General features: G+C 50.2%; 45 protein-coding genes and 2 pseudogenes. 6 read left to right on the plus strand and 41 right to left on the minus strand.

From position 1 onward, the window contains the following. The first annotated feature begins 103 nt into the window (after positions 1-103). On the plus strand, positions 104-832 hold the full coding sequence (locus HMPREF9412_RS31295; protein ID WP_036665370.1) for an alpha/beta hydrolase: 729 nt from the start codon (positions 104-106) through the stop codon (positions 830-832). Between the two features lie 304 nt (positions 833-1,136). On the opposite strand, the gene HMPREF9412_RS31305 is transcribed toward HMPREF9412_RS31295, so the two are convergent. Together HMPREF9412_RS31305 and HMPREF9412_RS31310 are read right to left on the minus strand one after the other, a co-directional pair. Continuing rightward, positions 1,137-1,601 carry a low molecular weight protein-tyrosine-phosphatase gene (locus HMPREF9412_RS31305; RefSeq protein WP_009596004.1) on the minus strand — a complete coding sequence of 155 codons (465 nt, stop codon included), beginning with the start codon at positions 1,599-1,601 and terminating at the stop codon, positions 1,137-1,139. Positions 1,602-1,673: 72 nt separating this feature from the next. Next, a complete protein-coding gene (locus HMPREF9412_RS31310; protein ID WP_009595985.1) occupies positions 1,674-2,321 on the minus strand; it encodes a trimeric intracellular cation channel family protein in 648 nt (215 codons plus the stop codon). A gap of 137 nt (positions 2,322-2,458) precedes the next feature. Here HMPREF9412_RS31310 and HMPREF9412_RS31315 point away from each other — a divergent pair, with 137 nt between their 5' ends. Beyond that, the gene (locus tag HMPREF9412_RS31315) at positions 2,459-3,103 is read left to right on the plus strand and encodes a thiamine diphosphokinase (protein ID WP_009595987.1); all 645 of its coding nucleotides are present in this window, start codon (positions 2,459-2,461) and stop codon (positions 3,101-3,103) included. A 268-nt stretch (positions 3,104-3,371) separates the two neighbouring features. After that, on the plus strand, positions 3,372-3,866 hold the full coding sequence (locus tag HMPREF9412_RS31320; RefSeq protein ID WP_009596005.1) for a C40 family peptidase: 495 nt from the start codon (positions 3,372-3,374) through the stop codon (positions 3,864-3,866). A 40-nt stretch (positions 3,867-3,906) separates the two neighbouring features. Here HMPREF9412_RS31320 and HMPREF9412_RS31325 read toward each other — a convergent pair whose 3' ends face one another. Continuing rightward, positions 3,907-4,626: a response regulator transcription factor gene (locus HMPREF9412_RS31325; RefSeq protein WP_009595993.1), complete on the minus strand. Its 720-nt coding sequence runs from the start codon at positions 4,624-4,626 to the stop codon at positions 3,907-3,909. 269 nt (positions 4,627-4,895) lie between these two features. Between HMPREF9412_RS31325 and HMPREF9412_RS31330 the strand changes: the two genes are divergently transcribed. Continuing rightward, positions 4,896-8,258 carry a discoidin domain-containing protein gene (locus HMPREF9412_RS31330; protein WP_009596019.1) on the plus strand — a complete coding sequence of 1,121 codons (3,363 nt, stop codon included), beginning with the start codon at positions 4,896-4,898 and terminating at the stop codon, positions 8,256-8,258. Positions 8,259-8,342: 84 nt separating this feature from the next. Here the strand turns inward: HMPREF9412_RS31330 and HMPREF9412_RS31335 are convergent, their stop codons facing one another. From HMPREF9412_RS31335 to metH, 22 genes are all read right to left on the minus strand, one after another. Beyond that, positions 8,343-9,470, minus strand: a complete 1,128-nt coding sequence (locus HMPREF9412_RS31335) for a ThiF family adenylyltransferase (protein ID WP_009595982.1) — start codon at positions 9,468-9,470, stop codon at positions 8,343-8,345. A gap of 132 nt (positions 9,471-9,602) precedes the next feature. Next, positions 9,603-10,412, minus strand: coding sequence for an aminoglycoside phosphotransferase family protein (locus HMPREF9412_RS31340; protein ID WP_009595997.1), 810 nt, complete (start codon positions 10,410-10,412; stop codon positions 9,603-9,605). Between the two features lie 311 nt (positions 10,413-10,723). After that, complete coding sequence (locus HMPREF9412_RS31345) at positions 10,724-12,277, minus strand: ABC-F family ATP-binding cassette domain-containing protein (RefSeq protein ID WP_009596021.1); 1,554 nt, start codon at positions 12,275-12,277, stop codon at positions 10,724-10,726. 122 nt (positions 12,278-12,399) lie between these two features. Beyond that, positions 12,400-13,389 (minus strand): hypothetical protein, encoded by a 990-nt coding sequence (locus HMPREF9412_RS31350; RefSeq protein WP_009595992.1) that lies wholly within the window; start codon positions 13,387-13,389, stop codon positions 12,400-12,402. Further along, positions 13,376-13,930: a hypothetical protein gene (locus HMPREF9412_RS31355; protein ID WP_009596008.1), complete on the minus strand. Its 555-nt coding sequence runs from the start codon at positions 13,928-13,930 to the stop codon at positions 13,376-13,378. Before HMPREF9412_RS31355 ends, HMPREF9412_RS31350 begins: the two co-directional genes overlap by 14 nt. A gap of 5 nt (positions 13,931-13,935) precedes the next feature. Beyond that, positions 13,936-14,331 carry a hypothetical protein gene (locus HMPREF9412_RS31360; protein ID WP_254664145.1) on the minus strand — a complete coding sequence of 132 codons (396 nt, stop codon included), beginning with the start codon at positions 14,329-14,331 and terminating at the stop codon, positions 13,936-13,938. 24 nt (positions 14,332-14,355) lie between these two features. Continuing rightward, positions 14,356-14,814 (minus strand): hypothetical protein, encoded by a 459-nt coding sequence (locus HMPREF9412_RS31365; RefSeq protein WP_009596009.1) that lies wholly within the window; start codon positions 14,812-14,814, stop codon positions 14,356-14,358. 83 nt (positions 14,815-14,897) lie between these two features. Further along, entirely contained in the window at positions 14,898-16,970 is a 2,073-nt protein-coding gene (locus tag HMPREF9412_RS31370) for a hypothetical protein (RefSeq protein ID WP_009595980.1), read from the minus strand. Continuing rightward, the gene (locus HMPREF9412_RS31375; RefSeq protein ID WP_009596013.1) at positions 16,960-18,870 is read right to left on the minus strand and encodes an ATPase, T2SS/T4P/T4SS family; all 1,911 of its coding nucleotides are present in this window, start codon (positions 18,868-18,870) and stop codon (positions 16,960-16,962) included. The genes HMPREF9412_RS31370 and HMPREF9412_RS31375 overlap by 11 nt, the downstream gene beginning before the upstream one ends. Then, entirely contained in the window at positions 18,857-19,726 is an 870-nt protein-coding gene (locus HMPREF9412_RS31380) for a hypothetical protein (RefSeq protein ID WP_009595991.1), read from the minus strand. Before HMPREF9412_RS31380 ends, HMPREF9412_RS31375 begins: the two co-directional genes overlap by 14 nt. Then, positions 19,723-20,430: a hypothetical protein gene (locus tag HMPREF9412_RS31385; protein WP_009595975.1), complete on the minus strand. Its 708-nt coding sequence runs from the start codon at positions 20,428-20,430 to the stop codon at positions 19,723-19,725. Before HMPREF9412_RS31385 ends, HMPREF9412_RS31380 begins: the two co-directional genes overlap by 4 nt. Positions 20,431-20,484: 54 nt before the next feature. After that, a complete protein-coding gene (locus HMPREF9412_RS31390) occupies positions 20,485-21,588 on the minus strand; it encodes an SAF domain-containing protein (RefSeq protein WP_009595986.1) in 1,104 nt (367 codons plus the stop codon). Positions 21,589-21,616: 28 nt separating this feature from the next. Beyond that, positions 21,617-23,083 carry a serine/threonine protein kinase gene (locus HMPREF9412_RS31395; RefSeq protein ID WP_009596018.1) on the minus strand — a complete coding sequence of 489 codons (1,467 nt, stop codon included), beginning with the start codon at positions 23,081-23,083 and terminating at the stop codon, positions 21,617-21,619. 160 nt (positions 23,084-23,243) lie between these two features. After that, a complete protein-coding gene (locus tag HMPREF9412_RS31400; protein WP_009596007.1) occupies positions 23,244-24,320 on the minus strand; it encodes an SAM-dependent methyltransferase in 1,077 nt (358 codons plus the stop codon). A 5-nt stretch (positions 24,321-24,325) separates the two neighbouring features. After that, positions 24,326-25,099, minus strand: coding sequence for an ABC transporter ATP-binding protein (locus HMPREF9412_RS31405; protein ID WP_009595974.1), 774 nt, complete (start codon positions 25,097-25,099; stop codon positions 24,326-24,328). After that, the gene (locus HMPREF9412_RS31410) at positions 25,096-25,386 is read right to left on the minus strand and encodes a thioredoxin family protein (protein ID WP_009595979.1); all 291 of its coding nucleotides are present in this window, start codon (positions 25,384-25,386) and stop codon (positions 25,096-25,098) included. The genes HMPREF9412_RS31405 and HMPREF9412_RS31410 overlap by 4 nt, the downstream gene beginning before the upstream one ends. Positions 25,387-25,439: 53 nt before the next feature. Further along, on the minus strand, positions 25,440-25,778 hold the full coding sequence (locus HMPREF9412_RS31415; RefSeq protein ID WP_009595984.1) for a cyclic-phosphate processing receiver domain-containing protein: 339 nt from the start codon (positions 25,776-25,778) through the stop codon (positions 25,440-25,442). 15 nt (positions 25,779-25,793) lie between these two features. After that, positions 25,794-26,639 carry a deoxyribonuclease IV gene (locus HMPREF9412_RS31420; protein ID WP_009595996.1) on the minus strand — a complete coding sequence of 282 codons (846 nt, stop codon included), beginning with the start codon at positions 26,637-26,639 and terminating at the stop codon, positions 25,794-25,796. Further along, positions 26,629-27,447, minus strand: a complete 819-nt coding sequence (locus HMPREF9412_RS31425) for an Fpg/Nei family DNA glycosylase (protein WP_009596002.1) — start codon at positions 27,445-27,447, stop codon at positions 26,629-26,631. Before HMPREF9412_RS31425 ends, HMPREF9412_RS31420 begins: the two co-directional genes overlap by 11 nt. A gap of 53 nt (positions 27,448-27,500) precedes the next feature. Continuing rightward, complete coding sequence (locus HMPREF9412_RS31430; RefSeq protein WP_009595995.1) at positions 27,501-28,289, minus strand: TIGR01457 family HAD-type hydrolase; 789 nt, start codon at positions 28,287-28,289, stop codon at positions 27,501-27,503. A 360-nt stretch (positions 28,290-28,649) separates the two neighbouring features. Then, a complete protein-coding gene (gene rnz, locus HMPREF9412_RS31435; RefSeq protein WP_009595981.1) occupies positions 28,650-29,576 on the minus strand; it encodes a ribonuclease Z in 927 nt (308 codons plus the stop codon). Positions 29,577-29,662: 86 nt separating this feature from the next. Beyond that, positions 29,663-33,103 (minus strand): methionine synthase, encoded by a 3,441-nt coding sequence (metH, locus tag HMPREF9412_RS31440; protein ID WP_009596014.1) that lies wholly within the window; start codon positions 33,101-33,103, stop codon positions 29,663-29,665. 169 nt (positions 33,104-33,272) lie between these two features. Here metH and HMPREF9412_RS31445 point away from each other — a divergent pair, with 169 nt between their 5' ends. After that, the gene (locus tag HMPREF9412_RS31445; RefSeq protein ID WP_009595976.1) at positions 33,273-33,809 is read left to right on the plus strand and encodes a cupin domain-containing protein; all 537 of its coding nucleotides are present in this window, start codon (positions 33,273-33,275) and stop codon (positions 33,807-33,809) included. Positions 33,810-33,911: 102 nt separating this feature from the next. Here HMPREF9412_RS31445 and HMPREF9412_RS31450 read toward each other — a convergent pair whose 3' ends face one another. The 5 genes and pseudogenes from HMPREF9412_RS31450 to HMPREF9412_RS31470 all read right to left on the minus strand — a co-directional run bounded on the left by HMPREF9412_RS31450 (position 33,912) and on the right by HMPREF9412_RS31470 (position 36,999). Further along, positions 33,912-34,316 (minus strand): FixH family protein, encoded by a 405-nt coding sequence (locus HMPREF9412_RS31450; protein WP_009595999.1) that lies wholly within the window; start codon positions 34,314-34,316, stop codon positions 33,912-33,914. A 293-nt stretch (positions 34,317-34,609) separates the two neighbouring features. After that, positions 34,610-35,403 (minus strand): annotated as a pseudogene (locus HMPREF9412_RS31455) (HAD family hydrolase). A 43-nt stretch (positions 35,404-35,446) separates the two neighbouring features. Next, positions 35,447-35,971, minus strand: coding sequence for a hypothetical protein (locus HMPREF9412_RS31460; RefSeq protein ID WP_009596012.1), 525 nt, complete (start codon positions 35,969-35,971; stop codon positions 35,447-35,449). Between the two features lie 158 nt (positions 35,972-36,129). Beyond that, complete coding sequence (locus HMPREF9412_RS31465; RefSeq protein ID WP_009596017.1) at positions 36,130-36,336, minus strand: DUF896 domain-containing protein; 207 nt, start codon at positions 36,334-36,336, stop codon at positions 36,130-36,132. Positions 36,337-36,627: 291 nt separating this feature from the next. After that, positions 36,628-36,999, minus strand: a complete 372-nt coding sequence (locus HMPREF9412_RS31470) for a LysM peptidoglycan-binding domain-containing protein (protein ID WP_009596006.1) — start codon at positions 36,997-36,999, stop codon at positions 36,628-36,630. Positions 37,000-37,175: 176 nt separating this feature from the next. Between HMPREF9412_RS31470 and lexA the strand changes: the two genes are divergently transcribed. After that, entirely contained in the window at positions 37,176-37,802 is a 627-nt protein-coding gene (gene lexA / locus HMPREF9412_RS31475) for a transcriptional repressor LexA (RefSeq protein ID WP_009596010.1), read from the plus strand. A 68-nt stretch (positions 37,803-37,870) separates the two neighbouring features. On the opposite strand, the gene HMPREF9412_RS31480 is transcribed toward lexA, so the two are convergent. The 11 genes and pseudogenes from HMPREF9412_RS31480 to HMPREF9412_RS31890 all read right to left on the minus strand — a co-directional run. Further along, a complete protein-coding gene (locus HMPREF9412_RS31480) occupies positions 37,871-38,677 on the minus strand; it encodes a hypothetical protein (protein WP_009596020.1) in 807 nt (268 codons plus the stop codon). Continuing rightward, the gene (locus HMPREF9412_RS31485) at positions 38,670-39,182 is read right to left on the minus strand and encodes an RNA polymerase sigma factor (RefSeq protein ID WP_441295391.1); all 513 of its coding nucleotides are present in this window, start codon (positions 39,180-39,182) and stop codon (positions 38,670-38,672) included. Before HMPREF9412_RS31485 ends, HMPREF9412_RS31480 begins: the two co-directional genes overlap by 8 nt. 166 nt (positions 39,183-39,348) lie before the next feature. After that, positions 39,349-40,032 (minus strand): stalk domain-containing protein, encoded by a 684-nt coding sequence (locus tag HMPREF9412_RS31490; protein WP_036674245.1) that lies wholly within the window; start codon positions 40,030-40,032, stop codon positions 39,349-39,351. Between the two features lie 215 nt (positions 40,033-40,247). After that, positions 40,248-41,576: a type I glutamate--ammonia ligase gene (glnA, locus tag HMPREF9412_RS31495; protein ID WP_009596000.1), complete on the minus strand. Its 1,329-nt coding sequence runs from the start codon at positions 41,574-41,576 to the stop codon at positions 40,248-40,250. Between the two features lie 61 nt (positions 41,577-41,637). Next, entirely contained in the window at positions 41,638-42,048 is a 411-nt protein-coding gene (locus tag HMPREF9412_RS31500) for a MerR family transcriptional regulator (RefSeq protein ID WP_006209652.1), read from the minus strand. An 81-nt stretch (positions 42,049-42,129) separates the two neighbouring features. Beyond that, positions 42,130-43,383 carry a methionine gamma-lyase family protein gene (locus HMPREF9412_RS31505; RefSeq protein ID WP_009595978.1) on the minus strand — a complete coding sequence of 418 codons (1,254 nt, stop codon included), beginning with the start codon at positions 43,381-43,383 and terminating at the stop codon, positions 42,130-42,132. A 147-nt stretch (positions 43,384-43,530) separates the two neighbouring features. Next, positions 43,531-44,823, minus strand: coding sequence for a GTPase HflX (gene hflX, locus HMPREF9412_RS31510; protein ID WP_009595983.1), 1,293 nt, complete (start codon positions 44,821-44,823; stop codon positions 43,531-43,533). A 121-nt stretch (positions 44,824-44,944) separates the two neighbouring features. Continuing rightward, on the minus strand, positions 44,945-45,928 hold the full coding sequence (locus HMPREF9412_RS31515; RefSeq protein WP_036674251.1) for an AAA family ATPase: 984 nt from the start codon (positions 45,926-45,928) through the stop codon (positions 44,945-44,947). Positions 45,929-46,010: 82 nt separating this feature from the next. After that, positions 46,011-46,664, minus strand: a complete 654-nt coding sequence (locus tag HMPREF9412_RS31520; RefSeq protein WP_009595988.1) for a YdcF family protein — start codon at positions 46,662-46,664, stop codon at positions 46,011-46,013. After that, entirely contained in the window at positions 46,664-47,221 is a 558-nt protein-coding gene (locus HMPREF9412_RS31525) for a DUF402 domain-containing protein (protein ID WP_009596011.1), read from the minus strand. Before HMPREF9412_RS31525 ends, HMPREF9412_RS31520 begins: the two co-directional genes overlap by 1 nt. Before the next feature lie 99 nt (positions 47,222-47,320). After that, positions 47,321-47,743: pseudogene (locus tag HMPREF9412_RS31890) on the minus strand (penicillin-binding protein); the annotation flags it as partial.

Consider the following 47,743-nt stretch of genomic DNA (forward strand, 5'->3'; position numbering starts at 1 on the left):
TATGACAAACATCATAGAACAGCAGACAACTTCAACATGTCAGGGTAATTTTAACTTATTGTTTACCGCATTTCAAAAACTAACCCGAAAAAGGTGACGAATGATGACGAATGAACGTTTATTGAAGCGAACCATCGTAAAAGAAGTGATTGACAGCAAGTTTTTGCAGGAGACTCGAACGCTGCGCATTTATCTTCCTCCCGGATACAATGAAATCCTCAGCTATCCCGTCGTTTACTGTCAGGACGGAGAGGAATTTTTCAACTTCGGCCGCATCGCGACCTGGGCCAACCAGCTCATTCTCGAAGAAGGCGTGGAGCCGTTCATCATTGTGGGCGTGGAAGTGAACACCAAGGTACGAACCGAGGAGTACGCGCCGTTCGGCAACCGCTTCGATGCTTACCTGTCCTGCTTCGCCGAAGAGATTATTCCCTTCGTGGAGCAAAAATATCCCGTGCGCAAAGAGCCTGCGGAAAGAGTACTTGCCGGCGACTCCCTCGGGGGAAGCGTCTCCGTGCATTTGGCCTTGCGTTATCCGCATCTTTTCACAAGAATCATCAGCTTGTCCGGGGCCTACTATGAGAAGACCCAGAACATGATTCAGGAAGAGCGTGATTTGTCCTGGCTCAACATTTACATGATTGTAGGCTTGCAAGAAGACAACTACGCAACCGATACAGGTGTCTATAACTTCGTCGAATTAAATCGCTCAACAAAGGCTTTGCTGGAAGAACGGGGTGCTACCGTATCATATCTTGAAAAAGAAGGTCGTCACCTTTGGGGATTTTGGCAAAAAGAGCTCCCTGCTGCCCTTATGTACTTCCTTGGTTAAATGTTTGAATCGGCAAAATCCATGGGCTATATAAATGACCTGTTACTGCAAAATGGTTTAGCTGTCCCACTCGGGACTCCACGCGTTACGATTGAAATCCGTTGGCAAAAAGAATACCTGTGAGGCAAAGCTCGGACATGATCGTCTGCAGCTTCTGCCTCACTCCAAAAAAAGATGAACAACCGCGCATTTTTTTATGGAATGTGCATTGTTCATCTTTTATGTTCAGCAGCCCGTTCTTCTTGGTATCGCTTTCAATGATGTTCGTCAAAAAAGCGGCTGATTCACCGCTTGTTCGAATCGATTATAGCTTTTCTTCCATGATTTTGTCCAGTAAGATGTCACACCCCGCATCAATCAGCCGGTACACCTCGTCAAAGTTTCCGGTGAAATACGGATCGGGCACCTCGCGCAATTTTTCGTTCGGCAGCAAATCCATGAACTTCAGAATCCCAGCCTGATCGCCTCCCGCTAACTTGCGTATATTCGCTACATTCGAATCATCCATGCCGATAACGTAATCGAAACGTTCAAGGTCCTCGCTGACTACTTTGCGCGCGACCATTCCTTCATAACTGATTCGCCAGCTGTCGAGCAGCTTTCTCGTGCCTTCATGGGGAATGCTGCCGATATGCCAATCTCCGGTGCCGGCCGAATCCACGCTTATTTGATCCTGCAGCCCGCGCTGTATAATTTTATGCCGCAGCACCGCTTCCGCCATGGGCGAGCGGCAGATATTGCCCAAACATACAAACAAAACGGATACCATGGTCCTTCCACCTCCACGCTATGATGAATCGCAATCGAGAAATTTTTATTTAATCTGTTCCATACCTTATTTTTAACCGGATCTGACTTCTTTTCCGCTGGCTGCCGAAGACTGGGCTGCGTGCAGCGACCTTCTGGGCAATCTCCATTTATATAGAACGGACAGCATCCTGAAAACGATGACTATAACAAATAGGGTTAGCAGCTGCCAGGTCTTGGTGGCGACCCCTAAGCCGATAGCGACACCTGCTGCCATGGCCCAGACCGCGTAAATCTCGTCGCGAAGCACGAGCGGCTTCCGCCCGGCCAGCAAATCGCGGACCATTCCCCCGCCGCTGCCTGTCAGCACAGCCGCCACGATGACCGCGCTCAATGGGTGATTCATTTGCGTAGCATATAATGCTCCTTGAATCGCGAAGGCGGATAGTCCGATCGCATCAAACAAGGCCTCCGTTTTCTTCCAATGCTGAATCAAGCCGAGCGGCAGCACAAACGCCACGAAAACCGAAATCATCGCCAGCATGATTAAATCTCCCTGACCCCACAGGGTGGTAACCGGCACGCCGATCAGGACGTTTCTTATAATACCCCCGCCGAAGGCCGTGACCAATCCAAGCACCACAACCCCCAAAATATCGTATTCCTCTTCCATTGCCACAAAAGCTCCGGACATGGCAAACGCAATGGTGCCAATGATGCTGAATACGTCAAACACATGCATGTCCAAAATTCAGTTCCCCCGCTCCCCCGTCAATTTACATACTACATTGTAGCCGCGCCTATTAAAATTGTGCAAGCATGAAAACTGCACTATACTAGAATTCAATGACAATTCTCTCGAAAAAGGAGGAATATATAATGAAACACACTCGCGTCCTGATCTTCACAGGTGGGGAGTTGTCAACGGGATTCCTGAATGAGGTCCAAGAAGGGGATTTCATTATAGGAGCCGATCGCGGCGCTCTCTTCTTGATTGAACATGGAATCAAACCCGATCTGTCCGTCGGAGATTTCGATTCCATTCCGCCCGAGCAGATGGATCGTGTCCACTCTATGAGCGGAAAGGTCATCGATTGTGACCCGATCGATAAAAATTTGACCGATACCGAGCTTGCCTTCGAGCTGGCTATGGAACGCTCGCCCGAATCCATCATGATTCTGGGGGCTACGGGCACGCGCCTGGATCATACGCTGGCGAATATCCACATGCTCATACGCGGCCTTCAGCATCATATCCCGTGTTCCATATTAGATGAAAACAATTTTATTACCCTGACGGGCTCCAGCTGTCTTGTCGAGAACAAAGGGTTTACATATGTCTCTCTTCTGCCGCTCACCACGGAAGTTACCGGTATTTATCTCGAAGGTTTTCAGTATCCGCTCCAAGATGCCACATTGCGATTGGGGCAGTCGCTCGGGGTCAGCAACAGGCTGGCCGAGGAGAAAGGAACGGTTCGGATCGAAGGCGGTCTGCTGCTCATTATCCAAAGCAAGGATCGCTAATCATTACTATTTTGTCATCTTTGATCGCAAAATAATAACCCTCTTTATTCTTTTGATAAACCCTTGTATATCAAGGGTTTTTTCATGCTTTCAACTCGTGGATCAGCCGCAATTCTTAATTTTTTGTTACTTTTAATGATATTTTAATAATTCGCTTTCATTTCATGCGGCCCAAGGGCTTCCGCCGATTATCCAGATTATGGCCGGTTTCAAATCTGATATACTCGGTTCATCGCAAAAAACAATAACTGCTTGGAGGTCATACAACATGAATCGACAGAATTGGATTAAGAAGGCCGTAGTCATCAGCTTGAGCGCAACTTTGGGCGTAGGCGCAGTACTAACTGTTGCACCGCCGGCACCTGTTGAAGCAGCATCCGTAAGCACAGGAACTCGAGTTGTTAACTTTGGTAAACAATATATGGGAACACCTTATAAATTCGGAGCATCCACATCCACGACAAGAGTGTTTGATTGCTCTTCCTTCATGAAACATATCTTTAAAAAATACGGCGTGAACCTGCCGCGTACGTCCGCTGCCCAATCCAAGGTCGGCAAGGCCGTTTCGAAATCGAACCTGAGAGCCGGCGATCTGGTATTCTTCTCGAGCGGAAGCCGTGCGAATGGCAGAAACGTAACACACGTTGCCGTTTATATGGGCAACAACAAAATCTTGCACACTTACGGCAAGCCTGGCGTAACGATCTCCAGCCTGTCCGGCAACTGGAGCAAGACTTACCTGAAAGCTCGTCGCGTACTGTAGTCTTATTTTCCGCTTATCATATCGAAGACCGTCTTTCCGCTCAGGGAAGGCGGTCTTTTTTGCTTGCATCGATTTCTTCCTGGGACAAAAGCTTATAACCGGCCCCCCGTATCGTACGAAGCAGTTTTTGCTTGCGCCCTCTATCGATCTTCTCTCTCAAATGGAGAATGTAGACATCGACCACGTTGGTACCCGTATGAAAATCATAATCCCATACCTGTTTTAAAATATCCTCACGCGTGCATACCTGCCCCTGCCTTCGAGCCAAAAACAACAGCAAATCGTATTCGCGATGAGTCAGTTCCACGGGCTCCTCTTCCCGAATTACATTGCGGCTCAAAGGATCGATCACCAGATCTCCGATTCGGATGATCTCCTCCTGTTCCGCGCGTCCCGTCTGAAAAAGCCTCAGCAAATTGGCAATTCGCGCCAACAGCTCCCTCTCATCCCTGTCATTTGGGATGTAGTCATGGGCTCCAGCCTCCAAAGCATGAATCGCTTCATTAGAACCGTCGCTTCCGATGACAATGATCGGGAGCTGTTCCCCTCTGCCCGTCAGTCGCTCCACGAGATTGAATTGGTTCATACCCGGCAGTCTGCTGTCGATGAGCAGCAGGTCTGCGCCTGCGCGCTGCAAAGCGGCAACCACTTCCGAATAATTCGCAGCGTCTGTAACCTTATAACCCGCTTGTTCTAGTATCTCCGTTATCGTCTGGATCCGAGCTTGATTGTCTGCCGCGATCAAAATGACTTTGTCCACGGGTTCCCCCCCGCTTTCATCGCTTAATAATGTAAGTATGTCTGTTTCATCCTGCTTTCACTCCTGCATTCGATGATGAACAACCAGAACGCATTTCCTTACAAAAATTCAAGCCTGATCCAAAAGATGCTGGGATCGCATACGATTTCCGTAGAATTGCATCTTATTTCGGTCGAGACGTTATTTTTATAATGGATATAAGATCAGGAAAGGGGGATATCTTTACCCGGTATAACTCATCAAACCATGATGGAGGAGGAAAAAATAATATGCGCAACAAACTCGTGGCATGGCCTTTAGTCGTAGCCATGCTGGTATCCATTGTATTCACGGCCGGCGGGCCTCCCGCTAAGGCTTCTGCAGCAGGCGGAACAAACCTATCCATCGCTAAAAACGTGACGGCTAGCGGCCAATCCCAAACCTACGGGCCGTCCAACGTAAACGATGGCAATCCAAATTCGTACTGGGAAAGCACCAACCATGCGTTCCCGCAATGGATACAAGTGGATCTCGGTGCCGCCACCAGCATCAACGAAATCGTTCTAAAACTTCCTGCCAGTTGGGAGCCGCGGACTCAAACGCTGAGCGTACAAGGCAGCTTGAACGGCACGACATTCACAAATATCACGGGTCCGTCCGACTATGCATTCGACCCTGCCGAAGGAAACTCGGTGACCGTCAGCTTTGACGAAACGAGCACGAGATATGTTCGTTTAAGCGTAACCAACAATACGACATGGCCGGCTGCGCAGCTGTCTGAATTTGAAATATATGGACCATCGGTCTCCCCGCCGACGCCTCCGACGGGAAACAATATCGCGAGCGGCAAACCGATCACCGCCTCCTCAAGCACATTCACGTATGTAGCGGCCCATGCTAACGACAACAACGTCCAAACTTACTGGGAAGGCGGCAGCAACCCCAGCACGCTGACCCTGGATCTTGAATCAAACCATGATATTACCTCCATCGTACTGAAACTGAATCCGTCCCCGGAATGGAGCGTCCGCACGCAAACCATACAAGTCCTTGGGCATGACCAAACTACAACGACCTTTAGTAATCTGGTGTCGGCGCAGTCCTATACGTTCACTCCCGCTTCCGGCAATTTCGTAACGATTCCGATAAATGCAACGGTTAAACGTCTGCAATTGAGCATAACATCGAATTCCGGCGCCCCTGCAGGACAGATTGCGGAAATTGAAGTGTATGGCACCGCCGGCGAGAATCCGGACCTTATCATTACGGATATGTCCTGGACGCCGACTTCTCCGAGCGAAAACGATGATATCACACTGCATGCCACGGTTAAAAACATTGGAAGCTCGGAAGCCGGCGCTACGACGGTCAATTTTTACCTGAATGACGCTAAAGCAGGCTCATCACCGGTAGGGCCGCTTGCAGCAGGAGCTTCCGCCACGGTATCCCTGCAAGCCGGAGCCCAGGCGGCAGCATCGTATGCACTCAGCGCTAAGGTCGACGAGGAAAACAACATCATCGAGCTAAACGATGGGAACAACAGCTATTCCCATTCGTCCCCTTTGGTCATTGGCAGCGTGGAAAGCTCCGATTTGGTAGGAACGATACAGTGGACGCCAACCACGCCTATGGCCGGCAATGCCGTAGCCTTCACCGTCAATCTTAGGAACCAAGGCAACAAAGCCACGGCTAGCGGCTCACATGCAATTTCCGTTGCGCTGAAAAATCCGGCAGGCTCAACGATCCAGAACTTTGACGGTAGCTACCATGGCGCCCTTGCCGCAGGCGCCTCCGCCACCGTCCAAATTCCCGGCACATGGACCGCTGCAAATGGCAGCTATACATTAACAACGTCCGTGGCACCCGATGCTAACGAAGTACCGGCTAAAAGGGAAAACAATGTTAGTCATGCCAACCTAACCGTGTACTCATCACGCGGTGCCAGCATGCCATATACCCGCTATGATACCGATGATGCCATACGCGGCGGCGGCGCATTGCTAAAGTCAGCGCCAACGTTCGATCAAGCGCTCACGGCATCGGAAGCATCCGGACAGCGTTATGTTGCTCTCCCTTCAAGCGGATCCAACCTCGAATGGACGGTTCGAGAAGGCGAAGGGGGCGCAGGCATCACCATGCGATATACGATGCCGGACTCATCGGACGGCATGGGATTAAACGGCTCGCTCGACGTCTATGTAAACGGTTCGAAGAAGAAGACAGTTCCATTAACTTCCTACTATAGCTGGCAATATTTTTCCAGCGATCATCCGGCAGATGCGCCTGGAGGAGGACGTCCTCTATTCCGGTTCGATGAAGTACATTGGAAACTGGAGACGCCGCTTCAGCCTGGAGACAAAATCCGTATTCAGAAGTCTAATGCGGATAACCTGGAATACGGCGTCGATTTCATCGAAATCGAGCCGGTACCTGCCGCTATCTCCCGTCCGGCCAACTCGGTCTCCGTCACGGATTTCGGTGCGATCCCGAACGACGGCCAAGATGACCTAACGGCATTTGAGGCTGCCGTGCAGGCAGCGGCCTCATCAGGCAAAACCCTATACATTCCTGAGGGGACGTTCCATTTGGGCAATATGTGGAAAATCGGCTCGGTCGGCAATCTGATCGATGACATGAAGATTATGGGGGCAGGCATCTGGCACACCAACATCCAATTTACCAACCCGAATGCGGCTTCCGGCGGGATCTCGCTACGAATCGCGGGCCAGCTGGATTTCAGCCATATCTACCTCAACTCGAATCTGCGGTCCCGATATAATCAGAATGCCGTTTACAAAGGATTCATGGACAATTTCGGCACCAACTCCAAGATTCACAATGTGTGGGTGGAGCATTTCGAATGCGGATTCTGGGTTGGCGATTATGCCCATACGCCGGCCAAGATCGCGGAAGGGCTGGTCATTGAAAACAGTCGGATCCGCAATAACTTAGCGGATGGGGTTAATTTTGCGCAGGGGACCGGCCATTCGACGGTGCGCAACAGCAGCATTCGAAATAACGGGGACGATGGACTCGCTGTCTGGACGAGTAACGTGAACGGTGCACCAGCGGGTGTTAACAACACCTTCTCCTATAACACCATCGAAAACAACTGGCGCGCGGCAGCCATCGCTTTCTTTGGGGGAAGCGGTCACAAGGCCACTCACAATTTGATCGTAGACACCGTTGGCGGTTCCGGCATCCGAATGAACACGGTATTCCCGGGATACCATTTCCAGAACAATACCGGCATCCTGTTCTCCGATACCACCATCATAGGCAGTGGTACCAGTAAAGACTTGTACAACGGGGAGCGCGGCGCCATCGATCTTGAAGCATCGAATGATCCGATCCGCAATGTTACGTTTACCGACATCGATATTCTGAACACCCAGCGCAGTGCGGTACAGTTCGGTTATGGCGGCGGTTTTGAGAACATCGTGTTTAACCATATCCGTATAGACGGTACGGGACTTGACGGAGTAACGTCCTCGAGATTCTCGAGCCCTCATCCGGGTGCGGCGATCTACACGTACACGGGCAACGGGTCCGCAACATTCAACAATCTGACCATGCAGAATATCGCTCACCCTGATCTGTATTTCATCCAGAACGGTTTCCATTTAATTTTGAATGAAGCGATCGGGGATTAAACGATAAAAGGAGTGGGCCTGTGAGGCTCACTCCTTTGTCGTTTACGATGTTGGATGAAGCACGTTAGCTTTACTCCTTCTTATTTAACCGCCGACGTATTGATTATATAGCGATCTAGCCTTGGCGATATCCGATGTGCCATGCACCAGGGTTCTGCCGTCTTGAAATATAACCAAACGGTGCGGACTCGCCTGATAAATGATCATATATGGGGTAACGGTGGCTTTTCCTTGATGCAGGCTGTTCAATCGATCCGCCATCTCCTCCAGTTGAAGCTGCATGGGTCTGCCCGGCCTGATCTGCACGGTGTCCCTGCCGCACAATACTTCGCTTTTGTCGGCATGTTCAGCCGACAGATAAGGGTATGTCGGTTCCTCGCCGCATGTGGAGCAGTCCGATTTTTTTGCGCGGTCTACACCGAATTCCATCCGTTCGTTACGCCATAAATCAAAAGACAGCATCTTTTTCCTTAGGGCTTGGCGGTTTCCGGATAACACCTTCAGCGCCTCCATCGTTTGATGGGCAGCAACCATCTGTACCGCTTGGGGGAGAATGCCATTAATGTCGCAAGTGTCGCCGCCTAAAGGAATCATTCCAAGCAAACAGTTCAAACATGGGGTTTCTCCCGGTAAAAACGTATAACTCATCCCGGAGCTCCCGACACATCCCCCGTAAATCCACGGAATTCCATGCTTGAAACCGATGTCGTTCAAGATCAGCCGGGTTCCAAAATTATCGGTAGCGTCCATCATCAAGTCAACGCCTTGGCACAGCACCGACAATTCATGGGCTCGTACATCCATAACGACACCCTCCACGATGACGTCCGAGTTGATCTCGGATAATCGCGTGGCTGCAGCTACGGCCTTAGGCAGCCGGTTGATGGCATCCTGCTCGGTAAACAGCTGCTGACGCTGCAGATTGCTCCATTCCACGTAATCCCGGTCCACGATGGTCACGTGTCCGACGCCTGCGCGAACCAAGGTCTCCGACACGGCGCTTCCCAGCGCCCCTGCTCCGAGAACGAGCACGCGGCTGTTCCGGAGGCGAAGCTGTCCTTCCTTTCCCAATGGCGTGAACCGCTCTTGCCTGGAATACCGATCCTCTCTTTCCGCTATAGCATCCTCCTTGCGGTCCGAGGACTCCAAGGCAGTGTTCGTTTGGTGCCCCTCGAGGTTTGCCTTCCCCCTGTTATCGTGTAATCCAGACATGTATGTTTCCTCCCGATCCATTTCTGCGAACGTGCTAATGAAGTTTGAGCTTCATAAAATCTGACTTAGAGCTATTCATGATCAAAAATACCCATCCCGCTAAAGAGGATGGGCTGTTTAACGAATTTCACCTTAATAGAATCGGGTATTCAGCGCCTTCTCAAGGATACCACGATGACGCATTATCCAGGCAGCGCTTCGAGCCCTCCAGGCGATTCCCCACAACAGACCTTCCGTTTCCGGCGATACCTGCTGCTCAATGGCTTCTTCAGCCGTTTCCCGCACGACCACCTCTACGATCATGTCCAACAAGTCCGTTCGAAGAGAAGGTTCGACGCCATAAGCGTCAACCAATAAACGGAGCTGCCATGCACGGGCATTAGCATCCGGCAAGCCGACTCTTTCGGCAACATCATCATCGTGCAGCTGCGAGAAGAGCCAGCATACCCGGGCTAACTCAACAAGCGGATGTACAGGTCCCGCGAATTCCCAGTCAATTAAAGCGTAAGGCATCCCATCGCGGGTAACCATATTCCAAGGAGCAATATCACCATGGCTGTATACAACCCCGGAATCGCCCAGTTCACGCAGAAACCACGGTTTCCATACTCCCTTGGGACCCGGCGAGAATGTAGCGGAAGCGTCATGAAGCTGACGTAATAATCGTCCTACAGCGACGATGGCTTCATCGCTCCAAGGTCCGGGATGAACAAATTCGCCCTCTACATAACTTAACGTCTCTTGACCCTCCTCATTCCAACCCGGGCCAATAATATCGGGAAGGGACGTAAACCCTGCTTGCTTCAAATGCCTTAATAAGGAGTGTACGGACGGGGTCCATTCCCCGCATGGTCGATACACAACCTGACCTCGTCGTACAACCGACTTCTCGGCGGAGAGAATAAGGTCCTCTCCCTGTCCTGGTGGATTATCCGAATTCATAACTCGTCTCCCCTTCGGAAGGGAATAACACGGTTAATGGGGCTATGGATGTGTATTCCCTTCATATAATGATGCCCCGATGGTCATATCCATGTCTTCCATCAACATCTCCTCCGTTCATGCCAAGTTGCTTCTAGCATATCATAAAAAAGGATTCATCCATAGCAGGACTGAGAGCCGCATAGGATCGAGCACGCCAAAAAGGATGCCCAGCAGCGTGCTGCCGGTCATCCTTAAGGAAAAACGATTAAACTCGTTTAGATTCAGGTTCATCATCCAACTTGTGAGCAGGATCGTGATCGTCAATTGGGTCAAGCGTTCTGGTTGGACCAATCTTCGACGTTCCAGATCTTCGTTACCCAATCTTCATAAAATTCAGGTTCGTGGGAAACCAACAGGATGGTGCCTTTGTATTCCTTCAAGGCACGTTTCAGTTCCTCCTTGGCCACAACGTCAAGATGGTTTGTCGGTTCGTCAAACAGAATCCAGTTGCTCTCGCGCATCAGAAGTTTACACAGACGCACTTTTGCCTGTTCGCCACCGCTAAGCGCCTTCATCGGACGGGTAATATGCTCGTTTTTGAGTCCGCAGCGAGCAAGGGCCGCACGAACCTCGTGCTGGTTCAAATGTGAGAATTCGTTCCACACGTCATCTATCGGCGTGATATTCCCCGGACGTACTTCCTGCTCGAAATAAGCGGGCACCAGAAAGTCCCCTTGATACGTCTTGCCCGAGAAGGCGGGGATTTTCCCTAAGATGGTCTTGAGCAGCGTTGATTTACCCACGCCATTGCATCCGACAATGGCAATCTTCTCTCCGCGTTCGATCATGATGCTCATTTTGGGAAGCAATGGCCGATCGTAGCCGATCTCAAAATCAATGCCCTCAAATACCGTTTTACCGCTGGCGCGGGCTTCCTTGAAGTTAAACACGGGTTTAGCCGCTTCCTCAGGACGGTCAATCCGATCCAAGCGATCCAGCTGCTTCTCCCGGCTCTTTGCTCGGCCGGACGTGGAGTAGCGGGCCTTGTTCCGCTGAATGAAGTCTTCCTGCTTCTTAATGAACTCCTGCTGCTTCTCGTAGGCATCGATATGCTGATTCTTGTTGATATCGGCCATTTCCAGAAACTTCTCGTAGTTCGCTGTATAACGCGTTAATTTCGCAAATTCCAAATGATAGATGACGTCGACCACCTGGTTCATAAATTCCGTATCATGGGAAATCAAAATGAACGCATAGGGGTACTGCTTCAAATATTGAGTCAGCCATTCAATGTGCTCGACATCCAGATAGTTGGTAGGCTCGTCCAATAGAAGAACGTTAGGCTTCTCCAGCAGAAGCTTTGCCAGCAGCACCTTGGTGCGCTGCCCTCCGCTTAATGTTGCTACATCGCGATCCAGGCCAATCACGGACAACCCAAGACCGTTCGCCATTTCTTCAACCTTGACGTCCAGCATGTAGAAATCCCCGATGTCCAGCTGCTCCTGAATCTCACCCATCTGTTCGAGCAGAAGCTCCAGCTCTTCAGGGGTTGCATCACTCATCTTATTGGTGATTTCCATCATTTCTTTTTCAAGCTCCAGCAGGGGCAGAAAGGCATCCTTCAGTACATCGCGCACCGTCTTGCCCGGTGTCAGCTTGGTATGCTGATCCAAGTATCCGTAACGGATTTTCGGCGTCCACTCTACCTTGCCGCTGTCTTTAAGCAGCTGACCCGTCAAAATATTCATTAGCGTAGATTTTCCTACGCCGTTTGCTCCGACAAGACCGACATGTTCGCCGGCCAGCAAACGAAAAGATACATTCTTGAATAGAGTACGATCCCCGAAATTATGCGATACGTTCTCTACGGTCAATAAACTCATGGCTATAGTAACTCCTGTCTGTATAAAATGAACTTATTTCATGTTAATTTAGCGAATTGTACACAGTCAAGAGTTTATTGTAACACATCATCGAGTCCGGCCGAAACTATGATTTTCGGGGATCACGGGATACCGGGATTATAACAGCTTTTCTCATGATAACCGGCTGCCGCTGCTTCCTTGGCACTCGGAAACACCTCCTCCACGCGATCGTTGAAAGAGCAGGCATCCCGATAATAATAGGGGAGCCCCCAGTCATCCACCGCGCCGAAATAGGTCGGAGCTTTAACGAGTCGGCCGCCTCCAAGCGCGTAGTTATTGTAATATTGTTCGCCCATGGGAATGCCTTGAATGAAAGCCATCATACCGATATCGTCAATCGTATTTACCCACTCTTCCTGGGAAATCAAAGGCAGCGTAAACGTATAAGAGATTCCGTTCCGCAGCGCAACTTGATTGTGGCGCTGTATGTAATAGGCAAGACGCTCTTGAACCGTATTCACGATGGTGATCCGCCGGACTTGTTCAAACACATCCTCATTATCCAACAAAGCCACGCCGGTTCTGCCAATGAGATCCTTCCGAAATCCAGAATGCCAGATAGAGGAATTGGATTCATATGCCTGAACGTAAGAATCCAGCGTAAACTGAATGCTGTTGCCGCTGCCATCATTCCAGGCATAAGGAATTTTGGGAGTCCATCGATGCTCTATAAGCCCCTCGCCGTCATCGTCAACATAGGGCTGTGATACATACAAATAATACCCGTCATAGTCCAGCACAACGATGGCAGGAATATACCACCATAAGGCAGCTTGTGCAGCCTTGTCATCTCCGATCCCCATGTTGATATACAATGTCCGGGAAAATGACTCCAGCGCTTGTTCTTTATCCGCACGCATATACTTCACGGAATCATAAGCCGACTCCTTGGACTGCGTCTCGTTATCGTTCAGTTTCATCCCGCCGTCTTGAACGGCCGTGCGCAGAGCACCCGTATATTTCATCTCGGCAAACCGTACATCCTCCAGGCTCTCGGCTCGCATGCCTAGGATGAGAAACATGGGGAAGAACACGGCAGTAAACACGATGGCAAGATCAGTAATCTTCATTCAGAACCAACCCTCCGTAAGGGAATGCGATAGCTGCTGTTCCTCCTGAGTTGGATCCTGTCAACGCATCGAATATCACCAATCCGGGTGTTTGATTCAAGCTGCTGACGCTAACCTGGAAGTGATCGCCGGCAGTTAGACGGTAGCGGCGGCCTTCATCGCTTTTATCCAGATTCGAGTCCGGGAACAGATAACCCATCAGATCATCCTGATAATAAGCATCATATACAACGGAATAACGGTTCAGGAATGATCCGGGATCCGAAGGATCGGCATATTCCGGGTGGTATTTCTTGTGATGATGCTCCATCTCCACATTGTAAATGTTCCGTGTGGCCGCCAACTCTTGCAGGAAGTCATTGTACATGTTGGGGGTAATATATCCCTTAGTGCGAACACTGTCTACGAATTTGGTAACGGATTGATAAACGATGAGTCGTGACAGATCATCCTGTCTTCTTGCCATCTCGCCAGCGGGAACCAAATATAACAGAAGGAGCGCAAGAAATGCTGCAAACCATTTCGAAACCGAATTTGACATGGCTGTTACCTCACTTTTACAAACTGGATCCGTTCTATTTCCCCATCCGCTCCCCGAATGTACTCCGCATAATACCGAGCATTCAAGTCGATGATCGAAACATCCAGCTCCTCCGGATGACTGCCTGAATGGAACACCGTTCCATCCACATCAACGGTAAAGTCGCCTGCCTCTAATTCTCGCAGCGTAAACAAGACTTCGCTTCCTTCATAAGTCAGCTTCCCGTTCTCGTTAGTCATCTTTACGGTTGTCACTCCGGCATGCTGCTCTTGAGTCATTCGGTCCGCGGCTGTTATCCCGCCACCAACCATTGCCTGAATATTGAAAGCATACAAGGATGCGCCGAGAAACAACGCCACCCCCGCAGCCAATTCTAGCATGCTTATTGTTGCATCTCGCAAGATTAGTCACCTTTCTATTCATAACTATTGATCGAATTTAATGCCCCGGATCACGTTGGAATTGTCTTTCACGATGGTCGCCCTAAACTTCCCGCTTGGGTTGACATATTCTGGGCTTTTCTCATCCATGACGAGGTTGATATTCCCTTGCCTGGAATCCGGATTCAGGATCGATCCGTCAGACTCCAGTACGTTGCCGTACCATTGCCCTGCTTTATTTTTACCTGTTGCAATGAAAACGCCGAACTGATCCTTGTCCTTATATTTGCGCAGTGCATTCGTAACTTGAGAACCGCTGATCGTCGTTCCGTCATACACGGTAAAGGCTGCCTGGGACAGCTCCGTCTGTATATCCGAAAAATTGTTCTGGGCGGTTTTGGTTGCCTCCTGGGCCGAAATAAACAAAATGACGACGATCGTAATCAGGGCAATAGTCAAAAATATGCCTGCTGCAACCTTTAATGCGGATGATGCATTATTCATTGAAATCCTCCTCATTTCCCTTATTGATTTTTATATGAACCTAGTGATTGTCGTTTCAGTAGTGCTTAAGGCCTTGTATTACTTCATAGTCGTTGAATTTGCTCATAGTACGTTTCCATTTGGGAGAAACTCATGCCGATCAGCGGAATGACAAGATACATAAAGATCAGCGCATACATCGGAGTAAAACCGATCATCCGCGCCCATGCGGCCTTCGTGTCGATCATCGCTTCATATTCCTGCTTGCGCTGCTCGAAGCTGAATATCATTTCCCCGTCGAGATCGTCGAATACGTCCTTGATCGGTACTTTATCCACCGCAAGGATCAGCTTGTCCACCAACCGTTGAAATTCGGGTAACCAGACGTCTTCCTTCAACTCCAGTAAAGCCAACTGCGCGCCATGTTCATAGTGAAGCAGGCTTTTTTGAATAGGAACCTTGAAAATAACGGCGAACCGGTTAAGCCATTCCAATATAACTTCAACCGTGATTCGCTCCATACCGCGCAGGATCGATATGACCGTCTGAAATTGATATACTTCATGCCGCATTTCCATGTTTCGCACTTTCCGGTGAAAATACAGCAGCCACAGTGGCGCCCCATAACCTGCAATACCTGTCATCAAGGAGAGCAGCAGCTCCCACCACTTCAAATACTCGCTATCATACCGCTGCAGCTTAGTCATGATTCGATCGGCTGCAATCTCAATTTGTTCCTTGGTCAGACCAACAGAATCTGTATCTCTTACGACCTGTTGGATCTGGTCATGCGTTGCTTTCGTTGACATTTGCAGCTGCTCCATGATCACCCTATCCCGCTGGGCAATCTCCTCTGCCTGCAAGCGCTCAACATCATTCATCTGTCCGAACAGAGAATGATTTAATGGAACGGGGACATGCAACAAATGATGTCTAGACTGTACATGCAGGCCAACGGCCAGCGACAGCGCTAAAAAGAAACCGAGGAAAAAAAACGTTACCCTTCTGATATACAGCCACTCGAATTTGATTTTCGCATTGCTCTCCTTCAGCAGCCGAACCCGGCTGTCATATTTCATCGTGCCTGGGGTCGGGCTCATGATCCCTACAAGCCAGCGAATAATAGGAATTTCGTACATTCTTTCTTCCCACGTCACTTTGCGTGCTACTGACCGGTAATCGGTTTCCCGATTTTGCTGGAGCTTCTGGAGCAGGATGTAAGAAATCAGGATAATGACGTAAATGGATATCTTGGTCACAAATCCGAGCTTGCTCATGTAAAACTCATCCATCGACGGAAAACTGCTTCTCGCCCACCGTTCGATCGGTTTCGTAAAAAAAACCGGGGCCAGTGCAATAACATTCAAGCCCTTCATCAAGTAATCAAGCTTGTCTCTTCGCAATATTTCCAATTGGATTTCCTTGGTCAATCCGCTAAGCCCAAGGAGATAAATAGAGCCTTGTTTTCTCGCATGATCGCCAAACTCCATCACCAGATGGGAAATGCCCGCAAACGCCTTTAAATACCGGTTAGGAGCTACCTCATAATATCGCTCCAGCTCATCATTAGGATCTTGGGATACGAGGGCATTATAGATTCGATGGGCATGTATGGAGATTTCGTGTTCCGAAGTCTCTGCCCCTTCATACAAAGCCTCCTCGACCATTCCATGCTGCTGATAGTGATGACGGACTAGGGAGAACAATTCAACCGATTGAACAAGCAGCTTGCGCTCCAGCCGGTTAATGAACATCTCAACAAGCATATTGTTAATAACCACGGCGGCAAGGATGACGATCACGATAAACCCCAGGTCCGGATGACTCCATATCAGCAGCAGGGCCGTTAACCCGATAATCCCTGTAATCGCGCAGGCAAGCTTCACCGTCTCATACCGAAGCGAAATTTCATCGTAAGGATGGATGATCGCGATTCTCTGTCTGATCCGTTTGATATACGATTGGACGAGCGGGAGTTTCACTCCATACATATAAGCCAATTGGAACCATTGGCGGTATATACCGCGAAACGGTTTTGCTTCACCCGCATCGAACCTTCCGGCAAAATTCCCACGGTTTCCTCGTCTTCTTGACATCCACGACACCAAACCGAACGTAATTGAGAACAGCGTCAGGGATGTAATGAATATCAGGATTAACACGTCTTTAGAGGCCACGTTGTTCCCCCCAGCCCGAGTCCAGAAATATTCTGAATTCCTCCGCATCCTCCGGATGCATCTGCTCCGTCATTTCGCGAATGCTGATTTCGGATAGCTTGGCGCAAGCAATATACGCACCGTCCCGGTATTCAATCACATTGCGGGACACATAACAGCGGTCCTCGTTCAGTCTCCGCATATGCTCTGCGCTTAAATGAAAATACTCCTCCATGCTGCTCTTCCAATTGTTTTCCGTAGAAGCTTCGAATTGCGGCAGAGCCCCCTTATCCACCGGAATGCACTCTGTAATTCGCTCTATGTAACGGTTTCCGAAAGCGTCTCTTCTCAAATGAATATCAAAGTTGATCACGCTGACCACCTGCTGCTCGGCAATGTGCTCTTGCCTGAACGCGCCGCTCTTGAGCAGGGAGTTGCGCAGGGATTGAACCAAATCCCTGAATGTCTTGGCATGATGGGTAAACACGGTAAACAGACTTGCCACTTGAGACATCTGTATCATCCATGACGCAACCTCGTCGCTGGCAACCTCACCAAGGATATTGACCGTACCGTCCGTTTTCTTCTGCAGATCCAACCCGGCCTGTCCGCTGATATGCTCCGTTTCCCTGAAGCTGAGAATGTTCCTGCGGCTGTAGATTTTCCTTAAGTGAAGCTCGAAGGCCATCTCCTGAACCCGGAGGGTATAGGAGGCATAGATATGGCCAACCATTGCCATCAGCAGCGTGGTTTTTCCTGATCCTTGAGCACCGGTAATCGCCGTAATCCGGCTGCCTCTCATCAAATATTTCAATAAACCGATCACCAGCTCGGAGCCGCTCCCCGTAATCAATTGATCAAGCGTAGCCTTGGGCAAATCGAACTTGCGTACAAAGAATGCCCAGGATTCGGCAAACGGTGGCCTTACCACAACAACCCTGGAGCCATCCTTCATCTCATTCACTTTGTAACCGCTGGCTTCCGACAGCTGTCCCGGATGATTATATTTGTATATGTTTTGACATACCCGCTTAAGCTCCAGCATCGAACCAAACGATAAAAAAGCAAGATGAAGCGAAACGCCCCGGTAAAAAATCCAAACGCTCTCACAGCCTGATGCAGGCAACTCGGCATTCGAAAGACCTAGCCCCAAAAAATCATCCAGTCCGTAAACGGCATCCTGTCCGCTGTCGCGGTCGACGGGAACGCCGCTGACTCCCCCACTGATCCCGTCAATCCGCTGATCCCTGATTTCATCCACGACGGAAAATCCTTTGTACTGCTGATAAATCCGCTGAACGACGATATCCAGCTTCTCCTGAAACAGAAGCGGACGCTGCTCTGATTCATAAATATAAGCAATGTCTTCCGCGGTAACCGCATAAACGCTGCCCTCCCCGTAACCGGGAATGACGCGAGGCTGCGCAAGATCGTATGTCTCCAGAAGTACGGATAAAGCATCCTCCCCGTGCCGCTGCCGGTACAGGTACAAGAGAATCTCGAATTGATCCTGGGCCGTTAATTCGGTTAGGCTTTCAAACGGAATGGCTGCATCAATGTTGGACTCGTTCAATCCCAAATCCTTGACAAGCAGCTGCTTTAAAAAATCCTTAACGTACGCCTTGTCCATCGCATCACCGGATACGCAGCCCTTGAGCGCGCTTCGCAACTCGCTCCGCTTGTTCAGCCTGCGGCGATACGCTTCTTCGTGCAGCCCTAAATCAGACAACTGGCTATGCGTCAGCTGATGCAGGCTTTCCTTAACAAATGCCGTCATGGCTTCGATCGAATAGGGATCCGAGCCCCGCGTAATAGCAGCCGCCGGTTTACGGGTATCCATATAACGCAGATAGATAAACAGCATGACTAACAAAACCATGATGATGATCCACATCGTGTTCAAGGCGTTACCCAAAAGCATGCAGGCCCCCCGCTTTCGAACGACCGGACGGAAGTCCGAGCTGTTCAGCCGACGCATCAGCCAGTTGACGGACGGCATTATAGAGTGAATTCAAACCCTTCAGGTCCGCGCCCCCTCGGTTGCGCTGCATGTAGGGAATAATCGAACTCATATTCCATGCATCCGTCATGCGGGAGCAATACGGAACGCCAACCGCCATCGTTTTGATTCCAAAGCGGCGCTTCATATTTTGCAGTGTGCAGCTGCTCTCCCGATCATATTTGCCGATCATGTACAAGCAGTCTTTTTCCTTCAGCTCCGGAGGAAGTCTTTCCTTCTCAAGCTCTCTCTTCAGGACATGCAAATTCTGATTCAATCCAACGATGATCAAGTCTGCCGCTTGAAGTATTGCACGATCCGCAGCTCGGGGAACACCATTGCCGGCATCCGCTACGGTAACGTCATAACTACGTTTGGAGGACGCCAAGACCTTGACCATCAGTTCAGTTCGATTCACGCCTTCCGCATGTCTAGCAGCACTGAAATCATTGACCGACGTCGGCTTCGGTCCGCACAAAAGATCCAGCCGATCAGACAGCAGCGGCAGAGCATAATTGCGGACATTATCCGGATTCAGCCTCCCGCTTGCATTGAGCCGTTCGAGGGCATCCAATCCGGTATCCTGAAACGCAGCCATATAATCGAACGCTTCCTCCTTCAGCGCAAAGGCCTGTTCCACTCGTTCTCCTGCTTGTCCACCATGGGCAAGCAGCACTTTGACCTGGTATTCAAACGCCAATACGATCGGTAAACACGAGGCCAACAGCGTGCTGCCGCTCCCGCTTTTTAATGGGCTCCATACAGCAATCAGACTCATGCATGCCTCCTTCCTGCTTGCCTAAACGCCCGGCGGATATGCCGCTGCTCCATCTCCGTTAGCATCCGAATCAGTTCGGTAAGCGACCGCTTATACTGTCGTGACAAGGGCTTGATGCCCAGTCTACCTGCATGTTCGTTTTTTATTTTCAGCGCAAAAAACAATTCATCCCAAGGCATCTTCACAGGGGGACCCAGCCATTGAATCCGGCTATCCTCCATAAAGCCTTCAATATAGGACCCGTCCGCCAGGTCTTCGATAACCTGTACGTATACGCGATGGAAAGGCGGCAGCGGGTCATCTGTTCTAGCGGCTCTTAGTTCATCCAGCAAGGCCGCGCTCTTTCGCAATCCCGTTACTTCGAATCCGCTGACCCAAACATGGGCATCCGCCGTATCCCACTGATCCTTGTCCATAAATTGCGGCTTCTCCACGTCCATCACAATATAGTCGTATTTCTTCTCGTTCGTTTCTTCCAGATAATCCATCAGTGACGTATAACTCCCGAACCCTGTTGCCACGTCGAAACCGGCAAACTCCATGACCGGCAGCTGGGGATGCATTACGCTAATGCAATGTCTGTACTTCGCATCTATCGCGCCATCGACGAGCAGCACCCTGCTGTCTCCATTGGCTAGTATTTTGCACATGTACAGGAGCATATCGCTCTTGTCGCAGATGCCCGAAAATATCCACCTCTTCACTTTGGTTACACTCCTTCGCTTACCAACTGTTCTTCGGGGCTCACTTTGTCATTCCTACGGGCTCGTGAATATGAAATCAGCCTCTGGCGGTGTCTGATCACTGCCGTTCCGGGCATCTATCCTCCCGGTTGACCCCAAAATCTGCTCGGCCTCCGAAGCCTTCTCCTCCCGAAGCGGAACCTCCGTATTCACGTCCTCGTCCGGGAGAATGCCATCGGAACTCGTTCCGGTAGCGGATTTCGCAGGGGGATTTATATTGGATGCCGGGCTCCAAGAATCCGGACTCCTGGCTCCGCCAGCATAGGCGGAATTAGGAGGCAAGTCGGACGCTTGCGCCTGCTGACTCGGCTGGAGTTTGCTTAAATCGTCTTCCAGCGTGTTTCGGAGCGTAAGCTCCAATTGCTTCTCGGCTTTCTTCACGATATTCGGGTTGCTTGCAATCAGCTTCGTCACCTCCGCGTTCGGCGGATAGTTCGGAATCGCTCTCTCTTGCAGCTCGGGTTCTACATAGGTAAGCGCATATAGCGTAGCATCATGCAGATAAGCATCGACCAATGCGCTGGAGAGCAATAAGATTTCCTGTTCGCTTAACGTTGTCCAAAATGCCGGATTTTGGAGCCTGTCGATCTTCTTTTTGGATAAAACGACGTAATCCTGTCCGGTTGGAAACTGGACTCTAACATCAATGACATCCCCCTTGCGCAGGTCGCTTGGCAGATATACGGATTTCATCTCCCGGTGACGGAGATCGGGCCGCGTCGGCTCTTCTTCAAAGAGCATCGCGCCGGTAATCGGCATTCCCCGAAGCAGCTCGATCTTGGCGCCCTTCCCGGCAATCTCTTCCCTGCCCGAGAAGAGATTGCCGGACGTGCCGTCGTACGGCAAACGCACTTCCTTGATGTCCTTGGCCTCTATGAAATGACCAGGCGGAATATCTCTTACCGGGACCCATGCTACCTGCATCGAATTGAGCTGCTGCAGCTGGGTCTCTTCAAGCTCCGCGATTCGCTGCTCGTATTGGGTGCGCTCCACGTGCCGCTGCTCTTTAGAGCCGTGCACATAATACAACATGGCGCCGGCACATACAGCCCCAGTTACGGCTGCGCCGGCAAGTCCGGCAAATATCAGTTTGCGGCTTCGCCTCCTGATAATCGGCATGGCTTCATCTCCTTCAGTTCAAATGCGGTCAATTCTTAAGAAACCTGAATCTTCGCTTCCGTTCAGCCTGCGGCAAGTAGTCCTGGAAGAGCCGGGCGAATGCCTGCCTACTGCTGTCAGGTATTTCGAAAGGGTCCAATTGCAGGGGCAAGGCATAAACCTTATTCGTGCCTAGCGTTTTCCTCATCTCCTGAATCGTTTCTTCTCCGGCAAGGGGCAGGGCATAGATCCGGCCCGGCTGCGGGTGCCTGGACAGCATTCGGGCCAGCGTCGCCACATCATGCCGCCTCCACTCCGCTCCCGACCCGATAACAATCGGCAGATCGGCCCGCAGGAATTCCTCAAGCCTTTCGCTGTCCCTGTACGCCCCCAAATCCAATACAACCGCATCGTAACTGCCCCCGAGCAGCGAAATCACTTCACTCCTCGCTGTTTGGCGCCAAAAGTGGATCCCGTTAATCTCGAATTTGCGGATAGAGCCGAGCCTTCCGCCCTCCGCTATTTCCTGTATGCGGCTGAACGAGGTGGATTTGGCGCTCATTTCAACGACGGCTACCTTTCCGTACCTTGAAGCAAGGAAATGTCCGAAGGCGATGCAGCTATGCGTGGTTCCTACGCCGGACGATGCACCCAATACGGCCGCAACAAGCGTCCCGGGCACCGTGCTGGTTTGAACCGCAGATAGATTCGCGGAAATCGAATGCTGCCGCTTCAGCGCGGACCGAACTTCAGCTGTCGATTGATATCGATGCTCCGGAGCATATTGAAGCAGCTTTCGGATTACGGGTACTAACTCTCTTGGCAAATCGCCGCGAATATGGCGCTCCACTCCCGTGATCCATTCGCTGAATTTGCCGCCGGTCGAGAGATAAAGCAGGAGCGCCCCCAATCCATACAAATCCGATCTGGCATCGCTTTGCCTGCCACCGTATTGCTCCGGTGCCGCAAATCCGACCGTGCCGAGCTTGACCGTATCCTCGCCGCTCTCATGCTTGTAGCTTCTCGCGATTCCGAAATCGATGAGTCGGACTTCCAGCTGATCGGTCAGCATGATGTTCGAAGGCTTTAAATCCCTGAATATGACTTGGGGCTCGTGATGGTGAAGATACTCCAGGACGTCCAGCAGCTGCTCCGTCAGCTCCATGATGAAGTCCGGATTCACGTTTCCACGGTAACCCCGGAAATATTTTTCCAATGTCATGCCTTGAATGTAATCCATAACCAAATAGGTATAGCCGTTGTCCTCATCACGAAAAAAATCGACGATGCGCGGCAGACGCGGATGGCTCAGTTTGATCAGAAGCTGTGCCTCATCCTGAACCGTGCGCTGCATACCCGGTTCAGACAAAGTCTCCTTCACCGCCCATTGCTTCCCGGGCAGCTTCAGATCTTCGGCCAGATATACACAGCTCATGCCCCCTTCGCCGATGACGCGGTCAATGACGTAACGCTCACCCAATACATCCCCATGCACCAATTTGCAAGGCTGATTCATCTCAATGCCCTCTCCTCTGACTTACAAGCACAACAAAAAAAGGAAAGCACTCCGCCGTATCACTGAAACGTGATCATAGCGGGATGCTTTCCCTTTAAGTTGCCGTTGGTTAATTTTGGAATCATTATAGAACAAAATACTTGAACTTGTAAAGGCTTTTTTAATACTTAATCATATATAGCGTAATCTCGTCCCGATTATGGAACAACTGCTTCGCTCCCTGAATCTGCATTCTGGACGCTTCAAATACCGACATGATCTCCTTCACCAATGCCATTGGCTTCTTGGTCAGCAGCTTGACCGTAACGACGGCCGTGCCGCCCGTTTCAAGGCTGTGCAGCAGCCCGGTCACCATTCGGGCCATCAGTTTGGGGCTCCAGCTCATATCGCATACCAGCAGATCGAATTCATGCTCTCTAAACGTTACGTCCGCAGCATTCTTGTGGATGACACGCAGGTTTTTATGCCCATCCAGGGAGGGGTGCATTTTCGCCGGATCTACCGCCGTAACCTGCAAGCCGCGCTCCAATAAAAAGGATGTCCAGCCTCCCGGCGCTGCTCCGATATCGACAGCCTTGCGGAACGTATCGAAGGGTATCCCAAATTGCTTCTCGGCTTCAAGCAGCTTAAATTTGGCTCTTGAGATTTGACCCTCTTCCCGCTGAAAACGGACTGCGCCTCCGTTCCAATCCGACAGGTTGTCCTCCGGACGCGACACACCGGCATACCAGACATTGTCAGCGGCGAATAGTGAAATGATCCATTCGGGTGCCTGGACCGTGTATTCCAGCTTGAGCGGTGCCAAGCGAAGCTGCAAATCGTCCCGAAGGGCTGCAGGGCTCTCCGTCCATGAGCTGTTCTCCGTCTTGCGGATTTGGATGGATGCGCGGCTTTGGCTAATCTCCTCCCGCTTCAGCACATGATCTGCTGTCAATTTCAGCGCTGCGTCTACGGATTCGGCCGCGATTTCCCATTGTACCGGAAAGAGATGCCGCAGGAAAATAGGCGGCTTTGACGTAATCAGCCGCTTAGCCTCAGCTTCGGAGCTGCCGAGTGTCATCAAAAACACCTCGCCTGGCATCATCATGGTGCTTTTTAGGCTGCCAAACATCCGGCGCAGCTCTTCCTGGGCATACGGAGCGAAACCATGATTTGCCGTGCATACCCATTTACTGTGAAAATCCTGATGGTTCTGATTCTGTTCCTCATGTTCCTGCATTACATTTAATTCGTCCAAACGGATTAACCTCCAGAAATAACTTTGATCCAGGGACGTCCGCCATCCCATTCCAGCTGAGCGTCGATATCATAAGTTTGTTTGATAAGTTCATGGTTTAATACTTCATCTTTGCGTCCCGCGGCCATCAACCGCCCGTCTTTAATAAGCGCCACATGAGTAAATAAAGGGACAATCTCCTCGACATGATGCGTGACGTACACGACCGTAATATTACGCTGCCTCAGCCGGTCAATCTCATGCAGCATCTTCTCCCGTTCATACAAATCCAAACCGGCACACGGTTCATCCATAATCAGAATCTTCGGATTGGACATGAGGGAGCGTGCCAGCATCACTTTTTTCCGTTCCCCTTGGGACAAGGTCCCGAGAGGCAGCTCCGCCAAAGGGCCAAAATCCATTTCGTTCAGCAGGCTGTAGGCTAAACTTCTGGCCTCTTCCGGAATGTCCTGATAAAAGCGCAAAAAGGCATACGCCCCTGTTGCGACAACCTCCCACACCGGGTCGCTCAGCGTTAATTTCTCCAGCAGCGATTGGCTGATATAACCGATGGATTTACGAACCTCACGAACGTCACATTGGCCGTATACTTGGCCCAGCACTTCTACGCGTCCACTGGAAGGGAACATATATCCCGTCATCATTTCCAGCAGCGTCGTTTTGCCGGATCCGTTCCTGCCCAGGATCACCCAATTCTCCCCCGGCTTCATTTCAATGCTGACATCATTCAAAATGTGGCGGTTCCCACGAATGAGCGACAGGTGCTGCAACGAAATCATGGCTTCACGCTCCTTACAAAACTGACGATATCCTGCACGGAGCCCATCCGATAAAGCACTTCAGGGTTTGCGCCAGGGCTTGATGTGATCGCGAGCAGTGCCGGGACGCTTCGAATTTGATACCGTTCCACGATGCCCGGAAGGAAATTCACGTCCGCTGCCAGCAGTTGTACATCGGGCACCACAAACTCCACGACATCCAGCATCTTACGCGCAGCCGCGCAAGTACCGCATAATGGCGTATGCAAAAAAACGATGACAGGATCCGCCTTCGCGTCACGCTTCATCAGACGCTCCTGCCATTCTAGCCTCTCCAACAGTTCGCGCTGCGTAACCTCAATCATCTTGAACCTTGGGCGACTTCCCGCAGCACGGATTCGGGCATCGGTCCATTGTGGACCTTGACGCTTTTTGGCATGTGCTCATACAGCAGCTCATACATTTTTCTTCTGCCCGACGGGCTTGAGGTGTGCAAATATATTTCTTTAGCCTGTAGATTCTCGGCAATCATGGCCGCAACGACGTCGCCGCCGTTCATTTGGCCATGCCCGAGTTCAAAATCAAGCGACAGAACGTCCACTTCGCATTCACGGAGCATCAGCAAACATTCTTCCCCGTTTCGAGCCAGCGCGAATCCTTTCGGATTGGGGCGCCAGTCGTCTAAATAAAGATGAATCATCCTACCCTCTCCCTATCAGGACCATGACAGCACCTTGGCGATGTCTTCCCGATGCGTGCCGTCAGCTCCTTTTTCACTTTCCAGGACAAATGCCTTACCCGCAAGTTCCGGTGACAGAACCAGGCGCTTCAACGCTTCTGTGCCTATCATGCCTTGCCCGATGCGGGCATGGCGATCTTTTCTTGAGCCGGCTCCATATTTCGAATCGTTTAGATGAACGGCTACCGTCGATTCCCAATAGGCTAGCGACTTGCCTCTGGCAAGGAGCTCATCCGTATTCGATATGTCCCAACCTCCTGCGGCAAACAAGTGGCAGGTATCCAGGCAAAAGCCTATTTTTTCCGGGTGATCGGCAAGCTGTCTAACCTTTACGCACTCTTCAAGCGTCATTCCCATAGCTCCATGGTCTCCCGCCTGATTCTCGATCAGCAGCTTGGCCCTGCCCGCCCAGGAGGCCAGCACATCATTCATGCAGCGAATTATGTTCTGGTACCCTTCAAGCACGTCCTGGCTCTTGAGATGCCCAAAATGTACAACGATGCCCAGCGATCCGCAAGCCTCGGCAATCATAAGATCATTCTTCAGGGAATCCACGGTCAATCGATAAAACTCTTCTCCCCGGGTCAAACCAACCGCCATATTCGTTGGATAAGGCGTGTGCGCGATCGAAACGAGACCCTGCTCCTGACAAAACTGCGCACAGGCCGCAGCATTGCGGACATCCGTCTTCAAGTGAAGACTGCGCGGATTTTTCGGAAAATACTGATACGCCAGTGAACCGATACCGGCTGCATGCTGGGCTGCTGCAAGAAATCCGCCCCGTGTGCTGACATGGCTTCCAATCCGGACTTTAGACTTCATGCTGGCAATTCGGGCAAAAGAAAATTTTGCGCGAGGCGTGCTCCGCCTTCACGATCGGCGTACCGCAGCGAACGCAGGGCTCTCCTCCACGGTCGTACACTTTGCATTCGTCATTATAAGCACCTGTCAGCTCATCCCCTTCCTGAAAGGGCATTTCCATGTATCCTCCGCCGTCCGTCGCCTCGTGCATCAATTTGACGGCGCTGTCGTACAGCTGCTCTAGCGACTCCTCCGGCAAATCCTGAATTTTTGATAGCGGGTGGATTCGGGCATCAAAAGCGATCTCGTCCGCATAACAGTTGCCGATGCCGGCGACGACTTGTTGATTGACCAGCGTCGTTTTTAAGGCGCCCCGCCGTTTTCCAATCAGTTCGACGAAGCGCGCTTTGGTCATTCGCCGATCCAGGAGCTCAGGGCCAAGGTCTTTTAGGGCATTCTCGGTCTCCCTCGCTGTTAGAAAATGCAGATAGCCTAGGCGAAGGCCGATAAAATACAGCACCTGGTCACCGAACGTGATCTCGACCTGGGTCGAACGGGAAGGGCGTTCCTCATCCCTGCGTCCGAGATACAAAATACCCCCCAGCATCAGGTGCAGCAGCAGTCTGCCTCCGTTGTGCAAATGGAAAATGAGGTGTTTTCCTCTCCGCTCCACAAAAATGACCTTGCTTCCCTTCAGGGCCGAAGTAAACTCGTCAATCGTCACATTCAAGGATTTTTCACGGTTCACGACCACATCGGTGATCGGCACATTCAGAATGCTCTGAGATAACAATCTTCGGTAATTCTCCATTTCCGGCAGTTCCGGCATGATTCATCTTCCCTTTCGTCAACACACAAGTTTATGTATAATACTTTTGCTTATCATGAACACAGCAGGCTGATCACTTCGTTCAAATCCCGGCATATATAGTCTGGCGTGACGCCGGCGGCTTCCATATGCGCTTCCATATTGCAATCGGTCGTGATTCCGGTCATGACGAGAACCGTCTTGCAGCCGGCATGCACGCCAGCAGCAATATCCGTACGGATATTATCTCCGATTACATAAGTTTCTTCCGGAGCTAAACCCAAGCGATCCGAGGCATACTTCATCAAGATCGAGGACGGCTTACCGATAACCGTCGGCTTAACTCCCGAAGCGGCCTCGACCGCAGCCCCAAGCGAGCCAGCACCAGGCATCAGGCCGGTATCGGATGGCAGCTGCAGATCCGGATTGGTCAAGATCGACACAGCTCCCTCCTGAATCCAGCGAACGGCGCGGGTTAACTTCTCGTAATCAAACGAGCGGTCGATTCCTTGAATGACGTATTCAGGGGACTGCTCCACGATGGTAAGGCCAACAGACAACAGCGCTTCGCGAAGTCCCTCTTCGCCGAGCATCGCCACCTTGGCACCGGGCGACTCCTCAGCGATATATTTAGCTGCGGCGAGGGAGGATGTGCATACTTCCTCCGGCAAGGCAGGAATCCCCATCTCCATCAGGTGAGCCGCCACCTGCTCCGGCGTGCGTGAAGAATTGTTCGTTACATACAGGAACGGAATCTGCAGTTCTTTCAACCGTTCGATCAGCAGGTCGGCCCCCTCGATTCGATTCCGGCCATGGTACAGCGTTCCGTCCAGGTCAATCAGCAATCCTTTTGGTTTTTCCATGAATAAATGCACCTTCTTTATTTCTTTCCTTCACGGCATAAATGATTCATCTGATGAAAAGGTGACCATTCAAGGCCGTGTCGTAAGGGTTAATCATCATAAATATATGTATGGCTACGGGCATTCAGCTGTCCTTTACTATAATGAACTTAGACATACCGATAGTATTATTGTAAAGAAGCCCATTACCGGTTGCAAGGTTCATGCCGATCGCTACATTCTGACGGTCGACGCGTCGAAAGAAATCGAAGACTGTCCAAGCCTTAGCGTTTATGAACCGCTTTGTCGCATCCTGCGCTTTCCCGGAAAATAATGCCCCCGACCACCCGATATTTCCCCGCAATTCACCGCTGTGCGTGCCTAGGAACGCTGGATTGGATATAACCCGAAATCCTCCGCCAATCGCGTATTCGCAAATATCTCCCGCGCTTCGTTGAGCAGCGGCTGCAAATGATCGATATCCTTATACCGGGAGCTGAAGTGGGTCAAGAACAGCGCTTTTACCCCAGCCCGTTTAGCCGCTTCCGCCGCCTGTTTGGCGGTACTGTGATAGTATTCGTGCGCCAGCTCCGCCAGATCCTCCATGAACGTGGCCTCATGGACCAGGAGATCCGCGTCCTTGGCCAAAGCCTCCACGCCTGCGCATGGCCGCGTATCCCCGAGAATCGTGACCACCCTCCCTTTTTTCGGTGTCAGGAGCACATCCGAGGCATGAATCCATCGGCCGTCGCCGAGTTCCACGCTTTCCCCTCTTTTCAGCTTGCCATAGAGCGGCCCTGGCTTGAGTCCATAGTCCGCCAACCGTTTCAGGTCCAAACTGCCGGGGAGATCCTTCTCCACGACACGGTAGCCGTAACTCTCGGCCCTGTGATCCAGCTTGGCCGATTCCACAAGGAAGTTATCGTCCTCAAACAACACGCCACCGGTGTGCTCAATGACCTCCATCGTATAAGGAACACGCGATTGGCTGATGCTGAGCGTAGTTTCAATGAAGACTTTAATGCCTGGGGGACCATATATCGTCAGGGGTGATGTTACCCCTTGGGCACCTCGGCTGGATAGCAAACCTGGCAAGCCGAATACATGATCACCATGCATATGGGTAATGAATACCTTTTCAAGCTTGGACAGCTTGAGCGGGGACTTTAATATTTGATGCTGCGTGCCTTCTCCACAATCAAACAGCCACAGACTTCTTCGTTCTTCCAGCATTCGCAGTGCAATCGAGGTCACGTTACGCTGCAGCGTCGGAACCCCCGCATTTGTTCCTAGAAAATAGAGTTCCATCCCTCTTCTCCCCTTTCGGTTGTAAACCGGAGAAATCCCCCGAAACATTCGGAGGATTTCAAACCGGCTGTACCGGTATTCAAATGTTAAGCTTTATCCACGTTAAAATAATGAGCCTCCGGATGGCTGAACACCATCGCGGATACCGACGCCTCGGGTTCCATCATGAAACCTTCGGTAAGATGAACGCCGATATCTTCTGGCTGCATCAATTTGAATAAAGGCTCCTGATCCTCCAGATCCGGACATGCCGGATATCCGAAGGATACGCGAATGCCTTGGTATCTCGCTCCCAGGCGCTGTTTCATCGTCATGTCTGCCGGATCGGGGTATCCCCACGTATCCCGCATCATATGGTGAATTCGCTCTGCCAGCCCTTCAGCCGTTTCCAGGGCAACCGATTGAAGTGCATGGGAACGGAGATAGTCGCCTTTATCCTTCCATTCCCCGGACAATTTTCCGACGCCGTGCCCTGCCGTAACGACCAGGAACCCGACGTAATCCATCACCCCGCTGTCTACGGATTTCAGGAAGTCCGCCAAACACAGATACGGTTCCACCTGCTGTCTTGGAAACGTAAAGGTATGCAATATTTTCGATGCATCCTTTGGATCGTATATGATAATATCATTTCCTCGCGACTGCGCCGGGAAGAAACGGTACATAGCATGTGCCTGTATGATTCCCGATTGAACTGCCTCTTCCAGAATACCGTCAACGGTTTCCTTAAGCGAAACCGCCTTCGGATCATTGGCTTTGAGCAGCTGTTCCACGGATCCTTTCAGGCCTAAATGATGTCCCAACAGCATTTGCATGTTGATATAAGGCAGGATGTGCGAAATCGGATAATTCCGGAGCACATGCCGCTCCATATCCGGCGGTATATACACCGGGGCTTCGGTCGATATTTTGGATCGGAGTCCTTCAGACAGTTTCGGCATTACTTTTACAACCTGTGGTGCCGCTGCATCCGCTTCCTGCTCCGCCTTAATCTCTTCCGCCATTTGGGTCCGCAGCACCGGATCGCTCAGCTGGTTGGCCAATGCAAGCCCGTCCATCGCGTCTTTCGCGTAGAGCACCATTCCGTCATATTCGGGGCGGATGCGCGTCTTCGTGAACTTCCGCGTCAGCGCGGCCCCGCCAACCATGATCGGAACGCTAATGCCCGCGTTTTTCAAGTCCTGGGCGGTGGATACCATCTGCTGCGCCGATTTCACCAACAAACCGGACAACCCGATGGCATCAGGCTGCTCCCGACGGTAAGCCTCGATAATTTGCTCCGGTGGTACTTTTATACCCAAATTAATGATTTGGTAACCATTGTTGGACAAGATGATCTCCACCAGGTTTTTACCGATATCATGGACGTCGCCCTTCACGGTGGCGAGCATGATTTTCCCTTTGACCGACGACTCGTTTTTCTCCATAAAGGATTCCAAATACGCCACGGAGGCTTTCATCACTTCGGCGCTTTGCAGCACCTCCGCCACAATGAGCTCGTTGTTGTTAAACAAGCGACCAACCTCGGTCATCCCTGCCATTAGCGGGCCGTTAATGATCTCCAGCGCGCCGTATTTGGTCAAAGCTACATCCAAATCCGGAATAAGACCTTCCTTAGAGCCTTCCACCACATAAGAGGCAAGTCTTTCTTCCAGCGTCAGATTGGATACCTTTACCTTCTTCTCTACCTTTTTATCCCTGAACGCGGCGACGAATGCCGCCAGCGTCTCATCATTGGTTCGATAAATCAGTTCCTCCGCCAGACGCCGCTCTTCCTCCGGAATGGAGGCATAGCGCTCGAGCTTTTCCGTGTTCACGATTGCGTAGTCCAATCCGGCCTTCGTGCATTCGTACAGATACACGGAGTTCAGCACTTCACGGCCCGCTTCCGGCAATCCGAAGGAAACATTGCTGATGCCGAGGATCGTATGCACTTTGGGCATGGCTTCTTTTATCATGCGAATGCCCTCAATCGTTTCCTTGGCTGATCCGATGTACTGCTCGTCGCCCGTACCTACAGGGAATACAAGCGTGTCGAAAATAATATCCTCAGGCGAAATGCCGTATTTGTTCACCAAGAGATCATAAGACCGCTGCGCCACCTTGAGTTTGTCGTCGCGGTGGATCGCTTGACCGCTCTCATCGATGGTCCCTACGACGACCGCAGCGCCGTATTTGTGCACCAACGGAGTCACATGCTCAAATTTCTCCTCGCCGTCTTCAAGGTTAATGGAGTTAATGATCGCTTTCCCTTGCGAATATTGCAGGGCCAAGTCAATGACCGCCGGATCGGTTGTATCGATCATCAGCGGCACCTTCACCTTTTTGACCACCAGCTCCAGGAATTGGATCATATCCTCGGCTTCTTCGCGATCCGGATCCTGTACGCATACATCAATGACATGGGCGCCATTCTTGACTTGAGCACGAGCGATTTCGGAGGCTTCCTCATATTTTCCTTCCACGATCAAACGCTTAAATTTGCGCGAACCCAGAACGTTTGTTCTCTCGCCCACCATATACGGGCGGTTTTCCTGCTCGATATATACCGGCTCGATGCCGGACAATGCCGGCAAGTGCCCGCCCTCAAGCGGACGTGGGGTGAAGCCATCCATCGTTTGTTTTAAAGCCCGGATGTGGTCAGGTGTCGTACCGCAGCATCCCCCTGCGATATTAAGCCAACCTTTTTCAGCAAAAGCCCCCATTTTTTGGGCAAGCGATTCAGGAGATTCATGGTATTGACCATTCTCGTCAGGCAGACCGGCATTCGGATAACAGCTGATCGCGCTTCTCGACATTTCGGACAAGGAACGGATATGGTCGCGCATGAACTCCGGACCCGTTGCACAGTTCAGGCCGATGGATACCGGATTCAAGTGTTCCAAAGAAATGTAAAACGCCTCGATGTTCTGTCCCGCAAGCGTTGTTCCCATCGGTTCGATTGTGCCGGATATCATGATGGGAAGGGTGACGCCTGTCTTATCAAACGCTTGTCGAATCCCAATGCTCCCCGCTTTCACGTTTAGCGTATCCTGCGATGTTTCGAGCAACAGGGCATCCACGCCGCCTTCAATCAAGGCTACGGCTTGCTCCTCGTAACTCTTGATCAATTCGGCGAAGGTCACGCCGCCGGTAACCGACAGCGTCTTGGTTGTCGGACCCATCGCACCCACGACATATCGCGGGCTGTCCGGCGTGGAATATTTCTCAACTGCAGCGCGGGCCAGATGAGCCGCTTTCAGGTTGATTTCCCGGGCAAGTTCAGGTATATCGTATTCAGCAAGCACAACGGAGGTTGCGCCAAATGTATTGGTTTCAATCAGGTCGGCACCTGCTTCAAGATATTGTTCATGTATTTTTTGAATGACGTCGGGCCGATGAATGACCAGCATTTCATTGCAGCCATCCAGCTCCGGACCGCCAAAATCTTCAGCCGAGAGGTCCTCTTGCTGGATCATCGTGCCCATGGCACCGTCAAGAATTAATATTCGTTCTTTAAGCACTTCTTGTAAGCTAGGCTTGTTCAACTCATAAACCTCCCCCGAAAACGTTAAATCTTAGTGTATCAGAATACTTTTCAATAGAAAAGCCGAAATATTGCGCAGCTATCGGTACAAATCAACATTTGCAGATGACAAATGCTGTGAGGGGGGCTATAATACATATTAATCCAACGGGAGAAAGAGGGTTAAAGCTATGGCAGAAATCGTGATTCGCAACACGAACGAACGCATTACTGGGGAAGAAAATGTTCGGGAATTCCTGAATAACCAAGAGGTTGTTTATGAGCATTGGAATATGGATAAACTCCCGGCAGATCTTCAAGAAAATTTCAAGCTGAGTGATGACGATAAGCAGCGTATTTTGGACACTTTTGACGAAGAAATTCGCGACCTGGCTGCAAGACGCGGCTACAAAATTTGGGATGTCATCACGCTTTCCGAGTCCACGCCCAATATAGAGGACCTGCTTAAAAAATTCGAAGAAGTTCACACCCACTCGGAAGACGAAATCCGTGCGATCGTTGGCGGTAAAGGGATCTTCATTATTAAAGGCTCCGACGATGTCGGTTACTTTAACGTAGAGCTTGAGCCGGGCGATGTTATCTCCGTACCGGAAAACACGCCTCATTTCTTCACACTGATGGAGAACAAGCAGATCATCGCGGTTCGTCTCTTTATTGAAGAGAACGGCTGGGTAGCTACTCCGGTAGAAGATCCCCAATTCCAATAAGCCTAATGCGGCTGACTGAATAGGATAATGGAATAAGGCAGCGCATGATCCGCCCAACGGATGGATGCGCTGCCTTATTTATTGGCTGTGTATTGTTGTGTATTACTCGGTTACCGTCAGTTCTTTCAGCGGCATGGAGTGCTGCCCTCTTGCCGTGACATGGGAAACGATGCGATAGGTTCCTGCTTCCTCGAAGGTTTTCTCCATTTTGTAGATCCCGCCTTGATCATGCTTGACCGGAACCTTTGCCTGAACGCCTCCGCCTTCCAGCGTCACTTCGAATTCCACGTCATTTGCATCTTCGACCGGGCTGCCTGCTTGTGTTACCTTCGCTTCGATCAACACTTTCTCCCCTGCCTTAATGCTCTCTGGGGTCAGAGAGAGCTCTACGATAATCGGCTCCGCCATCACATCATCACTGGGTTCCGCCTTGCTGTCATTGCATGCGGCAAGCGCAACCGCCATCAACACCATGGCTGCAATAAAGGCCAACTTTTTCCTGGTCATCCAACCACCTCTTTTACGAATTCATGCTATGTATGATTTATTCACGTAATGGTCCATTCCAAACAGCGTCATTTTCCTAATTCATTATATCGCATTATTCTTTAACTTCTATCTCATGCAGCTTACAATTGTGTGACGTTTGTCACTGCCAACAGCCTCTTTTCTTTCAAATATGGCAACCAACAAAAAACAGCCCCGAATGGCAGCAGCTGCTGCCAGGACTGTTCCTATGTACGCTATTATATCTCGCTAATGTATCTTGTATAGTAGTCGTGAACTCTTAATCACGTCATTTATAAGGACGCCACAATAGCATGCAGCTCGGATAAATGTTTGATCTCATACTTCGGCTGAATGGCCGGATCATGAGGCCGGTCTACTCGATTGATCCAAACCGTATGCAGTCCTGCGGCATTCCCGCCTTTAATATCTGTGGTCAGCTTATCTCCCACCATTACGGCCTGATCCGCCTCGACGCCTAACAGATCAAGTGCATGCTTGAATATGGAAACATCCGGCTTGCCTTTGCCGAAATCACCCGAGATAATAATGTGGTCAAAATAAGGGACCAGTTCGGGAACGCCATCAAGCTTCTCCTGCTGCAAATCCGGACTTCCGTTCGTAAGAAGCAGCAGCTTCACGTTACCCTGCAATTCCTTCAGCACTTCAAAGGTTTCTTCATATACATAAGGTCTTGTTCTGCGTTCCGCCGCAAATTGCGCTGCCAACGTCTCCGCCAACGCTTCATTATCAACGCCAAGGCGATGAAGTCCGCGCCGCCAGGATTCCTTACGATATACGGGAGCCAATTCTTGCAGCTTTCGGAATTCGGGCTGGGATCCTGCCGTAAAATTAGCCCACAAGCCCTCTCAAACGGATTGATTCCGATCATCTTGGTAAAAGCAAAAGTATCATAGGATTCATACAATGCTCTTGCTTCCTCCCGCACCGCGGCCAAAAGCGCGCCGGCATCAACGGCGGTTTCCGCCGCTCCGGCTTGGCATGTCACTTCAAACGCTTCTTCTACACTGCGTTCATCCCATAACAACGTATCGTCCAAATCAAACAAAACCGCAGCAATCGGCATTTCTCTCCCACTCCTCATATACATTGTGATCTACTCTATCGGGTTAGTTGTGCTCCACTGGAATTTGATGAGTTTTTGCGAACTCTTCCAATCTTTCGCCCATGGCTTTGGTATCGTAAAGATTCATCATACGGGAGAACACCCAGTTGCCTGCTTTTCCCTTGCCTTGGATCACGACGGAACCCGAAGCCAATTTGATCTTCTCGATATCGGATACGGCCAGACGGCGTTCCCGGTTGAACTTCATGGTCGACACGGAAGCGCGCTCAATCTTCAAATAAGGCTTGCGGAGAAATATCATGAGCGCCAACAGGATATACAAGCTGACGCCAACCCAATTCAATACATCATTGCTTCCGCCGGCTGCCTGTGAAGTTGCCGTTCCGAGAAGCGCATACAAACCGGCCAATGCAACAAGCACTAACGGAAGTACATACTTACGTCCCTTAAACACGTCATGCTTATCATTAATCGCAGAACCTTGATACGAGGTCAGCCCCTGCTTTTTGCGCTGTTTGTTAAGTTGCGACATATTTTTGCTGACTTTTCTTTCCCATGAACGTGACATTTGGTTCCCCCTGAACTCATATTCAAAATGTTTATAAACCATATAAACTTGGGGTAACCGTAATCGATTCTCCGAATGACCGTTACCCCAAGTATTATTATGCTATCCTTCTATCTGTTCACGGATCCGCTGAATATAATCGTTGAACGGTTAATCGACTAGTGCTTTAATCGCGGGCCGCCTTTTTGTTCGTTTTCATCAACCCATTCAATCGATTCCAGCTGTTGTCTAAAGTTACTGCGAATATTGTTAAGGTATAATTCCCGAAGCTCGGCCCGTTCTTTGAGCTCCTCCTCGGTCAACCCTTCATTCTTCTTCTTTCTTGCTAATACATTGATGCGTTCTACCAAAGTATCGATGTCCATGACTTCTCCTCCAATTTCGATATCATGTATAACTTAAACATGTGAAAAAGAGCTTGTCAAGGCAACTGCGCCCTTGCAAACTCTTCTAAGAACAAATAGGAACATATGATGCGCATAAACGAATACCGTCTATGGGGAGGTAATCTATAGTTATCTATTGTAAACGCGCGATTACGCGTAAATGATTCAATCTGACAAGCAGAATATGATGTGTCATTAAACAGGAAGTAACCAGCAGTATGTGGTGATTATATGGAGTATGAATGCCTATTGGTTAGCAGCAACGCCAAATCACCAAACCGGCAATGACAGCACTTCTCCAGCCTGTATGTCCGGACCCTTCAATCCGTTCATTCTTCGTATGCTATCCAGATATACGCGTGTATCCATATCCGCAGGTTTGTGAAGGGAAGCAATTCGCCACAAGCTATCGCCATATTGAACGATCACCTGCTTCTCTCCAGTCGGCTTCTCTGTCCCCCCGGCAAAAACGGAATATGCACCTGTCCAAAAGATGGCTACAATAAGCAGGGTGAACAGCAATTTATTCAAAGGGATCGAAGCTATCTTCGATTTCAAGTAAATGCCCCAAGTCTTCGATGATTGTTCTGTTACCACCGGAACGTTCTCATAAATGCTGCGGTATGTACTGTATTTCAACATGGAATCATCATCTCCCAAACAAGTGTTCTCTTATGGATTCATCTTAACACGAACACTTGTTTGATTCAATACCCAAAAGAACATTTGTTCTATTTTTATTTTAGAACTTATGTTTGTACGAACGGTAGTTCTATGTTATAATTTTCCCAAACGTTACTAAATGGGGTTGATACGGCATGTCGAAAATATCCAGCCGCCAGCTGGCGATCTTAGAGTTTATCCGCAACGAAGTTCGTAGCAAGGGTTACCCGCCTTCTGTCCGGGAAATCGGCGAGGCTGTCGGACTAGCTTCCAGTTCTACGGTCCATGGTCATCTGGACCGTTTGGAGAAGAAAGGCCTGATCCGCCGTGACCCTACGAAACCAAGAGCGATCGAGCTGCTTGGCCAAGAAGAATCCGAGAGCGCGAATCTGTTTACGCACACCATTGCCAGAGTGCCTGTCGTTGGTAAAGTCACAGCAGGCGTTCCGATTACGGCCATGGAGAACATTGAAGATTATTTCCCGCTCCCGCAGCATTATGTAGGCGACGATAAGGTGTTCATGTTGTCTGTAGTCGGCGACAGTATGATTGAAGCCGGTATTCACAGCGGTGACTACGTCATCGTTCGCCAGCAGCAAACCGCGGACAATGGTGACATTGTCGTAGCAATGACAGAAGAAGATGAAGCAACCGTGAAGACCTTCTACAAGGAGAAGGATCATGTACGATTGCAGCCGGAGAATCCTACCTATGAGCCGCTGCGCTTGAACCATGTAACGATTCTCGGGAAAGTGATCGGTCTCTTCAGGGACGTACACTAATTTCATAGATTTATGAATAAGAGGTTACCTTCCTTATTTGGATGGTAACCTCTTTTTTAGGACATGCACTAGAACGTTCCGATCTTACGCAACACTAGAACTAACGCATTTTGCCTAAGATCTAATTGATACATTCTTTCAGAAACATAATCCGTCGAACCTTCGCCTCCCGGTCCCTCGGTGGACTGCAGAACAAGCTTATTCTCCTTTACCTCGGGAGCCGTACCTGGTCTATAATATGAAAAGTAGGATACCAAGGACTCATCCTGAAATCGGAGCTGGACGGCTTTACCCGTTTCATGCTCTACGGCGAACGCATAGATTTGTATGCCATGACAGTCCCTATATTGCGGTGCGAGTATAAATACGTCGGCAGCTTGAAACGGCAGGCGAATCATATCAACCGGAGCAGATGTCGGTTGAATAAATGTAAGACCCTCCAGCGTAGTGACTTCATTTGTAACTTGGTTAGTACTATACTGCACGCTGTAGTTTCCGGTAAACGACCGATCCGTTTCGATACCGAAGCAGCTCGGCGCACCCAATGTCGTTATTTTTTCCTGTCCAACTGCAATAACGTTTAACCTTCCTTCATCCGTTACGCCTTGTGCCCGGATTGTCTCCTCCCTACCAGGAGGCATAGTCCCTCCTCTCTCTTGTTCCTCACTGCCAAAAGGCAATTGAAAGGCAATTAAAATAATCAGAAGCATAAACCCGCCAGCTAATCCAACTTGTAAGTATTTTCGACGTTTAGGTTTGCTGTAAGTGAAAATCACGGACCTATGCACGTTTTCTTTCATTACGGACGTGAACTTTTCATTTGAAAAAGGAGCTTTTTTAGCACGGTTGTACCAGTCTGGTTTATCCTCACTCATCGTTCTTCTCCTTCATTAAGTTTTGTACTTGTTTCCTGGCCCGATGCAATCTGGATTTTACGGTGCCTGTCGCAATATGAAGCAGCTCCGCAATTTCATGCATCGGCATTTCATAGTATAGGTCCAGCACCAACACTTCCCTAAGCTTGCTCGGCAAAGTCATAATCATTGCCCATATTTCATCCGTATACTGCTCGTCCAAATATTCCGCTTCCGCTGACCGGCTTGACGAACTGGCGGTAAGCTTGTCTTTAAGGATGACTTTCCGAAAGAAAAAAGCCTGTTTGTACCGGAACGCCGTATGTCGCGTGATCGTAAGCAGCCACGTTTTCAGCGTCGCCTGACCGCGAAAGGTATGTATGCCGTAATAGGCCTTAATAAAGGCTTCTTGTGCAATATCGTCTGCCAAGGCATGCTGTTTGGTCAAAAAATACGCATAATTCCACACATCATTTCCATATTCATTCATGATTTTATCCAGCGTCTGGCTGTCCATGGCCGTCATCTGCTTCAAGTATTCGAGCTCCAACCGATTCACCTCATCTAATTAGAGTCATGGAAGCGGGTAAAGGTTCCTTTTTTCGTAAAACAAAAAAGAATCTTCCCGTAGGTAAGGGAAGATTCTTTATGGACTAATATTAGTGCGTGACTGAACTGATTCTGTAGAATAATTATTTATATGTACCTGTCAGGAATATAGTGTCATCCCCTGTTATATCTTTCTGAAATTTCACATTTACTTCAATTTGGTTTGCATCTTTAATATCAATAACGATATGCTGTCCAATATCTTTAGGCGACAGCATAAGTTCTTTTATCTTTGTCTTGCCATTATATATCGTTACTGAGATATCATTACGGATATTAATCGGTAACAACGAAAGATCTAGTACTTTATATTTTCCTTTTGGTTCAAGAATGATCGTTTTTTCAGAATTATTAATTTCTCTCATTACGATACCAGAACCGTAATCTTTTCCATTATGTTCGGTGTACTGCTTATCTCTTGTGGTAAAGGAAGTACTATTAATCTTGATTCCTTCTTTAGTTATAATTGTTGTATCTGGTTTTTCTCCGATAATAATTTTTTGATTCTTGCTATCATATTCAACGACAGAGCCAAGTGCCTCGGAGATAGCTTTTACAGGGATATAATTTGAGTTGTTGTATGTAATTGTTGCAAGTTTTTTTCCTGATTGATCTTTTGGAACCCAATCTTCACCATTAACCTCATATTTAATTCCCCAATTTAAATTTGCACTTATTTTTTCTAGTGCAGGAGCAGCTCCTACCCCTATTGTCATTCCTCCTAACATTGTTGCCGCTGAGAGTAATAGAATATATTTCTTTTTCATCACCTGAACCTCCTATATATTGGAATTCAAGTTATATTGTAAGTGACTTCATAGATGAATTCAATCACATAAAAACAATAGAGTGTCGTCTTAAAGACCTTAGCGGCTAAAAATTATATTACCTGAATTGTTGTTCAAACACGTAAGCTAAAAGCGTACTTACGGTTTAGACAAATAAAAACCCCTCACGCCTTACGGCGCAAGGGATTCCTCTATTAATACATTGTAATGTACTGATCGCGTTCCCATTGGTGAACTTGCGTTCTATACATATCCCATTCGATCTCTTTCAGCTCGTAGAAGTGAGCCAGGGCATGGTCACCGAGTGCATCGGAAATGACTTCACTGCGGATCAATTCGTTAAGCGCTTCTTTCAGGTTTGCCGGCAAGCTTGGGATGCCTTCCTCAATGCGCTCTTCTTCCGTCATCACGTAGATGTTGCGGTCGATCGGTGCCGGAAGCGACAGCTCACGCTTAACGCCGTCCAAGCCAGCTTTCAGCATGACAGCCAGAGCCAGATACGGATTCGCAGCCGGATCCGGGTTACGCACTTCGATGCGCGTGCTCAGACCGCGGGATGCTGGAATACGAATCATCGGGCTGCGGTTACTTGCAGACCATGCCACGTAGCAAGGTGCTTCGTAACCAGGCACGAGACGTTTGTACGAGTTCACCGTCGGGTTCGTGATCGCAGCAAACGCGCGTGCGTGCTTAAGAATACCCGCCATATAGTTCCGAGCCGTTACGCTCAGGCCAAGCTCGTCGCTCTCATCAACGAACGCGTTCTCGCTGCCTTTGAAGAGCGATTGGTTGCAGTGCATGCCGGAGCCGTTTACGCCGAATAGCGGTTTTGGCATAAACGTTGCGATCAGACCATGCTGACGAGCGATCGTCTTAACAACCAATTTAAAGGTTTGAATCTGGTCAGCCGCTTTGATCGCATCTGCGTACTTGAAGTCGATTTCGTGCTGGCCAGGCGCAACCTCGTGGTGAGAAGCTTCGATTTCGAAGCCCATCTCTTCCAGCGTCAGCACGATGTCACGGCGGCAGTTCTCGCCGAGATCCGTAGGCGCCAGGTCAAAGTATCCGCCCTGGTCATTCAGCTCCATGGTCGGATTGCCTTTTTCGTCGGTTTTGAACAGGAAGAATTCCGGCTCCGGACCGACATTCATGGAAGTGAAGCCCATCTCTTCGGCTTCCTTCAGTGCTCTCTTCAGAATGCCGCGCGGATCTCCCGCAAATGGGGTGCCGTCCGGCATGTAAACATCACAGATCAGACGTGCGACGCGATCCTCGGATACCCAAGGGAAGATCATGAAGGTATCCAGATCCGGGTACAGGTACATATCGGATTCCTCGATACGCACATACCCTTCGATGGAAGAACCGTCAAACATCATTTTATTATCAAGCGCTTTAGGCAGCTGGCTTACCGGAATTTCAACGTTTTTGATCGTTCCCAGCAAATCTGTAAATTGCAAGCGGATAAATCGAACATTTTCTTCTTTGGCGATGCGTAGAATGTCCTCTCTGGTATAACTCACTTTATCCTCTCCTTTTTAAATAAAAAACTAGACTCCATGAAGAATGACAGCATGGCAATCCTTATTTATTAAAAAACCGGGATAATTCCCCTTGAATCAATGAAACCTGACCCGGTCTTTTAGCGGTAATCAATTCCTGCTTCAGCAAACGGCGCAGCTGCGACTCCGACATCTCACGGCGTCTGTTCTCCGTATCCGGCGTAATGACGGTAGCCTCTTCGGACTCTTTCGTGACCGGGTTCATGACTTGTTTAATGCCGGCAATGTTCACGCCTTTTTCAATCAAAGCCTTAATCTCTAGCAGTCGCTCCACATCATTGAAGGAAAACAGGCGTTGGTTGCCCGACGTACGGGCTGGGACAATTAAATTATGCTGCTCATAATAGCGAATTTGTCTGGCAGATAGATCCGTCAGCTTCATAACAATGCCTATCGGAAATAACGCCATATTCCTCCGAATCTCATCACCCATATCTCATCAACCTTCCAAGTGGTTATTCTGATCCTATTGTACATTTCCTGATCAGCCACGTCAACCGCATGTAAGGATAACTTACAATAGTTTACGATCTTTCATGCTTTGGAGTGCCATAAGTACCCCATATTTAACATGAGAATACGTCAAACCACCCTGCATGTAGCCGATATATGGTGAACGGATAGGCGCATCCGCGGACAATTCCAGGCTTCCTCCCTGAATGAACGTGCCTGCCGCCATGATCACCGGATGCTCATATCCCGGCATATCCCAAGGTTCGGGAACCACATGGCTGTCCACGGCAGCGGCCCGTTGAATCCCTTGAACAAAAGCGATCAGATGTTCCGCTCCGCTAAAAGATACCGCCTGGATCAAATCGGTACGCTCATCCTGCCAGCCCGGCTTGGTCGTAAATCCCACGGCTTCAAACATCGCGGCGGCATAGACGCTTCCCTTGATGGCTTGCCCGACGGTGGAAGGTGCCAGGAATAAGCCCTGATAGATTCCTCGGGTTGTTCCCAGCATAGCCCCGACTTCACGTCCGATTCCGGGAGCAGTCAGACGATACGCCGCCTGCTCGACATAGGCTGCTTTGCCGCATATGTAGCCGCCGGTTTCGGCAATGCCTCCGCCAGGATTTTTGATTAGAGAACCCGCCATCAGATCAACGCCGACCTCCGTCGGTTCCAGACGCTCCGTAAACTCACCGTAGCAGTTATCCACAAACACGATTACATCCTCGCGAATGGACCGTATACGGCTAACCATCTCGCCAATCTGGGCAACGGTAAACGAAGACCGCCAATCATATCCCCGGGAACGCTGGATACCGATAACTTTCGTTGAAGGCGCGATGGCACTCTCGACCTGCTCCCAATCAATGTCCCCTTGTTCTGTCAGCGCCACCTCACGATAGCCGATACCGAAATCGCGCAGCGATCCGGTGCCGTCCCCGGGCTCGCCAATGACTTTATGCAGCGTGTCGTAGGGACGTCCTGTAATGTAAAGCAGCTCATCCCCCGGTCTTAATACACCGAACAAGGCCGTCGAGATCGTATGGGTTCCCGAAGCAAAATGGGGCCGGACCAGGGCCGATTCGGCTCTGAATACGTCAGCGTAAACTTCATCCAGCACTTCACGGCCACGATCATTATAGGCATAGCCGGTGGAACCCGCAAAATGGAAATCACTCACCTGAAACTTCTGGAAAGCATCGATGACCTTCCACTGATTAAAATCAACAATGGTGTCAATCTCCCGTATACGCCGACTGATTTTGGACTCAATCTCACTGCTCAATTCAAGTATATCTTGCGAAAATCTTGCCATGACGAACTGCTCTCTCCTCTTGTACACATGATGTCTCACATCTTAACACATATTTTTGTTACATAGAACTCATCAACGTTTCAAAACCGCCCTGAACACGCAATATAAGCCCCTGAACAGGGGCTTATGCGCATTTAATACTTATGCTTAAGATCCATTCTGAACGTAATCATGAAGCAAATAACCCATCTTTTCATAATCCGCTTTATTGATCCGAACCTCATAGAGGATATCATTCTCGTCAAAAGACTGCTCCAGCACGTCTCCGACCCGGTATACGACCGAGTTCAAATCGCCGCGGTCGGCCGGAATCCGGAACGTGACGTTGCCTCCGGAGAGCCGGTCCTGAATCGCTTCGCGGACCGATTCCAAATCCTCATCAACGTACGCGCTGATCTTTAAGTGCCCCTCTCCCGTCGGCAGCATTTCCAGTTGGCCCGGCTCACATGCATCCTTTTTGTTAAACAGGACGATTTGAGGTTTATCGGCGGCTCCCAAATCCTGAAGAATGGACTGAACCACTGCCATCTGTTCGTCCCGCATAGGTGAAGAAGCATCCACGACATGAAGGATCAGATCGGCTTCGTTGGCTTCTTCCAGCGTCGCACGGAACGCAGCCACCAGATCATGGGGAAGATTCTGTATGAATCCTACGGTATCCGTAAGCACGACTTCTTTGCCGCTTGGCAGCTCCAGCACGCGCGAAGTGGGATCCAGCGTCGCAAACAATTGATTTTCGATGTAAACGTCCGCGGCCGTTAACCGATTCAACAAAGTCGATTTGCCGGCATTGGTGTAACCGACAAGCGCAATCTGCACGGCCCCGCTCTTCTTTCGGCGTTCCCGATGGAGCGTCCGGTGTCGGGTGACTTCATCCAGCTGCCGCTTCAGGTCGCTGATTCTGTCGCGAATATGCCTGCGGTCGGTTTCGAGCTTGCTCTCCCCCGGTCCGCGCGTCCCGATTCCCGCTCCGAGCCTGGACAGATTTTTGCCATGTCCCGATAACCTCGGGAGCAGGTACGTAAGCTGGGCCAGCTCCACCTGGATGATTCCCTCACGCGTTTTCGCCCGCTGCGCGAAAATGTCCAGAATCAATTGAGTCCGGTCGATAATCTTGACATCAAGCGATTCTTCCAGATTTCGAACCTGCGCCCCGGATAATTCCTGGTCGAATATGGCCGTGGTTGCGCCTAATCCATCAATCGCCATGCGCAGCTCTTCGACTTTCCCTTTGCCGATGAACCACTTGGAATCCGGCACTTCCCTATTTTGCGTAATAACATCCAGCACCTCTACTCCAGCGGTTTCGGCCAACTGAACCAGCTCCTGCAGCGAGTGTTCCGGATTAATTCCGGTGCGTTTAACCGCGTCCGTTACCAAACTGACCAGAACGGCTTTATCTTCGATCTCTGTCCGGGTATCATGCGTTATATTTGTCATATAGCCAACTCCTTCTAACGATACGTCTCCTAATTTAACTAACCGCTGCTGCCTGCAATAAACATTATGATCCAAAGAAAGCAGCGTTACCCATTCATTATGTTCGAAGACAAGCTTAAAATCATTGTAATTTTCCGTTTAACTTAAAGTCCTCCGGCCGCAGGGTCATAAGCTCCAGCTTGCCCGGGTTGCCCGTTACGTATTGATTCAACAGCCGAACCGATTGATTCCTTATCGATTTCTCGATCACATTCCGTACATAACGCGCGTTGCTGAAGGCGTGCAGCCCGTGTTCCTTCTCAAGCTGCAGGTGATCCTTCAGCTTGCTCAGCGACTGCGGCATCAAGATGTAGTCTCTCTCCTTCGCCATCAGCTCCGAAATCTGGATCAATTGATCCAGATTGTAGTCCGGGAAGTCCATCTGGATCGGAAAACGGGAATGCAAACCGGGATTCGTATCCATAAAAAAATCAATCTCGTCGCTGTAACCCGCCAGAATAAGAATGAACTGGTTTTTATGATCCTCCATGGCTTTGACAAGTGTATCGATCGCTTCCTTGCCAAAATCCTTCTCGCCCCCGCGCGCGAGGCTGTAGGCCTCGTCGATGAACAAAATGCCACCCAACGCCTTCTTGACCAGTTCCCTGGTCTTTTGTGCCGTGTGGCCGATATATTCGCCTACGAGGTCCGCCCGCTCCACTTCGACCAGGTGGCCCTTATTCAGCACGCCCATCTTCTGAAACAGCTTCGCCACGATGCGGGCGACCGTCGTTTTGCCCGTACCGGGATTTCCCTTGAAAATCATATGGTATACATGACCGCCGCTTAATAAGCCTGCTTCCGAACGCATCTGGGCTACTTGAAGCAGAGCATAGATTTCAAACACCAGGTCCTTGATCTGTTCGAGACCTACCAGCTGATCCAGCTCTTTTTGTATTTCTTGGAATAGACTGTGCTGGGAAACAGGGTTCGGCGAAGGGGCCGGTTCGCGTTCCGGAACCGCACTGCTGATGAGTGGGGGTTCCGCGCTGCGGAGCACGACATTTATCTGCCGGGATGGCCGTCCTTCAGATCGGCCGTTAGCGGCCGTTACACGCCCGTTCATTGCTCCTCACCTCTTTATCCAAAGGGCTGACTATCTATTCCAATGTATTCTATTTACAGCCTGCTTATTAGAAGTTTCGTCCTCATAGGACACCCATGGCGATCAACAGCCGATCGGCCGTCCATTTCGTATAAGCCAGCACTTCCCGGGACTTGTGCTTGGCCATGGGCAGAACGGTAGATTCCGTCAGCGACATCGAGGGTTGATCGTAGCCAAGGGCCGTTGCGACCTCCATGGCCCTCGTCCCGTGATAATCATGGGTTACAATGATAGCGGTGTTCCACCCGTGCTCCTCCATGATCGCTTGGCTGTATAGCAAATTCTCGTAAGTGCTCGTAGCTTCGTTCTCAAGGAAGATTCGTTCTTCGGGCACCCCTGCCTCGACCAGGAAGTTTCTCATCCCCTCAGCTTCGGTATAGTTATACTCCGGTTTATCCAGACCGCCTGTAACAATGAAGGTATCGAATCGACCGGCATTATATTCAACCAGCGCATGCTCAAGGCGTTCGCGAAGGCCGGGACTTGGTTGATCTCCCCACATGGAGGCGCCCAAAATGATGCCGACGTCCGCATTCTCCGCCGGTCTGCTGACGGCGCTTTCGATTTTCCAATACGCATAACCTGACCAAAAAACTCCGAGAACGACGAGCGAGAGCAGGGTGTAGATCCCTCGCCGATACCATGCTCTCTTTCTTGTGCCTGCGGTCGGCAGGCCTTTATGTATTTCCTGACGCATTATTTCTTCCTCCTGAACTCTCCGTTATGAAATAACTGGTCGCGATGCTTCAGCGACATCATAAAGTAAGGAAATTCATGTGCGTCGATGGCCCGAAGCAAGTTTCGTGCAGTCACCTTGGCAAGCCTGTAATCATCCCGGGTAATATCATTCCGGCGCAGGGCATCCTCAAGCTCATCTTCATCCAGCAAAAACACTTCGCCATTCTTGACGACCACAACGTCCAGGTATAGATCGTCAAACCATGGGACGCCCTGATCGGTTACACCTTGCTTCTTGCAAATATCGATATACCATTGAACAATATTCCGCTTGTCGTCAAACATGGCCGTAACGATGAAATGGCTGTCCTTCGGATAATACTGCAGCCATGAATAGCCTTTGTCCGCGATTCGGTAAGTATGACGGCCATATGTCTTCCACAACGGTTCTTTCAGGCCATAGATGGTATATAACGTGAGATACCCTGTAAATTGCTCACATTCCACATACCGGGAAGTGAAGTGTCGGCGGGTGATACGGCGCCAATTCGCCCGATCTCCGAATTTACGTTTCATGGAACTTTTCCTCCCCATTCGTATTCCCAGCTTACCACATTTGGGTAACACACTCAAAACAAAGAAGCCTCCGCAATCATGCGGAGGCTTCTGAATTTATTATGGGCTGTCTTGGGACTGGTCAGGCGCGTTCGCCGGATCCGACGGATCCACGATCGTTCCCGGAACCGTAGGGATATTGCCGCTATCCGTGTCGGTTCCTCCCGTGCCACCGTCACCGGTGCTCGTTCCATCTCCTGAGCCATCCGTTCCGTCGCCGGGATTCTGGCCATCCTGACCGTTCCCAGCTCCGTTTCCATTGTCAGGCGGAGTCGATCCGTTTCCGTTTCCATTCCCATGGCCTTCGCCATTGCCATTGCCCGGTTCGCCCGAACCGTTGCCATTCCCGTTACCATTTCCGTTGCCGTTCCCATTCTCATTACCCGGCATCTCGTTCCCTTCCCCGTTCTCACCTTCATCCACCGGAGGCGGTTCTTGAGTGTCTCCCGGATCCGGTTCCAGATCCTCAGGCGGCAATTCCTC

The sequence above is a fragment of the Paenibacillus sp. HGF5 genome, from assembly GCF_000204455.1.
GTDB lineage: Bacteria > Bacillota > Bacilli > Paenibacillales > Paenibacillaceae > Paenibacillus_AQ > Paenibacillus_AQ lautus_A.

What these genes read in the sequence shown, in the direction of transcription:
- lexA (WP_009596010.1), top strand. Translation starts at nt 37,176, where the DNA reads ATGTCGAAAATATCCAGCCGCCAGCTGGCGATCTTAGAGTTTATCCGC.
- HMPREF9412_RS31345 (WP_009596021.1), bottom strand. Translation starts at nt 12,277, where the DNA reads ATGAGTTTATTGACCGTAGAGAACGTATCGCATAATTTCGGGGATCGT.
- HMPREF9412_RS31415 (WP_009595984.1), bottom strand. Translation starts at nt 25,778, where the DNA reads ATGATTCATCTTTATTTAGACGACTGGCGCCCCAATCCGAAAGGATTC.
- HMPREF9412_RS31430 (WP_009595995.1), bottom strand. Translation starts at nt 28,289, where the DNA reads ATGGAAAAACCAAAAGGATTGCTGATTGACCTGGACGGAACGCTGTAC.
- HMPREF9412_RS31335 (WP_009595982.1), bottom strand. Translation starts at nt 9,470, where the DNA reads ATGTCTGGATTACACGATAACAGGGGGAAGGCAAACCTCGAGGGGCAC.
- HMPREF9412_RS31485 (WP_441295391.1), bottom strand. Translation starts at nt 39,182, where the DNA reads ATGACGGCCATGGACAGCCAGACGCTGGATAAAATCATGAATGAATAT.
- HMPREF9412_RS31320 (WP_009596005.1), top strand. Translation starts at nt 3,372, where the DNA reads ATGAATCGACAGAATTGGATTAAGAAGGCCGTAGTCATCAGCTTGAGC.
- HMPREF9412_RS31375 (WP_009596013.1), bottom strand. Translation starts at nt 18,870, where the DNA reads ATGCTTTTGGGTAACGCCTTGAACACGATGTGGATCATCATCATGGTT.
- HMPREF9412_RS31465 (WP_009596017.1), bottom strand. Translation starts at nt 36,336, where the DNA reads ATGGACATCGATACTTTGGTAGAACGCATCAATGTATTAGCAAGAAAG.
- HMPREF9412_RS31295 (WP_036665370.1), top strand. Translation starts at nt 104, where the DNA reads ATGACGAATGAACGTTTATTGAAGCGAACCATCGTAAAAGAAGTGATT.
- HMPREF9412_RS31445 (WP_009595976.1), top strand. Translation starts at nt 33,273, where the DNA reads ATGGCAGAAATCGTGATTCGCAACACGAACGAACGCATTACTGGGGAA.
- HMPREF9412_RS31515 (WP_036674251.1), bottom strand. Translation starts at nt 45,928, where the DNA reads ATGAACGGGCGTGTAACGGCCGCTAACGGCCGATCTGAAGGACGGCCA.
- HMPREF9412_RS31410 (WP_009595979.1), bottom strand. Translation starts at nt 25,386, where the DNA reads ATGAAGCGTGACGCGAAGGCGGATCCTGTCATCGTTTTTTTGCATACG.
- HMPREF9412_RS31520 (WP_009595988.1), bottom strand. Translation starts at nt 46,664, where the DNA reads ATGCGTCAGGAAATACATAAAGGCCTGCCGACCGCAGGCACAAGAAAG.
- HMPREF9412_RS31380 (WP_009595991.1), bottom strand. Translation starts at nt 19,726, where the DNA reads ATGAGTCTGATTGCTGTATGGAGCCCATTAAAAAGCGGGAGCGGCAGC.
- HMPREF9412_RS31500 (WP_006209652.1), bottom strand. Translation starts at nt 42,048, where the DNA reads ATGGGTGATGAGATTCGGAGGAATATGGCGTTATTTCCGATAGGCATT.
- hflX (WP_009595983.1), bottom strand. Translation starts at nt 44,823, where the DNA reads ATGACAAATATAACGCATGATACCCGGACAGAGATCGAAGATAAAGCC.
- HMPREF9412_RS31420 (WP_009595996.1), bottom strand. Translation starts at nt 26,639, where the DNA reads ATGAAGTCTAAAGTCCGGATTGGAAGCCATGTCAGCACACGGGGCGGA.
- rnz (WP_009595981.1), bottom strand. Translation starts at nt 29,576, where the DNA reads ATGGAACTCTATTTTCTAGGAACAAATGCGGGGGTTCCGACGCTGCAG.
- HMPREF9412_RS31425 (WP_009596002.1), bottom strand. Translation starts at nt 27,447, where the DNA reads ATGCCGGAACTGCCGGAAATGGAGAATTACCGAAGATTGTTATCTCAG.
- HMPREF9412_RS31340 (WP_009595997.1), bottom strand. Translation starts at nt 10,412, where the DNA reads ATGAATTCGGATAATCCACCAGGACAGGGAGAGGACCTTATTCTCTCC.
- HMPREF9412_RS31330 (WP_009596019.1), top strand. Translation starts at nt 4,896, where the DNA reads ATGCGCAACAAACTCGTGGCATGGCCTTTAGTCGTAGCCATGCTGGTA.
- HMPREF9412_RS31505 (WP_009595978.1), bottom strand. Translation starts at nt 43,383, where the DNA reads ATGGCAAGATTTTCGCAAGATATACTTGAATTGAGCAGTGAGATTGAG.
- HMPREF9412_RS31305 (WP_009596004.1), bottom strand. Translation starts at nt 1,601, where the DNA reads ATGGTATCCGTTTTGTTTGTATGTTTGGGCAATATCTGCCGCTCGCCC.
- HMPREF9412_RS31450 (WP_009595999.1), bottom strand. Translation starts at nt 34,316, where the DNA reads ATGACCAGGAAAAAGTTGGCCTTTATTGCAGCCATGGTGTTGATGGCG.
- HMPREF9412_RS31365 (WP_009596009.1), bottom strand. Translation starts at nt 14,814, where the DNA reads ATGAATAATGCATCATCCGCATTAAAGGTTGCAGCAGGCATATTTTTG.
- HMPREF9412_RS31470 (WP_009596006.1), bottom strand. Translation starts at nt 36,999, where the DNA reads ATGTTGAAATACAGTACATACCGCAGCATTTATGAGAACGTTCCGGTG.
- HMPREF9412_RS31395 (WP_009596018.1), bottom strand. Translation starts at nt 23,083, where the DNA reads ATGAATCAGCCTTGCAAATTGGTGCATGGGGATGTATTGGGTGAGCGT.
- HMPREF9412_RS31525 (WP_009596011.1), bottom strand. Translation starts at nt 47,221, where the DNA reads ATGAAACGTAAATTCGGAGATCGGGCGAATTGGCGCCGTATCACCCGC.
- HMPREF9412_RS31315 (WP_009595987.1), top strand. Translation starts at nt 2,459, where the DNA reads ATGAAACACACTCGCGTCCTGATCTTCACAGGTGGGGAGTTGTCAACG.
- HMPREF9412_RS31480 (WP_009596020.1), bottom strand. Translation starts at nt 38,677, where the DNA reads ATGAGTGAGGATAAACCAGACTGGTACAACCGTGCTAAAAAAGCTCCT.
- HMPREF9412_RS31460 (WP_009596012.1), bottom strand. Translation starts at nt 35,971, where the DNA reads ATGTCACGTTCATGGGAAAGAAAAGTCAGCAAAAATATGTCGCAACTT.
- HMPREF9412_RS31355 (WP_009596008.1), bottom strand. Translation starts at nt 13,930, where the DNA reads ATGTCAAATTCGGTTTCGAAATGGTTTGCAGCATTTCTTGCGCTCCTT.
- HMPREF9412_RS31310 (WP_009595985.1), bottom strand. Translation starts at nt 2,321, where the DNA reads ATGCATGTGTTTGACGTATTCAGCATCATTGGCACCATTGCGTTTGCC.
- HMPREF9412_RS31350 (WP_009595992.1), bottom strand. Translation starts at nt 13,389, where the DNA reads ATGAAGATTACTGATCTTGCCATCGTGTTTACTGCCGTGTTCTTCCCC.
- HMPREF9412_RS31405 (WP_009595974.1), bottom strand. Translation starts at nt 25,099, where the DNA reads ATGATTTCGTTGCAGCACCTGTCGCTCATTCGTGGGAACCGCCACATT.
- HMPREF9412_RS31490 (WP_036674245.1), bottom strand. Translation starts at nt 40,032, where the DNA reads ATGAAAAAGAAATATATTCTATTACTCTCAGCGGCAACAATGTTAGGA.
- HMPREF9412_RS31390 (WP_009595986.1), bottom strand. Translation starts at nt 21,588, where the DNA reads ATGCCGATTATCAGGAGGCGAAGCCGCAAACTGATATTTGCCGGACTT.